The sequence below is a fragment of the Planomicrobium sp. MB-3u-38 genome (assembly GCF_002836425.1).
Lineage (GTDB): Bacteria > Bacillota > Bacilli > Bacillales_A > Planococcaceae > Planococcus > Planococcus okeanokoites.
Genome location: NZ_PJBO01000009.1, coordinates 57,672 through 115,342, shown reverse-complemented (window position 1 = coordinate 115,342; position 57,671 = coordinate 57,672). Strand labels below are relative to the sequence as shown.

Genomic DNA, 57,671 nt, shown 5'->3' with positions numbered 1-57,671 from the left:
CCCTGTTTTGTGGCTCTCATTTTCATTTCTGCAGAAGCGTTTTTACTATTTTTTTGACCTGCGAACCAAAACAAAAAACCTCCACCGAAGTGGAGGTTTTCTGTATCAATCAGACTGCGTGATCGCTTCCGAAGAAGTTACGGAACATTTGAACTGTAGTTTCACGGTTCAACGCTGCGATTGAAGTTGTCAAAGGAATACCTTTAGGGCAAGATTCAACACAGTTTTGTGAGTTACCGCAGCTTGCAAGGCCGCCTTCGCCCATGATTGCGTTCAAACGCTCATCACGGTTCATGGCACCAGTTGGATGCGCATTCATCAAGCGAACTTGAGAAAGTGGTGCAGCTCCGATGAAATCGGATTTATCGTTGACGTTCGGGCATGCTTCAAGGCAGACACCGCACGTCATACATTTAGAAAGTTCGTAAGCCCATTGGCGTTTGCGTTCAGGCATACGTGGACCTTCGCCAAGATCATGCGTTCCGTCAATCGGAACCCAAGCTTTGACTTTTTTCAATGAATCGAACATGCGGCTGCGGTCAACGACAAGGTCGCGGACAACAGGGAATGTTTTCATCGGCTGTAAACGGATCGGCTGTTCCAATTGGTCAACAAGAGCTGTACACGACTGGCGTGCTTTGCCGTTGATGATCATTGAACATGCTCCACAAACTTCCTCAAGGCAGTTCATGTCCCAGTTTACAGGTGTTGTTTTCTTCCCTTCCATATTGACAGGGTTACGGCGGATTTCCATCAATGCCGAGATGACATTCATGTTCGGCCGGTATGGTAATTCGAATTTCTCGAAATAGGATTCTTTTTCAGTGGAATCACGGCGTTCGATTTCAAAAATTACCGTTTTTGCTGCTTCACCCATAGTAATTTATCTCCCTTCTTTGACTCGTTCTTATGCTTTGGCTGAATAATCACGCTTGCGCGGCGGAATCAATGAAGTATCCACATCTTCATAATGGAAGATTGGTGCGTCATAGCCATTGAATTTCGCCATAGTCGTTTTCAAGAATTCTTCATCGTTACGTTCCGGGAAATCAGGTTTGTAGTGAGCTCCGCGGCTCTCATTGCGGTTCAACGCTCCAAGTGTGATCACTCGTGCTAAATGTAGCATATTTTTCAGCTGACGTGTGAACATTGCGCCTTGATTGCTCCAAAGTTGAGTGTCAGTAATATTGATATTATTGAAACGCTCAAGCAATTCCTGGATTTTCTCGTCCGTTTTCTGAAGACGGTCGTTATAACGGACCACTGTTACATTATCCGTCATCCATTCGCCAAGCTCTTTGTGAAGAACATATGCGTTCTCTGTTCCGTTAAGAGCAAGGATTTCATCCCATTTGCGCTGCTCTTCAGCAACCGCAGCAGCAAAGATGTCTTCCGGCATATCTTCTGCAAGAACTTCAAGGCCGTTGATGTAATCAAGCGCGTTCGGTCCTGCAACCATACCGCCGTAGATAGCTGAAAGAAGCGAGTTTGCGCCCAAACGGTTGGCACCGTGTTGAGAGTAATCAACTTCACCTGCAGCCAAAACGCCAGGGATGCTAGTCATCTGATGATCATCGACCCATAATCCGCCCATTGAATAATGGACTGCCGGGAAGATTTTCATCGGTACTTTGCGTGGGTCATCGCCTGTGAATTTCTCATAGATCTCGATGATTCCGCCAAGTTTGATATCCAATTCTTTCGGATCTTTATGTGAAAGATCCAGGTAAACCATGTTTTCGCCGTTGATGCCAAGCTTTTGATTAACGCAGACGTCAAAGATTTCGCGTGTTGCGATATCACGAGGAACCAGGTTTCCGTAAGCAGGATATTTTTCTTCAAGGAAATACCAAGGTTTTCCGTCTTTATATGTCCAGATACGGCCACCTTCACCACGAGCCGATTCAGACATCAAGCGCAGCTTGTCGTCTCCCGGAATCGCTGTCGGGTGAATCTGGATGAATTCGCCGTTTGCGTAATAAGCGCCTTGCTGATAAACGATGGAAGCCGCTGAACCTGTATTGATGACAGAGTTCGTCGATTTTCCGAAGATGATTCCAGGTCCGCCGGTTGCCATGATGACAGCATCTCCGCGGAACGCTTTGATTTCCATAGTCGTCATGTTCTGTGCAGTGATTCCGCGGCTTACGCCGTTTTCATCAAGAACAAGACCAAGGAATTCCCATCCTTCGTATTTCGTTACAAGACCGCTTACTTCGTGGCGGCGTACTTGTTCATCTAGTGCATAAAGCAATTGCTGGCCAGTAGTTGCGCCGGCAAAAGCCGTTCTGTGGTGCATCGTTCCACCGAAGCGGCGGAAGTCAAGCAAGCCTTCAGGCGTACGGTTGAACATGACGCCCATGCGGTCAAGCAAGCGGATGATCGCTGGCGCCGCATCTGTCATCGCTTTCACTGGACGCTGGTTTGCAAGGAAATCCCCGCCGTAAACCGTGTCGTCAAAGTGAATATCAGGTGAATCGCCTTCCCCTTTTGTATTTACCGCTCCGTTGATGCCGCCCTGTGCACATACCGAGTGAGATCGTTTAACCGGAACGATTGAAAATAAATCGATTGACGCGCCAGCTTCTGCGCCTTTTACAGCCGCCATTAAACCGGCAAGTCCGCCACCGACAATAATAAGTTTGCCTTTCGCCATTTTGGTATTCACTCCTCTTTTAATTCACCAATGATCGAATTCGTTTTAAACGAATGCCAATAAAGCGCGGATACCGATTACCGACAACACAAGGAACACAAGAAGTGTGAAGTATGTCGAATATCGCTGAGCTTTCTCGGATTGAGTAATGCCCCAAGTTACAAGGAATGACCACAAGCCATTTGATAAGTGGAACGTAGCTGTGAGTACTCCGACAATATAGAATGCAAGCATCCATGGATTATCCAGAATGTTAGCCATCATATTGAAATCAGCTTCCGCTGCATTCCCGATTGCTACCTGGAAGCGTGTTTCAAATACGTGCCAAGCGATGAAGACAACCAGGAATACTCCTGTATAACGCTGAGCTACGAATAGAAGATTGCGCAAATAGCTGTAGTGGCCAGGGTTATTCTTAGAAGTGAAAGCTATGTATACACCGTAAAAAGCATGATACATAATCGGCAGATAAATAACGAAGATCTCCAGGAAAATTACGAACGGAAGGTTCGCCATGAAGTGGGATGCGTTGTTAAATGCCTCGACACCTTGTGTTGCGAAATGGTTAACAATCAAATGCTGTGTAAGGAATAACCCGATTGGAATAATTCCAAGCAATGAATGCAACCTGCGCAATAAAAATTCACGATTATCCAAAACTTTTACCCTCCTCAAAACATTAATAAGGCAGTAAATGAAGCAATCGATATTTTACGAAAGCATCCATTGACTGCAAACAACATCATGTTACAATAATATGACATATTTATTGTACTCCGCTCAATTAGGAGCGTCAAGGCAACTTGTCTTTATTCAGAAGATTCCCCTAGGGGTTTCTACATATTGAAAGTGGGTTTACGATGACTGCAAAAGAACCTGAAACCACCGAACATTTCGGTTATGAAATTATTCGCGACTATGTATTATCAGATATACTGGGCAAACACGAAAACGACGTCCTCTACTGGGCCGGCAAATCACTTGCCCGCAAATTCCCTCTTTTCTCACTGGACGAAGCCGCCGACTTTTTCCGTCAGGCAGGATTTGGCGAATTAGTGACAGAAAAAACCGGCAAGGATGAAACCGTCTTCGTTTTGCGCCCTTTCAAACTCGATAACCGCTGCTTCAAGCTCGAAGCCGGCTTCCTCGCCCAGCAGCAGCAAAAAATCAGCGGCTATCTGACCGAAGCCTACGATGAAGTGCTGCCGAAGAAGAAACTGGTCCGAATCATGCTGAAAACGGATCTCCGCGAGCAAGTTTGAGCCGAATATGATGTGGAATGGCCGTCTCCTGGGGTGGGACGGTTTTTTTGTGCGCGTTTTTTGGTAGGGGTAAGTCCAATTGGAGTTTATTTGCGCAGAATTGGATTTACTTGCGCTAAATCGAATTTGTTTGCGCAGAATGAAATTTATTTGCGCAGATTCAGATTTGTTTGCGCAGAATCGATTTTATTTGTGCAGCTACTTAAAACAGCTTATTTCCCATTAAAAATACCACTCTCATCTGAAAGCGGTAAAATTGAACTTTATTTGATTTGCACTCTATACTTTCGGTTTTTATTAGATCCTATCTTAACCAATTCACTATCAGCCAACATTCTAGATGCTACGTAAATGGACTCAATCCCGCTAAACCGCCTAAATTCCTTATTATCAATCTCACTACTGACCAACGCAAAATACTCCTGCAAAGCTTTTTGATGCGCAATCGGATCCCGGTGGCCACACTCTTTGCATTCCCAGACTTTAAACAGCCTTTCCACCGCAATCTTCCCACACTCACTGCACTTCACACCCGTCCTCAAATCACGCGGATCAATCCGATAATACTCACACAAAGGCGGTCGCTCGTATGGATGACTGTTCGATTCAATCACCTTACGTATCCTGCTCGGCTTAGGGGAGTCAGCCGAAATAACATGCGCTTCAAGAATTTTGTAAAGCGTCTCAACCGCCTGATATGTCTTGCAGATATGCTTATCCGCCGGCTTCGCAATAAACTCACAATGCCTCGGCGTAAAGACGACCACTCCATCAATCAGCGGATGCGAAATCTTCCTCCGTTTCAGCCACAGCTCGAGAAAGCGGATGTGCTTGGCCAGCTGAACCTGAGGATCGTCCATTACCATTTTTTCGCCTTCATTATTAAACCGGTAAAACTCAGAAGTCACTGCATCGAAATGGATCCTGCCGCTGATATTCTTCGAACTGATAACGATGACACAGCGCTCCGTCACCAGCAAGCCGTCCATTTGAACTTTCCAGTCGCCCAGCTTCAAACCGACATCCCAAAGCAATTCATAAGGTTCACCCCAATGAAACTCAACCATTTTCGCAAGCAAACGCTGCTCGCCTTTCCAGCCTGCTTCATAGCGGTGAAATTCCTTTTTCAAATATGCCTGCTCAGGATGCCCTGCCGGCAACCGCTCCATCAGCAGCTTCACGCCTTCCCACATCAACAAATTTTTCTCCCCTATCCGAACCGCCGCCTCCCTTTATAATTATCTGAATTATAACACTACTCCATTCCTCAGTGCTGAACGAGAAAACATATATTGAAAAAAATCTTCGCATACGCGAAGATTTCCCCAAACATTGGATTTTTCCGCCACGGCGAAAAATCCGCTTTTGCTCTTTTGCGTTAAAATGGTTTTATCACTGCAGGTACTTAAAACTGCAATCTGCCACAAAAACAAAAAACCCGGCAACCGCCGGGTTCAACATGAACTGCTATCTCGCTAATCCATCTCAAAAACTTTCTTAAAAGCAAACTATTGACAGAGAAAAACTTTCTTTCTCACCTTCACCCCAACCCATACGCTTCATGCAGCGCATTCGCCGATTTCTCCATATCGCCGCCAGGCACAACCACTGAAATCTTGATCTCCGAGGTGCTGACCATTTTGACAGGGATTTCTGACTGACGAAGAATATCGAACATGCGCGCTGCGACACCCGGATTGGATACCATGCCGGAGCCGACGATTGAGACTTTTGCCAGGCCGACTTCAAAGTCGGTAGACATGAAGCCGATCGTTTCTTTATTGACATCAAGCACACGACGCACTTCTTCCAGGCTGTCCTCTTTGATTGAAAATGAAACGGAAGGCTGGAATTCTTCTGAAATGCTTTGGACGATGATGTCTACATCGATGTGATTTTCTGCCAGCGTCATGAAGATGTTCGCGAGTGAACCGTTGAATGGTTTATTGTATGTAACGGTTACGCGCGCAATGCCGGGCTCGAATGCTACGCCACGGACGATGAGATTTTTTTCCACAGTGACCACCTCTTGTATGATTGTTCCCGGTTCGTCGGAATAGCTTGCCCGGACGGTTAATGGGACGTTATTGTTTTTCGCGAATTCGACGGCGCGCGGGTGAAGGACACCGGCACCCAGATTCGCCAGTTCCAGCATTTCATCATAGGATATCTGTTCCAATTTGCGAGCGCCTCCAACAAAACGCGGATCCGACGTATAGACTCCGTCGACATCCGTATAGATGTCGCATTTCTCCGCCTTCAATGCGGCAGCCAGCGCAACCGCCGTCGTATCGGACCCGCCGCGGCCGAGTGTCGTGATGTTGCCGATGCGGTCGACGCCCTGGAATCCGGCAACGACTGCAATAAATCCACTGTCCAAGACCGCTTCGAGGCGCTCGGTATGAATCTGTTCAATTCGCGCATTGCGCGGAACGGACTCGGTTTCGATGCCCGCCTGCCAACCGGTGAACGATACCGCTTCGTGGCCAAGCTGTTTAAAAGCCATCGCCAGCAAGGAAATCGTCACTTGTTCACCAGTCGCCAGCAGCATATCCATTTCACGTTTTGGCGGCTCCGCGGATATTTCCGCCGCCAGTCCAAGGAGCGTATCCGTCGTCTTGCCCATTGCAGACACGACGATGACAACCCGTTTGCCTTTCTCTTTCTCAGCGATTGCGCGCTTTGCAACCCCGATAATTTTTTCAGGTGTCGCCACCGAGGTTCCACCAAATTTCATCACAACAGTTTCCATTTATCATCCACTCCCACATCAGTATGTGGCTCCCAGCATGAAAAGCGCCGGCATCCGTTTCGGTTTTTAAAACAGAATGCCTTCACCAGACACGAAAAAAGGCAGCTTGCCGTCGATCCGGCAAACTACCTCTTTAATCATGTACGAAAAAACGTCCATGTGAGATAGCCCTCCAGAGTTTGACTCTGACAGCCCTGCATCTCTTAAATGCAGAACCAGCATGTTCGGCTGCAGCCTTCACACACTTCGGCGGTCGTCCCTTTCCTCATCCTTCACAGATTCTGCAAATCTCCGGATGGCTACTTTTGACGCCCGCGCCTCTATCACCACTTTTACAAGTGATTCAATTTATGTTTATTACAATAACACGAACTCAGTCCGTTGACAATGTTTGTTCGGCGAAATGCTGATGAATCGACTGCGCCAATTTTTCAGGCATCCCCGCTTCCACCAACTGGGCTGTGTCCGCTTCTTTGATTCGTTTGACGGATCCAAAATGCTTGAGCAATTGCTGCCGGCGCTTCGGACCGACGCCTTCCAGCCCGTCAAGCGCCGAAACGATCGAATTCTTGCCGCGCAGCTGACGGTGGAATGTAATTACGAAACGGTGGACTTCATCCTGTATGCGCTGCATCAGATAAAAGGCTTCGCTTGTCCGTTTCAACGGCACAACTTCGACCGGATCCCCATACAATAATTGTGAGGTCTGGTGCTTATCGTCTTTCGCCAAGCCGGCAATCGGAATCGACAGGCCAAGTTCGTCTTCTAAAATTTCGCGAGCCGATGACATCTGCCCTTTCCCTCCATCAATGACAATGAGGTCCGGCAGCGGCAATCCGTCTTTCAACACACGCGAATAACGGCGCCGTATGACTTCCCGCATAGCCGCGTAATCATCGGGCTTCGAACCGGTCCGCGTTTTGTACTTGCGGTAATCCTTTTTGGAAGGCTTGCCGTCGATGAATGTAATCATCGCCGATACGGCATCCGCCCCTTGGATATGCGAGTTATCGAACGCTTCGATTCGCAGTGGAGTCTCAATGTTCATTGCTTCACCAAGCTCCTGACAAGCACCAATAGTCCGTTCTTCCTGACGTTCAAGCAGCTGGAACTTCTCTTTGATCGAGATTTCGGCATTTTTCTTCGCCAGCAGCACCAAATCTTTTTTCTTGCCACGCTGCGGTACAAGTGTGCGCACACCAAGCCAATCCTTCACTAACTCAGCATCTTCACCCTCCGGCAATAAAATCTCGTTAGGCTTCACATGATTTGATTTCTCGTAAAACTGGCCGAGATATGTCATGAATTCTTCCTGCGGGTCGCGGTATAGCGGAAACAGGGAGACGTCGCGTTCGATCAGTTTACCTTGGCGCACGAAAAAGACCTGCACACACATCCAGCCTTTGTCGACGGCATAGCCAAAAACATCACGATTGGTGAAATCGTTCATCGCCATCTTCTGTTTTTCCATGACGTTTTCAATGTGGCTGATTTGGTCACGGTATTCTTTGGCACGTTCAAACTCAAGGTTTTCAGATGCCTCCGACATTTTTTCGACCAGATCCTGCTTCACTTCCCGGAAGCCGCCATTCAAAAATTTCGATATGGCGTCGATCATTTCCGTGTAAGTCTCTTTTTCAACCGGTTTGATGCACGGCGCCAAACATTGGCCCATATGATAATAAAGGCAGGCCCGGTCCGGCATCTGGTGGCATTTCCGCAACGGATACAAGCGGTCGAGCAATTTTTTCGTCTCACTCGCCGAGTAGGCGTTCGGATAAGGGCCGAAATACTTCCCTTTATCTTTTTTCACCTGGCGTGTAATGATCAGTTTCGGATGGCGCTCACCTGTTATTTTCAAATAAGGATAGGATTTATCATCTTTCAGCATGATATTGTATTTCGGATCGTATTTCTTGATGAGGTTCAATTCCAGAATCAGCGCTTCTTTGTCCGAAGACGTCACGATGTATTCGAAATCCTCGATTTCATTGACCAGGCGCTGAGTCTTGGCGTCGTGGCTGCCTGTAAAATAGGAACGCACACGGTTTTTCAGCACTTTTGCCTTGCCCACATAGATGATTGTGTCCTGACGGTCCTTCATGAGGTAGCAGCCAGGCTGGTCGGGAAGTACTGCCAATTTATGTTGAATCAATTCGTTTGCCATATTCTCACCCTATTAAAAAACCGGGCCGCCATGGACCCGGTTAAGAATTATGCGTGTTGGTTAACCAAATCAGCCAATGCTTCTTTTGGTCGGAAGCCGACAACTTTATCAACTGTCTCTCCGTCTTTCATCAATAGAAGGGTCGGAATTGACATGATGCCGTATTGTCCAGCTGTTTCCTGGTTTTCATCAACGTCCACTTTTACGATTTTCACTTTATCGCTCATTTCAGCGTCAAGCTCTTCCAATACAGGAGCGATCATTTTACAAGGCCCGCACCAAGTTGCCCAAAAATCAACAAGTACTAGTCCTTCTGATACTTCCTGTGAAAAGTTCTGATCTGTTCCGTGTACAATTGCCATGAATAATTCCTCCTTAGTTTTACCAAACTATAAACCGATTATAGCATGCGTATTTTTCACTAGCTATTTTTTTGCCTACTCCTGCTTTACCCGCTGGCTATACAAATAAACAGAAGAAAAAGGCCTGCAATTTGCAGGCCTTTTAATTGTCCAGACTCCGGCTACCCAACTCCTCGAACATAAGCTGCCCTTCCTGTGCGGCATAGAGCGCCGCTTCGGAAGTTCACCAAAAACCAAATGCTCCTGCAGCGCTATGCGCTTCGTCGCAAAGAGATAGACCAAATTACATTTGGTCTATCTCTTGCCTGTCGGAGCTGAACGGGCGCCGTCGCTTTTCTTAATTACATTACTTTCTTAAACTCTTCAGTCAGCATCGGAATGACTTCGAACAAGTCTCCCACGATACCGTAGTCAGCAACTTTGAAAATGTTCGCTTCCGGATCTTTGTTGATCGCCACGATCACTTTCGAGTTGGACATACCAGCCAAATGCTGGATTGCGCCTGAAATACCAGCTGCAATGTATAGGTCCGGCGTTACGACTTTACCAGTCTGGCCGATTTGTAGTGAGTAATCCACGTAATCCGCGTCACATGCACCGCGGGATGCACCGACAGCTCCGCCAAGAAGGTCAGCAAGTTCCTGCAAAGGCGCAAAGCCATCTGCACTCTTCACGCCGCGTCCGCCTGCAATGATGACTTTCGCTTCTGAAAGGTCAACGCCTTCAGCAGATTTGCGGACAACGTTTTGGATGATTGTGCGCAAGTTCGTGATTTCCACTGACAATGAGCTGACATCTCCAGAACGCTCTTCTCTTTCAAGAGGCGCAATGTTGTTTGGACGGATTGTGATGAAGTCGATTCCGCCTTTATTTTTTACTTTTTCAAATGCTTTACCGGAATAGATCGGACGGATGTATACTGCATCATCGCCTTCTCCTTCGATATCTGTAACATCAGAGATCAAACCGGTTTGCAGTTTGGAAGCGATTTTTGGAGAAAGGTCTTTACCGACCGCTGTGTGGCCGAAGACCAATGCTTCCGGCTGCTCCTGGTCGATGACTGCCATCATCGCTTGGCCATAGCCGTCTGAAGTGTATGACTTCAAGTGAGGATGCTCGACTGTAATGACACGGTCAGCACCGTAGTTCACCAATTCAGCTCCGAATTCACCAACTGAATCACCAATCAATACGCTTACGACTTCTCCGCCGCCGGAGATTTTTTTAGCTGCGGCAATTGCTTCAAATGAAACGTTACGCAAAGAACCTTCGCGTGTTTCGCCTAATACTAATACTTTTTTCGACATAGTCCGTTTACCTCCTAAGTAGATGTAAAAACTCGAATCATTCTATCTGTTCTAAACGGGACGGCCGGTCTATCTACCGGGCGCCGTCGCTTTTCTTTGTCCAGACTCCAGCGGCCCAGCTCTTCGGGTCATAAGCCAGCCCAGCTGCCGTGGCAAAACTCGCCACTCTGCTGTTCTGTCTTATGCCTTTCAGAGCTTAGCGGGCGCCGTCGCTTTTCTGATTTATATAACTTTCGCTTCGTTTTTAAGCAAGCTTACCAGTTCAGTTACCTGGTTTGAAATATCGCCTTCCAGAATGCGTCCTGCAGCTTTAGCTGGCGGCAAGTAGATTTCGATAGTTTCTGTTTTCGCTTCAACATCGTCTTCGTCGATATCAAGATCATCCAGTTCAAGTTCTTCAAGCGGTTTTTTCTTCGCTTTCATGATTCCTGGAAGTGATGGATAGCGTGGCTCGTTCAAACCTTGCTGAGCAGTTACCAGCAATGGCAATGAAGTTTCAAGCTCTTCAGCGTCTCCTTCGATATCGCGGACGATCGTCACTTTTTCGCCTTCGATTTTAAGGCTGGTGATTGTAGTCACATAGTTGATGTCCAACAAGTCTGCAACGCGTGGTCCGACTTGTCCTGAACCGCCGTCGATTGCAACGTTACCCGCAAGGATAAGGTCAGCTTCTTTATCTTTCAGATATTCAGCCAATATGTAAGCTGAAGTGAATTGGTCCATTTCTTCTACATCGTCTTCAGTGTTGATAAGAACCGCTTTGTCTGCACCCATAGCAAGTGCTGTACGAAGCTGTTTCTCAGCGTCTTCGCCGCCCATCGTGATGACAGTAACTTCACCGCCGTGCTCATCGCGGACGTTGATCGCTTCTTCGATCGCGTATTCATCGTAAGGATTGATGATGAATTCTGCGCCGTCTTCCTGAATTTTTCCGCCAGAAATGACTAATTTCTCTTCTGTGTCGAATGTACGTTTAACTAATACATAAATGTTCATTAACGTAGACCTCCCAAGTATTATTTCCCTTTAAATTGTGCTTCGCGTTTTTCCAGAAACGCCTGGATTCCTTCTTTTGCATCTTCGGACACAAAAACGGTTCCGAAAGAATTCGCTTCGGCTTCCACGCCGTCATAATAGCCGGCATGCTTGGCATACTGCAGCATATCAATCGCGGCTTTAACTGAAACCGGGCTCTTCTTGGCAATCTTCTTGGCAATTGTAAGCGTTTGCGAAAGAAGTTCTTCTTCCGGATAAGCTCTGTTCGCCAATCCCAATTGCGCTGCTTCCGTTCCGCTGATCGGGTCGGAAGTCAATAGCATTTCGGCTGCTTTCGCAACGCCGACGTATCTCGGCAATCTTTGTGTTCCCGCAAAACCAGGAATAAGCCCAAGCTGAAGTTCCGGCAATCCTAGCTTAGCATTTTCTGAAACAAAACGCATTTGACAACTCATCGCGAGCTCCAGACCGCCGCCAAGGGCAGCACCGTGGATTGCAGCGATAACAGGCTTATGGAATGTTTCAACCCGTTCAAAAACTTTTTGCCCGCTTGCAGCGAGTTTTGAAAATTCTTCACCTGAAGTGACCTGGGTAAATTCCTTGATATCCGCTCCAGCTGAGAAGAATCTGCCTTCTCCGTGCAATACGATTGCGCGGACAGCGTCATCGTTTTCGACCGCACTAAGCAGTTCATCCACTTCCATGATTAAAGCGCGCGACAAAGCATTTGCCGGCGGACGGTTGATCGTTGCGACCGCAACCCCGTCTTCTACACGATAACTGATAAATTCCATTCTGATAAACCCCTCTCTTAGGCACGCATGCCCTTCATCAATAAATGATGGACTTTTGGAGCCAATTCGACCAGATCATATTTATGCTCATTCATGACCCACGTCGTTATGGTTTCATCCATCGTACCGAAGACCATCTGTCTGGCTAGGCGGATATCCATGTCCTTGTCGAACTCATTCGCTTCCATACCGCTGATCAGGATTTGATCCAGCAATAGAAGATATTCCCGAAGGACGCTGTTGATCTTCAGCCGGATCTCGGTATTCGACTGTCTGAGTTCGAGCTGGGTGACGATAGCCAAATGGATATCGTTCGCCAATAAATTGAAGTGACTCTCGATCATATGCTTCAGTTTTTCAGCGGCTGAATGATCTTTCTCGAGAATCTGTTCCAATTTGCTGACGAAAACCGCCATCTTTTCCTGGAAGACAGATATGAGAATGTCTTCTTTGTTTTTGAAATACAAATAAATTGTACCATCCGCGACCCCGGCTTGTTTAGCGATTTTCGAAACCTGGGCTTGATGGTAGCCATTTTCGGCGATGACGATCACCGCCGCATCAATTATTTGCTTATATTTCGGTTTATCTTTTTTTACCAATTCCTCACCACCCAAAAAAATATGAAAATATGAATGGCGATTCATTCATATTTTCATATTATAGTTTACTGCTTATTGTGTCAAGCTTTATGAAGGGACGGCTTCGTTGAGCTTCTGCTTCTCTTCATCGATCAGAGAGCGTCTCAAAATCTTGCCGACTGCTGTTTTTGGCAGTTCAGTTCGGAATTCATAGATGCGAGGTACTTTAAATGCCGCGAGATGTTCCCTGCAATACGCATCCAGTTCTTCTTCCGTAATCGATTTGCCTTCTTTCAGGACGATGTATGCTTTCACGGTTTCTCCGCGGTAAGGATCCGGTATGCCCGCTACGACGCATTCCTGAATGGCTTCATTTTCATAAAGGATTTCTTCGATTTCACGTGGGTAGATATTGAATCCACCAGCGATGATCATGTCTTTTTTGCGGTCAACCACGAAGAAATGGCCTGCATCATCCATATATCCAAGGTCGCCTGTCATCAGCCAGCCATCGACAATCGTGGCAGCCGTAGCTTCTGGATTATTCCAGTACCCCTGCATGACTTGAGGTCCTTTGATGCCGATTTCACCGATTTCACCATGGGGCACTTCTTCAGTCGTTCCTGGCTGAAACACTTTGCAATCCGTGTCCGGATATGGCAATCCGATAGAGCCTTTGACTCTGTCTCCCCACACAAGATTCGAATGCGTTACCGGTGAAGTTTCTGTTAACCCGTAGCCTTCCACCAGACGGCCGCCCGTGATCTTCTCGAATTTCTCCTGAACTTCCACCGGCAGCGGAGCAGAACCGCTCAAACACGCGCTGATTGAAGAAAGGTCGTATTTCTTGATATCCGGGTGGTTCATCAATCCGATATACAGCGTCGGAGCCCCCGGGAATAAAGTCGGTTTCTGTTTACTGATCGTCTTCAAAGCAGTTTCTGGATCGAATTTCGGCAACAGCACCATTTTATTGCCCTGCATAACTGATAGGATCAGCACAGTTGTCAGTCCATACACGTGGAATAACGGGATGATGCCGAGAACCGTTTCCTCGCCGCGCTTGGTTTTATAGAGCCACGTATCACACATAGTCGCGTTTGAAATCAGGTTTTTATGTGACAGCATGACGCCTTTTGGTGATCCTGTCGTGCCTCCAGTATACTGCAGGAGAGCCAGGTCCTTTTCAAAATCGAATTCGGTTTTCGCAACATCGGTTGTTGCTGTTTTCATGATTTCAGAGAATAGGTGATTCGAGCCCCTATGCTCCACTTTCACTGTAATGCCGTATTGTTTCTTCTGAATGAAAGGATAAATCATATTTTTCGGGAACGGAAGATATTCCTTAATACCTGTAATGATAACATTTTCAAGGTCCGTATCCTTCAATACTTTTGAAATTCTTGGATAAAGGATATCCATCGCCAATATGGCTTTGGCACCAGAGTTCTTCATCTGGTAGGCAATTTCACGTTCTGTATACAAGGGGTTTGTCATAACCACTACACCGCCAGCATACAGGATACCGTAGAATCCGATGACAGCCTGTGGAGAGTTCGGCAGCATAATCGCTACGCGGTCACCTTTTTTGATGCCCAGACCTTGCAGGTAACTTGCGAATTTCATCGCAGAATCATAAAGTTCCTGATAAGTCATATCTTTGCCCATGAAATGAATCGCCGTTTTTTCAGGTGTCGCCTCGAAAGTATGGGTCAAATAATCCTGTACCGGCTTACTTTCATAATTCAATGTATGAGGAATCTCCGGCGGGTAATGCGCAAGCCATGGCTTTTCTGTCATTCTAATTTCCTCCTTTTGTATTATAAGAATCGTGTGAATATTCCTATTTTTAATTATAGAGAAATATGTCAGCGCTTACAAACTTTATTTTTACATAACTTATATTTATTGAACTAAAGAAATAACATAGATAACGCTTTGGCGCTATGGACAGGGCAGAGATTATGCTCCTGCGCACTGCTCGTCGCAAAGGAGGCGCCATCTTCGTATGGCGCACCTTAGCTCCCGCAATAAGCCGAGAAGACCACTCGTCTTTGCTCCGTCGGCATTCGCCTGCTCCTGAGCCGCGCCTTTGCTGAAAAAAGTCTCTATACACATGGAGCAAAATAGCGAAGACGCCTTAAGGAACAGCAACGGAGTTGGTTTTCCGACTCGGTTTCAACGAAGGGCTAATTCTACTCAGGCGACGAGCCCGAGTTAATTCAGAGCAAGCATTCGGTAAAGGCAGCTGTTTTGAGAAATATCGACTATTATAGATTATTAGTTCTACTTATATAGAATAATAAAAACCGCCAGCTGTTTTAGCTGGCAGTTCCGTTTCTAGATGATGAAAAGATAGACAATCCCGACAAGTACAAACAATATACAACAAACTATCAGGATCTTTATTAGATTTTCCAAGTGCCACAACTCCTAAGAAATACTTGCACCGATTACAAACGACAACCCGACCGAAATCATCATGGAAATCAGACCGACAGATCTGTTGTCGTTCTCGATCTCATCGTCCACTTTAAATTTAGGCGTCAAAAATTCAAACAGGATATAAGCGAATATCAGCAGGCCGAAACCATAGACGCCCCAGCCGATCATTTCCGGCAGCGTGTTGTGCTGTTCGATGGAATAACGGAAAATATTCGTTACACCAAAAATCTTCCCGCCAGTCGCCATGGCCACTGACAGGTTGCCTTTTTTGATTTCTTCCCAGTTTTTATACTTGGTGATGACTTCGAAAATCACCATCGCCACGATCAAACACAATACTACTACACTGAAATAGCCTGCCGTTTCGACAAGCGGATGCGTCCAAAACCCAGTCTCTGACATTGCTCAATCTCCCCTATATTCCTACTTCAACTCAGCGACGGTCACGCCTGAACCGCCTTCACCCGCTTCGCCAAAACGGTAACTTTTCACCCGCGGATGTTTTTTCAGGTATTGCTGCACGCCTTGCCGCAGCGCGCCTGTCCCTTTTCCATGAATAATGGAAACTTGATGGTAGTTCGATAATAACGCATCATCCAGGTATTTTTCAACACGGGCAAGCGCATCTTCATAGCGTTCGCCTCTCAAATCAAGCTCCAGCTTCACATGGCTGTCGCGGTCTTTGAGAGTAGCCATGGTGCGTGTCTCTTTTTCCTTTTCCGGTTTTGTATAGGAAAGATCTGATTCCGGCAGTTTCATCTTCAGGATGCCGATCTGCACGATCCATTCCTTGTCGGAAACTTTTTCGACCAGCGTGCCTTTTTGTCCGAATGAAATCACTTTAACTTCATCATTGGGTTTCAACTTCACTTCACGCTGTTTGTCTTTGGCCGCTTTTTTCAAAATGCGGTTTTCGGGCGCCGCCCCTTCAAGACGTTTTTTTGCATCGATCAATTGATGTTCTTTGATGGTACCTTGTTGATTCAACTGCATCTTCCTCAAGTCGGAAATGACTTCTTCTGCTTCTGCGCGGGCCTGGTCGACAATCTTGCGCGCTTTTTCACGCGCCTTTTCTTCAAGCTGCTCTTTTTTCTGTTCGTACTGTTTTAGTTGGGCAGCCAGTTCTTCTTTTAATTTCTCGGATTCCTTCAGCACCTCGCTTGAACGTTCGGCATCCTGCTCGGATTCCCTGCGGCTCTTCTCGAGTGACGCAATCATGGAATCGACCTGGCGGCTGTCCGTGCCGGTAAAGCTTTGTGCATGGGTGATGATGTGCTCAGGCAATCCGAGGCGTTTCGAAATTTCAAATGCGTTGCTTCGTCCAGGAACGCCTATTAACAAGCGGTACGTGGGACTTAAAGTTTCCACATTGAATTCCACGCTGGCATTCGCCACTCCCGGCCGGTTATAGCCGTATGCTTTAAGCTCGGGATAGTGAGTCGTCGCAATGACGCGCGCGCCTCTGCCGTGGACTTCGTCAAGCAATGAAATCGCCAGTGCGGCACCTTCCTGCGGATCCGTCCCTGCACCCAGTTCATCGAAGATGACAAGCGAATTCTCATCGAACTTCGTCAATATATCCACGATGTTGACCATATGGGACGAAAACGTACTGAGGCTTTGTTCAATCGACTGCTCATCACCAATATCGGCAAAAATCTGATCGAACACAGCAAGTTCAGAGCCATCAAGCGCCGGAACCGGCAGACCCGCCTGGGCCATCAATGTGCAGAGTCCCACCGTTTTCAAGGTGACGGTTTTACCTCCTGTATTCGGTCCGGTTATGACAATCGCTGTAATGTCACGGCCAAATTCGATATCGTTGGCGACCACTTCATCTTTTGGAATCAAAGGATGGCGGGCTTTTTTAAGATTGATATAGCCCTCTGTATTCATAGCTGGCTTTGAGCATTTATTGGCTGAACCGTATTTCGCTTTAGCGAAGATCATGTCGATTTCACCAAGCACTTCGACCATGACGAAAATGTCATGCGCCACTTCCTGCACCTGGGCCGACAGCATCTGAAGGATACGGTCAATCTCTTCTTTCTCTTTCATTTTCAGACGGCGCACTTCATTATTTGCCTGCACCACCGCATCCGGTTCGATGAAAAGCGTCTGTCCGGATGAAGACTGGTCATGGATAATGCCGCCATAATGGCTGCGATATTCCTGTTTGACTGGAATGACAAATCGGTCATTGCGGATGGTGACGATGGAATCCGACAGCATTTTCGCCGCATTCTTTCCGCGCACCAAGCTTTCCAGCCGTTCACGTACGCGGCTTTCCTGTGAACGCAGCTGCTGGCGTATCGAGCGTAATGCAGGACTTGCTGAATCCAGCACCCCTCCGTTGTCATCGATGCACGCATTGATGTCGTGTTCCAATTGTGTCAGAATCGGCATCGATTCCTTTTTCTCAAGGAATAAAGGAATTTGGATATCTCCTTCTTCACGAATTGCTTCGAAAAATTGGCGAAGAATCCGGCTGGCGCGAATGGTTGATGATACCTCCATCAATTCGACCGGGCTCAACGAACCTCCAATTTGCGCTCTTCTTGCGTGCATCCGGACGTCAAAAATACCGCCCATCGGCACATTGTTCTTAACACGCAGCACTTGCGCCGCTTCATCCATTTCAGCAAGCAGCTGCTCCACTTCCCGGATTTCTACAGATGGCACCAATTTATCTATATGATTTTTACCGAGTGAAGAGGTGCAATATCGCGCCACTTCGTCACGGATTTTATAAAATTCGAGTGTCTTTAATGCGCGTTCCGCGATCATTCGCGACACCTCCTATTTTTTCAGATATGCTTTAAATTTCTCCAGCGGCCATGTATTGACCACATTGTCACGTTTCAGCCAGGCTTTTTGTGCATGGCGAACCCCGATGGCCATCACTTCCAGTTGATCAATGGCGTGGGCATCTGTATTGATTGCCACAGGCACCCCTTTTTCCTGTGCCATTTCAAGAAATTCAACCGCCAAGTCCAACCGGTATGGACTTGCATTCAATTCCACAATTTTACCATATTCACTTGCCCAGTCCAGAAGCTGCTCGACGTCCGGGTCATATCCGCTCCGCTGGCCGACGATACGTCCTGTAGGATGCGCAATCATGTGGACATATGGGTTTTTCATCGCAGTGTGGATCCGCTCCATGATCTGCTCCTGCGGCTGCTGGAAACTCGAATGGATGCTGGCAATGACAAAATCAAGCTGCTTCAATACTTCATCATCAAAATCGAGCGACGCATCCGGCAAAATATCCATTTCCGTACCGGACAGCACTTCGATATCATCATATTCTTTATTCAATTCACGGATCTGGCCATTCTGCTCCAATAAACGCTCAGGCGTCAATCCGTTTGCCACTTTCAGATACTGCGAATGGTCGGTGATGACCATATATTCGTAATTTCGGCTGCGGCAGGCATCGATCATCTCTTTCAATGAATGCGCCCCATCAGACCAGACCGTATGCATATGCAGGTCGCTTATAATGTCTTCAATAGAGACAAGTTCCGGCAATTCTGCGATGCGGTCTGTTTCACGTCCATCTTCACGGACCGACGGCGGAATGAACGGCAATCCGAAATGCGCGAAAAAGTCTTCTTCCGAATTGAAGGTCTGGATGGAACCGTCTTCCTGCTCGACTCCGTATTCACTGATTTTCTTATTCTGTGATTTCGCCAACTGGCGCATCTTCACATTATGGTCTTTCGATCCCGTGAAATGATGCAGCGCCGTGACAAACTCCTCTGGTGCAACCAAACGGAAATCAATATCGATCGGGTCCTGGAATTCTACAGTAACTGACACTTTCGTGTCACCTGAAGCAATCGTTTCCTGCACCGGCAACGCTGCAAGCAATTGCTCTTTTACAATGGATGGCTGGCTGGTCGCTACGATGAAATCCAGGTCCTTGCTCGTTTCCTTTGTACGGCGATAGCTGCCTGCGACAGAAAACTCACTGATTTCTTTTATGCCTTCCAGTATTTCGTTGATGGCGGCGACAGCTTCAGCTGTTTTCCAAATTGGATGGCGCCCTGGTTTCGAATCGAACTCCATCAATTCCTTTAAAATTTTGTCTTCCGATTTCGGGCCGAATCCAGGCAGCTTCTGAATATTGTGGTCGATGCATGCCTGCTTCAGAGCTTCAGCGGAATCGATGCCGAGTTCTTTATATAGTTTGGCGATTTTTTTGCCGCCAAGCCCCTGCAATTTCATCAAGGGAATTAGCCCCTTCGGCACTTCTTCCTGCAATTCTTCTAAAACCGTCGATTTACCACTGTCCATCAACTCGAGTATAACGTCCCCTGTACCTTTGCCGATGCCTTTCAGCTTCGTGACGTCTTCTATTTCAGACAGCGAACGCTGATCGAGCTCGAGGGCCTGTGCCGCTTTACGGAAAGCGGATACTTTAAACGGGTTTTCACCTTTTAATTCCATATATAAAGCGATCTTTTCAAGTGTTCGGATGATGACTTTTTTATTCATTGGGAGACCTCCTGTTTAAAGAATTACATAATATTGATAGCCATTCCGCTTCAGACGGACGCTTTCCGCGGGGAGCTGCCTGAGCCTCCTCGTTCGCTGCGCTACCTGCGGGGTCTCAGGACTAGCTCTTAATCCCGCAGGAGTCGCCGTCTGCTGCTTCATTCTGAATCCGCTAATTATTTTATGGTGTACTTCATAATTGGTTTTAAAAACATCACATTTATAAAAGTACTTCCAGAGATATCTTTCAGCAAAGGCGCGCCTATGGAGCAGGCGAATGCCGACGGAGTAAAAGACGAGTGGTCTTCTCGGCTTATTGTGGGAGGCAAGGTTCGCCATGCGAAGATGGCGCAACTTTTGCGACGAGCAGTGCGCAGGAGCATAATCTTTGCACTATCCTAAGCGCCGAAGTGGTATTTAAGATAATTTCATTCAATTTATACCCCTAAACTCCAAAAAAACTTCTCCCGCAATGAGAGAAGTCAGTGCTTACATATAAATATACCACCATTCTTTCACTTTCTCAGAGAAATAAGGCGTGTGTTCAAGGATTGCCTGAGCAATTCCTGAGTTTTCAAGCTGGTTCTGAATGATATCCAGCGGCAGCAATGCAAAAACATAGATGAAGAAGAATAACAGGATCAACATTTCGATAAAGCCAAGGATTGCTCCTAAGATTTTGCTGAGGAATCCGAGTACCGGCAAATACTTCAGGAAGTCGAACATGGATGCAATCAGCTGCAGGCCAAATTTAACGACAAAGAAAATAAGTGCGAATGCGAATAATTGATAAAAGGTCTGGTCAAGATCCAATTGCTCGATCGCGAGTGTAAACCTGGATTCATCAGTTACTGCCGGATATGGAATCCACAGAACGAAGTATTCGGATAAAGGTTTATAATAGAGGTATGCCACGACCAGCGCGATGATGAACCCTACCATATGTATTAATTGGACCACAAGGCCCCGTTTGGCACCGACTATGATGCCGGCAATTAGCAACAGGAATAAAATTATATCTAGCATCTACTTCAGCCCTTCAGTTTTTTCAATTCAGTTTCCAATTGTTCAATACGCTCTTTCAGTTTAAGATTATCATGTACCGCATTTACCGCAGTCAAAACTGCAAGGCGCGAACTGTCGAGAGATGGATTCATCGCATGAATCTCACGCATCTTCTCGTCCACTGTAGAAGCCACCAAACGCATGTGGCCAGAGGTTTCAGTGCCTACCATCTTGTAAGTATGGCCGTAGATCTCAACTGATGTGCGAATTCTTTGCTGATCCGACAATGTTCCATCCCCCAATCAATTATGCCTCGGCATAACAGCATCAGCCTATTCCAGCCAACGCATTTTATTTCTGTACATAATCATAACATGAACACAAGCAACTTGTGAATCATTAGAAAGGAGACTGTCCTATGTCCAACGTCGTATTAAAACTTCCAGAGGAAAGTCTCCTCCAGATCATCAAACATTATGAAAATAAAAAGACGCCTGCCAAAGCGCAATATGTCCGTTTCACCGCCAAACTGACTGATACAGTCATAACTGTCTACAATTCCGGAAAAGTCATGTTCCAAGGGGCTGGAGCTGAACGGGAAGCCGGAAAATGGGGAGAAGCTTCGGCTGCTGCCACTAAAGTTTCCGGCGCTAAAGGCGACACGCTGCCCGAAAATTTTGCGAAGCTTTCCGTTTTGGGATCTGACGAAACGGGCACCGGAGATTTCTTCGGACCGATTACAGTCGCCGCTTGTTTCGTACCTGCCGATGGAGTGGAACTCGCCCACGAACTCGGCGTCAAGGATTCAAAATTGCTTTCAGATGACTACATGCGCAAAATTGCGCCCGACCTTCGGGAAGCTTTCGTCCATAAAGTTCTTACTTTGAAAAATGAAAAATACAATAAAGTCCAGGCACAAAGCTGGTCTCAAGGAAAAATAAAAGCCCTGCTCCATAACCAGGCACTGAAACACGTGCTGGCAAAGTTGGATCCGGTAAAACCTGATGCCATACTTATCGACCAATTCGCCGAACGCGGTATTTATTATAATCATATCAAAGGCGAAAAAGAAATTATCCGCGAGAACGTCCTGTTCTCCACGAAAGCGGAAGGCCTCCATGTTTCCGTAGCCTGTGCTTCAATCATCGCACGCGTGGCTTTCCTGGAAGAAATGGATCGGATGAGCGCTGAAGCCGGCGTCACTCTTCCTAAAGGAGCCGGCAAAATTGTGGATGAAGCGGCTGCGAAAATTATCATAAAGCATGGAGAAGAGTATTTGAAAACTTTGACGAAGTGGCATTTTGCGAATGCTGGGAAGGCGAAGGTTTTGGCTGGGAAGAGACGGAGTTAGGGATATTTTTATTATGTAAACAAAAGGGTGGCCTAATAATGTTTTTTCATTACTAGGTCACCCTTTTGTTATTTCTATTAAATTATATAATTTTTTTTATTGGTAACTGATATTAATATCATCTTGTACTATCCAATTTGGTGTTTTTATATTTTCTTCTTCCATTTTAGGGACTGCGCAACTTAAACTATTTGCTCTATCCATACTAGTTTGATCCATCTTATAAAAAGGGTGTGCTATGACTTCTTTAAAAACGTTACTCCGAGAATTTTGAAAAACTTTACCTTGGATATAAACTTGCATGTCACCTTTTACCGCAAGATTATTGTTATGAGTCTTATATGTGTAATTTTCAGGCAAGTACAAATTACCAAATATAAAAATTATTGTTTTATCCGACTTCCAATTATCTATACTTGTTGGAAAGTAAGCATCTTGACGAACAAGAAGTTCAATAGAACTTTGACCTCCCCAATCAATTTTATTTAATGCAGTAAAGTTTCCCCCTACTCCTATACACGCATGATTATTAGTATCTAGACTTATTCCATTTACACCTTTGATAAATAAATGCTTTTTGGCTTTAAATACAGTTGAAGCACCCCTACCTGTTGAAAGCGACTTATTTATGACTAAACTATTGTTAATTGTTGATAAAGCTTCCCCTGAATGCTTAGTAACAATATATGAATCTCTCTTTTGTGCATTTTCCGGTTCGGTTAATGGTGGGTTTATTATATTTGTATTTTCAGCTACTCCATCTAAACTACTGCCAAGATTGTCAATATAGAAAGTAGCTTCAACCTTCTTTTGAGTCTCACCTTGAACAGTTCCTGTACTTTTTATTGTGACTTCAAGTAACTTACCGCTATCTACTTCTTTGCAAGAAGCTGATCCATTTGCAGGTTCGATGAAATAATCGTCTTTACTTAGTTTTTTCGTAGTTCCCAGCAATGCATCAATGTCAGTGCAACTTATAGCTGTTGCAGAAGATCTTTTAACCTTGTCTTCCAATACTACTCCATAATGCAGCACACCCATCTCAGCCTGGTGCCTAGCCTGCACTTGGTTTTCCTTTGTACTAAACTGCTTAGCCGAATTCATATTCGTTGCCATAAGCCCCATTCCAAGAACAGTAAACAGAAGGATCAGCATTAACACCATTAACAGCGCGTATCCCTTTTCATTTTTGAAAGTCTTCATGTGATCCTCCTAATTTAACTTGCTGAATGATGTGTTGATTTTATATTCTTGGTCGGGCGAATTTACGTTGGTTTTTCCACGGATCAAAATGTTGAATACTGATTTTTGTGTTCTATCCAAAACGACTATTTTCTTTGTTGGTGAAGAAGCATCTGCTGAAGCTGGATCTAAATCATATGTAAATCCTTCTGAAATAACCGCATTTGCGCCTGTATCATCCTTGTATATTAATTTCTCATTCTCCACAACAATTTCAAATTTATCAGATACTGCGTCTTCTTTCTGATTCAATAAATATTGGGCGCGGATTTTTTCTACTATTATATTGCCTTCCTGCTGCAGCTGCTGATTCAAACTTGTCCTTTGCGAGGCGTTTGTTCCGCTTGAAAGTACACTCGCAATTAGAGCTACAATAATTCCGGCAATCGCAAGCACTGCAACCAATTCCACTAGAGTGATACCCTTCTCATTCCTCATGGCCGAACCTTCAAATACATTTCCGTTTTAAATTCAGGTTCATTTATACCAAAACCTGGTTTTGCTTTGACGGAAATATTCGCTTTTTTCATTGTAAGTGCAGTAGCCGGAGAATCCGGTCTCGCCACTTGAACTTCTTCTTCTGTTATTTTTACGACGAAATGTTCATATGTATCCTTATCTTCTATAGTACTGGCCACTTTTTTATAGTTACCATTATTATTTAAGCTAAAAATAGTCTCCAGATCTCTTACATCTGAAACGACCTGCTCCGCGATTTGAACCACTGTCAACGTCTCCTGATTATGCGCTGAAAATTTAGCTGACTGGGTAAAAATAGACATGAAAGTAAATAAAACTATCCCCAGTAGAGCAATTGCAGCCAGCAACTCCACCAGAGTCATGCCGTTTTCTTTAAATAATGCCTTTTTCATCTTCTACCTCCATAGCTGAATACCTTAATTAATTTACATTATTTAACTTTTTTATATGTTAATTAAATTAATTTCACCATAGCTTTCTGTATTTACTAGTTATTTCTATCCATCCTCAAACTTATTTTTTCAAGCGTAAAGAAATAAATAACAAAAACCGGAATCCAAGGATTCCGGCTGATTACTTGCTATTTAATCAGCTGCGCAGTTCCGCACCTGATTCTTTTAATGCTCCAACTACTTTTTCATGTACAGCTGTTACTTCTTCATCTGTAAGCGTCTTCTCCGGATCGAAGTATGTCAGTGAGAACGCCACTGATTTCTTGCCGGCTTCAAGATTATCGCCTTCATAAAGGTCGAATACACTAACCTCTTTCAATAGCTTACCGCCTGCAGATCGAATCAGTTTCTCGATTGTGCCGGCTTCGACGATTTTAGAGAGTACCAACGCAACGTCACGCGTAATTGACGGATAACGCGGCACTTGTGTATAGACCAAAGGCTCCGTTTGTTCTTTGAACAGCTCTGCCAGGTTCAATTCCATGACAATTGTCGTTTTCAGGTCACGTGCCTTCTGCTCATTCGGATGCAATTGGCCGATGATTCCGATACGGCGGCCATCAAGTGTGATGAAAGCCGTTCTTCCTGGATGCAGACCATCCATTTCACCGCGTTCAAATTCCAATTCAATATCCAGCTTAGCAGCTAAACCTTCTACAATTCCTTTCAGTACAAAGAAATCCACGGCTTTCTTCTCGCCTTGCCAGCTGTTGTCGAGCCATAAACCGGTGATTGCAGCTGCCAGGTGCTCTTCTTCATTTAACAGTTCATCATGGCCTTTCAGGAATACAGATCCTGTTTCATACAATGCCACGGAATCTGTGCGTCTTGCTGTATTATATGAAACCGACTCGAGCAGATGGGGCAGGATGCTCTGTCGCAATGTGCTGCGTTCTTCACTCATCGGCATCAATAGACGTGTCAATTCCGTTTGTTTCATTGCAAATTGAGTCGCTGATTTTTCAGAAGTCAGTGAGTAGGTTGTTGCCTGCAGCAAACCTGCACCTTCCATATAATTACGGACAATGCGGCGTTTCTGCTGATACGGTGACAAGCCTCCCGGAGTGGTCGCTGTTTCCGGCAATGTCGACGGAATTTCGTCGTAGCCGTAAAGGCGGGCGATTTCCTCTACAATGTCTTCTTCAATTTGGATGTCCTGTCTGCGTGTCGGTACAGAAATCATCAATTGATTGTTCATCGCTTCCGTCTTGAACTGCAGACGATTCAGAATGTCCAGCATATCGTCGAAACGGATTTTCATGCCAAGTCGGCTGTTAATGAAATCCGGGGACACATGGACGACTTTTTCTTCACGCTGCAATTTATCGAAAATGACCGAACCGGCAAGAACTTCTCCCCCTGCAAGTTCCGACAGTAATTGTGCTGCACGTTCTGCAGCAGGAATCACGCGGTTTGGATCCACACCTTTTTCATAGCGTGAACTCGCGTCACTGCGCAGGTTATGTTCTTTCGACGTCTGGCGGATCGAGCCGGATTCAAAATAAGCCGATTCAATTACGACCGTTTTAGTATTTTTGCTGACTTCTGAATTCGCACCACCCATGACTCCTGCAAGGGCCACTGGTTTTTCACCATTTGTAATAACCAGGTTGTTCAGCGAAAGCTTGCGTTCATTGCCATCAAGCGTCGTGATCAATTCATCTTTCTTGGCATGGCGAACCGTGATGTTGCCGGTTTCCAGCAAATCATAGTCGAATGCGTGCAACGGCTGGCCGTATTCCATCAGGACATAATTCGTCACATCGACCACGTTATTATGCGGACGGACGCCAGCCGCCATCAAACGCTGCTGCAGCCACATCGGAGATTCTTTCACTTCGATACCACGCACCACTTTAGCCACATACAGCGGATTGGCTTCCGGTGAGTCGATGTTCAATGTCAGCATGGACGAAGCCGTATCTTCCGCTTCCGTATAAGTGATTTCCGGCAGCTTCACTTCTTCTTCCAGAATCGCCCCTACTTCGTAGGCTACTCCCAGCATGCTCATCGCATCCGCGCGGTTTGGCGTCAGGCCAAGTTCAAGGACCGTATCATCCAAATCAAAATTCGTGATGACGTCTGAACCGACTTCCGCGTTTTCAGGCAATACATAAATCCCTTCCGCATATGCTTTCGGGACCAGTTTCCCTTCAATCCCCAGTTCCTGCAATGAACAAATCATCCCGTTCGATTCTTCACCGCGCAGTTTGGCTTTTTTGATTTTCATTCCACCTGGCAGACGTGCACCCGGACGGGCAACAATCACGTTCTGGCCAGCCGCAATATTCGGTGCGCCGCAGATGATCTGTGTTGTTTCTTCGCCGACGTTAACTTGGCAAATACTCAATTTATCCGCTTCAGGATGTTTTTCGCATGATTCCACGTATCCGACGACGATATTCGAAAGGCCTTCCGAACGGTCGATTACTGCATCGACTTCGATTCCGGCACGCGTTATTTTTTCGCCAAGTTCAGCCGGCGGCAAATCTTGTGTATTTACATAATCCTTCAACCATTTTATCGATACTAACATGTCATTTCCTCCTTAAACTTCCGTGCGTTGAAATTGGGATAAAAAGCGGACGTCATTTGTATAGAAATGACGGATGTCTTCTATGCCATATTTCAGCATCGCAATGCGTTCAGGTCCCATACCGAAAGCGAATCCGGTCAGGCGCTTCGAATCGTAGCCTGCCATTTCCAAAACATTCGGATGCACCATACCCGCTCCAAGAATTTCGATCCAGCCGGTTTTCTTGCAGACGTTGCAGCCTTCCCCACCGCATTTGAAGCAGGAGATATCCATTTCAACAGATGGTTCCGTGAACGGGAAGAAACTTGGACGAAGACGGATTTCACGGTCTTCCCCGAACATTTTCTTGGCGAATACAGAAAGCGTCCCTTTCAGGTCACTCATGCGGATATCTTCGCCGATGACCAATCCCTCAATTTGCGTGAACTGGTGTGAATGTGTCGCGTCATCGTTATCACGGCGATACACTTTACCCGGACAGATGATTTTGATCGGCTCTCCGCCTTTCGCCTCCATCGTACGCGCCTGCACAGGAGATGTATGTGTGCGCAAAAGAATATCTTCTGATATATAGAAGGAATCCTGCATATCACGCGCCGGATGCCCTTTCGGCAAATTCAACGCTTCGAAATTATAATAGTCCTTCTCGACTTCCGGGCCTTCTTCAATTTCATAGCCCATGGAAATGAAAAGATCTTCAATTTCTTCAATTACACGCGTCAACGGATGTGCGTTGCCCGATTTTACAGGACGTCCTGGCAGCGTGATGTCAATTGTTTCACTTTGCAGCTTTTCATTGATCGCCTGTTCCTCAAGAATCGCCATGCGCTCTTCCAGACGCGCCGTCACTTCTTCCCTTACCACGTTGACAAGCGCCCCCATCTTCGGGCGTTCTTCAGCAGGTAATTTACCCATGCCTTTAAGCAGATCCGTAATCGGACCTTTCTTGCCTAAATAGGCAACGCGGACAGCGTTCAGTTCTTTCACGTTTGATGCGGCAGCAATCTTATCAAGCGCCTGTGTTTTCAATTCATTCAATTGTGCTTCCATTTTTTTCTCCTCCTCTAAACATAAAAAAGCCCCGTCCCTGAAAAGGGACGAGGCATTATTCGCGGTACCACCCTAGTTATTGCACGTATGCAATCACTCATTTACGTAACGGCTCTTCACCGGCCCACCTTTACAGCAATATGCTGGTCCCGGCGGCAGCTCGCGGGGTGAACTTCCGAAACGTCTGCATATCCACGCTTTCAGTCAAGGCGCAAATTTCCTGTCGATGCAAATGGATTCCGTACTTTTCCCGGTCAATGCTTTTGTGTTTTATTTACCTGTTAATTATACGAAAGTTCCACTCTATTATCAACCTTAGTTCTTCGGAACGAGGCTGTACAATAAAATCCCTGTCGCCACTGCGACATTCAGCGACTCCGCGCTGCCGTATAACGGCACCATCAGATTCTGTTCCGTAAGCTGCAATAACTCAGGCGCAACTCCGCTTCCTTCGTTGCCGACGATCAATGCGAATTGCTCTTTTGTTTGGACTTCATGTACCGGAATAGCTCTTTGCAATGCCGTGCCGAACACAGAAATTCCTGCATTTTTCAGCTGCGGCACCCAATCTCCAAGCTCTCCGCGAACGACCGGAATCTGAAAATGCGAACCTTGTGCTGAACGGACCGTTTTCGGATTGAATGGATCTGCACAGCCTTTGCCAAGGATAACGGCATCAATGCCAGCAGCAGATGCTGTCCGGATCATCGTGCCGATATTGCCGGGGTCCTGGACAGCATCGATCAATAGGAGACGCGTCCAGCTCTGCTGATCCTCTTCGGTAAACTCGGGTTGCGCGCAATGAGCGAAAATCCCCTGCGAATGTTCCGTTTCCGAGATTTCCTTCGCAACCGCTGCAGTCACCGAATAGAGCGGTACGTTTTCAATAGCCCATGAGTCTGGAATATCCACGCCTTCACGGACAATCAATCCTTTGACGAGGTCTTTCTTTTTCAGGGATTCTTCCGTTAAATGAAATCCTTCCACAAGAAATTCCGAAAATTTATCGCGTTCCTTGCGGGTGGTGGTGAGTTTTTTCCAATGCTTCACCAATGAATTTTGCAGTGATTCGATTCGTTTCATAATTGTTCACGCCTTTAAGTCAGAATAGCTTTAGTATAGCACACCGTTGCCTTTTCTTTAGAGTTCCAGTGTGAAGAAATCAAAGCCAAGCGCTGTCAGGATGCCGAAAGCTAACGTCCAAACGGCAATGCTGATCGTCAGCCAGACGGTTGTATTTTTCTTCGTGGCACCAAGCGTCATTCCGATGAATGCCGCGATATGCGTCCCGATCAGAATCGGTCCAAGCAATGCCAGTCCCGGCAAACCGTATTTATTCCAGATGCGTTTGGCGCGTTCGCTTTTTTTATTTTGTGTCTTGCCTTTCTCTTCCTGGCGTTTATTGTACCAATCCTTGAAACGGTCGAAGCCGATGATCAGCGCAAGCACCGTCACCATATTCCCGACAAACGCCAGCAGCATCACCCAAAACGGCGACAGCCCCCAAACGATGCCGAGCGGAATGACCAACGCAATTTCAAGCCATGGAATTGCCGCCCCAAGAAAGACCAATGCATATTCATAAATCATTCCGTTTCCTCCTTAAAATGTTTGCGGACTTCTGCGTAGTAGATCCCGTATTGAGTGAATGCTAAACCGAGAATAGCATAAATGATAAGCAGACGTGGAATCGTAAATATAATCACAACCGTCGCAAGTGCCGGAAGTGCGAGCGAGTAAAAAGTGTAAACTTTCTGTACAGCCCGTCTCGTAATATAAGTCATCCCTTCGTCCGCTTCCAAGTACTCAGGCGGACGGATGGAAAACATCGATATTTTTTGTTGCGGGTTGTTCTTATTGTATTGCTTCACTTTTGACACGAAAATCGTTAAAACAATCAAGTACACGAATATGGCGCCGAATATAAGCGCGCTTTCAAATGGGCCAATTTGAACCGTAAGACTTGTTTCAGTTGCAGTATCGATAAACTCGGTTTTAGGCGAATTGATACCATATGCAAAAACTCCAAGCAATGCTATGAACCCCATCATCCATAACGGATAAGTCACTCTGATATCATTTTTCATCTTCTTTCTCCCCTTCCAGCCAAAATAATTCGTTGACATCCACCTGCAGCGCCTTTGCCAATTTTAATGACAATGTAATCGATGGTGAAAACTCCCCTTTTTCAATAAAAGCGATCGTCTGCCTTGTCACAACGACTTGTTTGCCTAAATCACTTTGTGTCAGGCTGTGGCGGGCCCGCATTTCCTTCACCCGATTTTTCAGCATCCGTTTCTTCCTTTCTGTAAAGATGTTCGGTTTATATTACATAATGTACAGTATACTTAACATTAAGTAAAGTATTGTTTACTTTTTTTGTTGGAGCGCTGAAAGCGATCCGCGCATTTTAAAAGAATGCGCGGATTTGGCGCATGCCTTCGGGTTTTGGGCTGTGTTTGGTTTTGGCGTTTTTTTGAAGCGGGACCAGCTTTTAACCCGATTCCGGCTGAAATACGTCATTTCATATGTTTCTCTAACATCAAAACCACTGATTGGATGCTTTTCGCGGGCGAAAAGCGACAAAAACGGCCAATTATATTTTCTATGATCACTTTCTGGACTTCTATGATCACTTATTTGATTCTATGATTACTCACAGGATTCTATGATCACTTTTTCGGGTTCTATGATCACTCAGGCAATTTTATGATCACTATTGGCGTTCTATGAGCACTCAACAAAAAAACCCCAGCCATACTCGGCCGGGGTCGCAATGTTTATTCGAATGTAATTTTCGCTACTGTGTCTTTGTCCAATTTCTTGATGACTTCGATGATCAGTTTGACTGCGTTTTCGTAGTCGTCGCGGTGAAGAATGCCGGCATGTGAGTGGATGTAGCGGGTTGCTACGCCAATCGACAGGGCTGGAACTCCGTTCGCCGTCAAGTGGATCGAGCCGGCGTCAGTGCCGCCGCCTGCAATCGTTTCGAATTGGTACGGGATACCCGCTTCTTCAGCCGTATCAACAACGAGTTCGCGTAAGCCGCGGTGAGATACCATGGAAGCGTCAAACAGAAGGATTTGTGGTCCGTCGCCCATTTTGCTGTTGGATTCCTGAGCTGTGATGCCAGGAGTATCGCCGGCGATGCCCACGTCCACTGCAAATCCGATATCCGGCTGGATTTTCGCTGTGGCTGTTTTCGCGCCGCGAAGTCCAACTTCTTCCTGGACTGTTCCTACGCCATAAACGACGTTCGGGTGGTCCTGGCCTTTAAGGCCTTTCAATACATCGATTGCGATTGCGCAGCCGATGCGGTTGTCCCAAGCTTTCGCCAATAGGAATTTTTCGTTTGTCATAGCCTGGAATTCGAAATAAGGTGTCACCATATCGCCTGGTGTAATGCCCCATTCTTTTACTTCGTCGCGGGAAGATGCACCGATATCAATGAACATGTCTTTGATTTCAACAGGTTTTTTGCGTGCTTCAGGAGACAGGATATGCGGTGGTTTAGAACCGATGACACCTGTGATTTCCTTGCCGCTGCGTGTAGTGATGGTTACGCGCTGTGCCAGCATAACCTGGTTCCACCATCCGCCGACAGTCTGGAATTTAAGGAATCCTTTATCGTCGATCTGTGAAATCATGAAGCCTACTTCATCCAGGTGGCCGGCTACCATGATTTTCGGTCCGTCAGCTTGCCCTTCTTTTTTAGCGATCAGGCTTCCCAGCCCGTCCGTTTCAATTGAGTCGGCAAAAGGCGCTATGTATTTCTTCATGACTTCGCGCGATTGGCGTTCATTGCCTGGAATACCGTTTGCATCAGTCAAATCTTTCAACATTTGAAGCGTTTCGTCTAATTTTACCATTTATTTCGACCTCCTAAATAGTCTCACTTGTCCATTATAAATGAACCTGCGTTTATTTTCAAAAAATTCATCTAATGGATTAATAGCCATCTTTTTGGCGGTCGTAATTCTTCTGGTTTTTCGCTATATAAGCATCCAAGACTTCTTCATAGCTGAATCCCAGTATGTCGGCAATATTGCCGTAGCAGCTCCAAACCCGCTGGTAAGTCGACATTGAATGTTTCTCCAGAAACTCCAATATGCTTTGGTTCGTCTTCAGAAAGACTGTAGTCAGATCTTCTTCCAGCAACGGATCCGGCCACTCCTTCAGCATATTCAGATCTTTTTCGATTCCGAGGGACAATAAAAAATGGATGGAATCCACATATTCTTCCAATATCACTTCACGTTCCGAGGGGCCCTTTGCGCTCCAGAATTTGAAGGTGCGGGTTTCGTTCGCCAGCTCTGCCAGTTCGACGATGAGGGCCAGCCCTTTTTTCTCGAAGAGGTCACCATCAGCTGAGTTGTTCGTCTGGATGTAACGGTCCAATTCTTCCTGCATGCTGAATAATTTCTCTAAATTCATAAGAATCCTCCTTTTTTTCAATAAATCTTGAAACCATAATTCTTTATGTCCGTATTATACATGACAACCACTTTTGCAAGGGGGTATTCTGCATGGCCATCATTATCCGTTTCATTGTAATTGCATTAATTATATATCTATTCTACCGTTTGTTGCGCTATGTATTCGACCCGAAACGAAAATTCGATGCGGCAGTCGAAAGTAAATCGTATTACTTCTTTGACGATATACAGAATGTCCGCAAAAATTTTTTTATTACATTGCGCGGCGCCATCTTTGAAGGTGAAAAATACCTGGGAACCACAGACGATGCTTTTGAAGTGGTTTCAATATTCATTTGGGCAGAAGATCCCACACAGCTCCAGGGATTTACGAAAGAGGATTTCCATTTTCTCGAAAAAGAAATCCGCATGAACTACCCGAATGCTGCGATCAACTGGAAAAATCCGATTGAGCAATTGATGAAAAGTGAAACCGGCGCTTAACGCAATCCGAATTCCGTGTAAAGCCAAACGAGCAGCGCTGCCTGAAGCAATGCCAGCATAAGGAAACCGATCCGGAAATTCGTATGCTTTGTTTTATGGCGGAAAGCCATCATGCCCATATAAGCGCCGATGCCGCCGCCGAACAAAGCGACTCTCCACAGATTCTTCTCTGGAATCCGCTGGCCACGCTTCTGCGCCTGCCGTTTATCAATTTTCATCATTATGAGAGCCATCAGGGACAGGATAGCGATATAAGCGGAAATCACAATAAACATTTACTATTCCTCCATGAAAAAAGACTGGCGAATGATCGCCAGTCTTTTTTGTGCATTATCTTATTTGTTCAATGCTTTTTTAGCTTGGTCAGCCAGTGCTGTGAATGCAGCTGCATCAGATACAGCGATTTCAGCTAGCATTTTGCGGTTGATGTCGATGCCGGCAACTTTCAAACCGTTCATTAGACGGCTGTAAGAGATGTCGTTCAAACGAGCTGCTGCGTTGATACGAGTGATCCACAATCTGCGGAAGTCACGTTTTTTGTTGCGACGGTCACGGTAAGCATAGTTACCTGACTTCATCACCTGTTGGTTTGCTACTTTGAAAAGGATGTGCTTCGCACCATAATAACCTTTTGCTAATTTAATGACCTTTTTACGACGCTGGCGCGTCACTGTTCCACCTTTTACGCGTGGCATAATACATTACCTCCTGCTTGAATATAAAGAATTCGATTTTTTGTTAAGTCTTACTTCATGTTATAAATAAGTGATTTAATGCGTTTCAAATCGCCTGAAGATACGAGTTTCCCTTTACGGAGTTTACGTTTTTGCTTAGTCGATTTGTTTGCAAATAAGTGGCTTGTGTGTGAACGATTGCGTTTTACTTTACCTGTTCCAGTTTTCTTGAAACGTTTTGACGCACCGCTATGGCTTTTCATTTTCGGCATTTCGAGTTCCTCCTAAACAATTGTACTGTTATTCTTTTTCGTTGACTGGAGCCAGCATCAAGAACATGCTGCGTCCGTCCATTTTAGGGCGCTGTTCAACCGTCGCAACTTCTTTGCACGCTTCAGCGAAGCGTTCAAGTACACGTTGTCCGATTTCTTTGTGCGTGATCGCACGGCCTTTAAAACGGATTGAAGCTTTGACTTTGTCGCCTTTTTCAAGGAACTTGATTGCGTTCCGAAGTTTCGTGTTGAAGTCGTGATCGTCGATTCCAGGGCTCAAACGAACCTCTTTCACTACGATGACTTTCTGATTCTTGCGAATCTCACGTTCCTTCTTCTGCTGTTCAAACTTGAACTTACCATGGTCCATGATGCGGGCAACCGGCGGCTTAGCTTGAGGAGCCACAAGAACCAGATCCAAGTTGACACGACCTGCAATTTCTAGGGCTTCGTTGCGCGTTTTAATGCCGAGCTGTTCACCGTTTTGATCAATAACCCGTAATTCCCGTGCACGAATGCCTTCGTTTACATTACTGTCTTTGCTAATAATAATCCACCTCCGGATAGTGTTGCGAATAGCTTAAAATGCGTAACCGACCACGTCGGCTTACAGGTTCCGATCCAAAGAAAAAGCGGATGGACCTCGTTCGGCCCACCCGCAATTTATGACAGCACGCCTCGGCGTGCAAAAAGTCAAATCGTGTCTACCTGCCAACAATTGGTCGATCAGGTGAGAAGCGGGTGCTCCTGCTTGCACATATAAGTATTCTATAACCTTAACTATAATACCACGCACCTGTAGGCGTGTCAACTTGTTTATCAATATAGGTTTCCAGCATAGCCGATATTCCGCAAAACAGCTACGAAGACATTAGCCGACGCATGCGAGGCTAAGTCTTTGCGACGAAGCAGCGAAGCGATGCAGGAGCACGGTTTTTACACCTAGCTAACTTAGTATACCAATCGAGTGGATTTCGCCCTTCGTCGAAACTGAGTTGAAAAGCCAACTCAATTTCTGCTCCCCATGGCGTCTTCGCTGTTTTGCTTCATATCTTTAGAGGCACATCTCAGCAAAGGCGCGGTTCAGGAGCAGGCGAATGCCGACTGGAGCAATAAGACGAGTGGTCTTCTCGGCTTATTGCGGGAAGCTTGTCCATAGCGCCGAAGCGGTATACCTAGCATTTCTCTAATCCAGACCTATCGAAGTTCCCCTCGGATCATCGACAGGAAGTCATCGAACGGCATGCTTTCCGATTTCTGTTCACCGTATTTACGGACGTTGACAGAACCGTCTTCCAGCTCCTTATCTCCCAGAACGAGCATATAAGGAACTTTCTGCATTTGCGCTTCGCGGATCTTGTAGCCCAGTTTCTCATCGCGTCCATCAATATCGACACGCAGTTTATGAGCCTGCAGTTTTTCCTGCACTTCATTCGCATAATCGCTATGGACATCGAGAGATACCGGTATGATTTCCACTTGCACCGGCGCCAGCCAAGTCGGGAAAGCACCTTTGTATTCTTCGATCAGGAATGCGACAAATCGTTCCATTGTTGAAACGACACCGCGGTGGATGACAACCGGACGATGCTGTTTGCCATCTTCTCCGATATAGGAAAGGTCGAAACGCTCAGGCAACAGGAAATCAAGCTGTACAGTAGAAAGAGTCTCTTCTTTACCAAGCGCAGTTTTCACCTGTACATCCAATTTCGGGCCGTAGAATGCCGCTTCCCCTTCCGCTTCCACATAATCCAATCCCATTTCATCCATCGCTTCCTTAAGCATGGATTGTGCGCGTTCCCACATTGCATCGTCATCGAAGTATTTTTCTTTGTCTTCAGGATCACGATATGACACACGGAATGAATAATCCTTGATGTCGAAATCTTTATAGACTTCCACAACTAAATTGACCACGCGTTTGAATTCGTCTTTGATCTGATCTGGTCTTACGAATAAATGTGCATCGTTCAAAGTCATGCCGCGGACGCGCTGCAAGCCTGATAATGCGCCGGACATTTCGTAACGGTGCATAAGCCCAAGTTCTGCGATGCGGACCGGCATCTGGCGGTAGGAGTGGATGCCCTGTTTGAAAATCATCATGTGATGCGGGCAGTTCATCGGACGAAGAACCAGATCTTCATTATCCATGCTCATGACCGGGAACATGTCTTCCTGGTAATGATCCCAGTGTCCGCTTGTCTTATAAAGGTCAACGCTGCCCAGAACCGGAGTGTAGACGTGGTCATAGCCTAGACGTTCTTCTTTATCAACGATATAGCGCTCGATGATGCGACGGATTGTCGCGCCTTTTGGCAGCCACATCGGCAGCCCCTGCCCAACTTTCTGAGAATTCATGAACAGGTTCAGTTCTTTGCCGATTTTACGGTGATCGCGTTCTTTCGCTTCTTCCAGCATTTCAAGATGCGCTTTCAGGTCTTCTTTTTTGAAGAACGCAGTACCGTAAATGCGCTGCAGCATTTTATTGTCGCTGTCGCCTCTCCAATATGCACCGGCAACGCTCAGCAATTTGAATTCTTTCAGTTTGCCTGTTGCAGGAACGTGAATGCCGCGGCAAAGATCGAAAAACTCGCCTTGCTCATAAATTGTAACCTGCTCGTCTTCCGGAATTGCTTCAAGCAGCTCCAGCTTGTATGGATCTTCGATCGCTGCGAAACGTTCCTGCGCTTCTCCGCGGGAAACACTGTGACAGACGATTTCAAGGTTTTCACCGATGATTTTCTTCATTTCCTTCTCGATTTTCGGAAGGTCTTCTGAAGTGATCGCCGATTCTGTATCGATGTCATAATAGAAACCATTTTCGATCACCGGGCCTACGCCAAGCTTCGCGTCCGGATAAAGGCGTTTAACCGCCTGGGCCAATAAATGCGCTGAACTGTGGCGGAGAATTTCAAGTGCCTCATCCGATTCCGCTGTGATGATCGCAATGTCCCCGTCTTCGTTAAGCGGCGCTTTCAAATCAACAAGGCGGTCGCCAAGTTTTCCGGCCAGCGCTTTTTTGCGAAGTCCCGGGCTGATTGACTGGGCCACGTCTTCTGTTGTTGTGCCCCGTTCGAATTCTTTTACGGCCCCGTCCGGGAATTTCAATTTGATCATGTCTGACATAGCAATCTCTCCTTTTGAGTTTCATCTTTTTCCATGATGCACTGCAGAAACTTTTGGAACACAAAAAAGCCCCATCCCAAAGGGACGAAGCTCAGTTCGCGGTTCCACCCTTCTTCTGTCCCACTCAGCAAACTGAATGGAACGAAGCTCTGCATCGGCTAACGGGCCGGTTGCCGGCAGCTGCTACTAATTAAGTTCACAACTGCTGCTCGGAGGCGGTAAATGGATGGCCGTTTCTTAAGAAGCTTTCAGCCTGGGCTTCTCTCTCTGGAAGTCGTGCAATCCATTATTGTCCTCGTCGTCGCATTTAAAATCATATTTCGATTAAATTCACTATAAACCGAAAGCATCCAAAATGCAATCACTGTAAATAAAATGCATTTAAATGTTCTCCGAATTAATTTAATTCCGCCAATTGCGACCGTCCATCTTTACAGGACTCGTAAGTGCACGGATCCGTTCCATAACACGCGCCGCTTTCAAATCTTCTTTTTCGCCACGCTGGGAATAAGTGAGATGATGCTGAAGTTCTGAGTAGCTGAAATTCGACGTCATGAACGTCGGAAGCTTTTCAGCCATCCGGTAATGAAGGATGGTGCCCAGCACTTCATCACGCGTCCAGCTCGACATTGCTTCCGCTCCAATATCATCCAGCATCAGAACATCCGCCTTTTTGACGTAATCCACTTTTTCCTGCAGCGTCTGGTCGCCGATGGCTTGTTTCATTTCGCGCATGAATTCAGGCACGAAGACCAAAACCGATTTGACATTCATTTCCGCGAGCTCATTTGCGACAGCACTTAAAAGATAGGATTTGCCCACACCGAATTTGCCGTAGAAGAACAACCCTTTTTCAGGCAGGTTATCCGGCCCGGTCGCCTGATCAAGAAAAGTGCCGACTGCACGGAATGCCTCCATCCGGCTGTCGTCCGGTTCGAAATTGGACAGCGTCGCCTGCATCACTTCCTTCGGCATGTACATGCTGTGGATCAGGGAGCTTGCGCGGCGTTTATTGTCATAGGCATTTTTTGACCTACACGGTGTATAAGCGATGCCGATCGTATTGCGTTCAAGTACCAGGTTCGGTTCGAAGCCTTTCAGATGATTGATACAGCCATCCAGGCTCGGGCATTTATTGCAATCATGCGATTGGTCGATGTACTCGTATAATTTATGCATGCCGCGGTCGACGATGCTTTTATCGATTTCAGAGGCATGTTCTTCAAGAAAATTCTGGACGCCCGTGTTTTCCAGCACTTCCTTGCGCATATCGTTGTAACGCTCTGAAAAAGCCGGTGCATTGACAACCCGTTTTAAGGTTTCCCGTATCGGTTCCATTTAATCACCCTTCCCTTTTTTCAAAGCAAGTTTCGCCAGAAGTTTTTGTTTTTCGACTTCGAGGCTTTCGTTTTTCTGTGGAGCTGTTGCCTGCGGCTCGTCCTTCGTATAGAACCATTCGGGCAATTTTTCCTCGCGAACGGGCTTGCCGCCTGAACGGCTTGGATTTTTCGAAGCTGCAGCAGGCGACCCTTCTGATTTCCATTTCATATATTGGGCGTGCTCGGTGCGCGCAAGTTCCATCGCTTCAGCAACTGTGGATACATTTTTTCGGATCCAGTGGGAAGCGATTTTTTCCACATAGCCTTTAGTCAATTTCATGTCGGTGCGCAAAAGAACATACTGCAGCAGGACATTCACCACAGCAGGTTCCATCCCGTGCTGCATGACCAGATTATTGGCAAGCTGCACATCGGCTGACAACGGCTCTTTGCCGCCGGCAATATCCCGGAGCACTTCGACAGGGGAAGCCGATTCCAGGTATAAAATTAATTCGTCCTGGCGGTTCTTCGGTTCAATTTCCGGCTCTGAGGTTTTTACAAGAACCGGTTCCAATTTGGGCGCAGTAGTAGATACTGTCATCTTATAATATTCCGATGCGGATTTTTTAATTCCTTCTATAGTAAGGCGGTAATCATCGTCAATGGCCAATAGGATCACTTTCTGCATTTCAAGCGGTCCCCATCCGTACAGGAAAGCGAGTTTGCAGATGGTGTCTTTAATCGCCGCAGTCAAAACGCGTTTCGGCACCAGCTGTTCGGACAACCCTTGGTGAAGCAAACTGAAATCAAAATCGTATTCTGCTTCATAACCTTTACGTCCGCGCTGCTGCATTTTTTGCGAATCATTCGGATAGCCCGCTTTTGCATGCACCGGCTGAAATATATCCGTGAATGTACGCGAAACTTCCTCATATGATTCCATATCTTCCGCAGGCAGGATGAATCGATCCCTGACTCTCCGGTATGCGATGTCCCCAATCTTACTGAACAGGAACATCGACAATAAAGGATCAGTGAAAAAGTCTTTCGGGTCAAGCGGCGGACATAATTCATAAAGGAATGTGCGTGATTCTGTTCCTTTTTTATATGTTTTCAGCAAACCGATCGCTTCCAATTGGAGACGCGATTCAAAAATTTTCGCAATCGGCATGCCCAAGGTGTTCATCAGCGTGTAATGCGGTGTTTCATTTCTTTCCGCTTCCCCTTCTGCCCAAAGCGTCAGGTAAAGCGAAATCGATTCAGCACCGACCATCGGCTGATAAAGCAGCGTCAGTAATTGGCGGTCGTAATTTGAAAATGGATAGGGCAGACGGATATTAAAAGCATCAGCTGCCTGCAACTCCTTATAGAACGCAGTCATAAGTCACCGCCTTACTCGGATATCTTGTCATCCGGATTCTTGTTCAATAAATCCTTCAGTTCATCTATGAATACATTAATGTCTTTGAATTGGCGATAGACGGAAGCGAAACGGACATAGGCCACTTCGTCGATTGCAGCCAGCTTGTCCATCACCATTTCACCGACCTGTTCAGACTTCACTTCGGCATTGCCTATTCTGCGAAGGTTTTTTTCAATAGTAAAGACAAGCTCTTCTAATGTTTCCAACGGCACCGGCCGTTTCTCGCAAGCACGGATCAAGCCGCGCAATACTTTTTCGCGGCTGAACTCTTCTCGGGAACCGTCTTTTTTCACGACAATCAGCGGCATCTCTTCCACTTTCTCGAAAGTGGTGAACCGGTAGCCGCATTCTTCGCATTCCCTTCTTCTCCTGATCGATTTCAATTCATCTACTGGCCGCGAATCCACGACACGGGTACCGTTATGCTGACAAGCCGGACATTTCATTTTGACATCTCCCCAAATTCTCTTTCTTGTGGTATAAGTATAACAAAATTTCAGCGTTTATAATATTTGAATTTGGAATCTTTACGTATGGTTGATGAATTCGCTCCAAGCAGACGCTTTCCGCTTTTTCATCAAAACAATATAAAAATATATAAAGTAAGTTACATTAAGTAACCGATATTCCGCAAAACAACTCCGCTTTCCTGGTGGCTTGCACTGAGCTTGCTCACCTGGGAGTCTGCGCTGTTTTGCTCCATATCTTTAAAAATTTCTTTTATACACGAATCAGTCCATACATTGTAATTTAGTTAGTTCAACTTTTTAATGAAAAACTATTAGATTGCGCTTAGCTAACTCGGGCCATCGCCCGAGTTACTAACAGCCCAACTCTTTTAAATAAGTCCACTTAATTTCATATCATTGCCAGAATTGAATCCAGCGAAGGAGCGCCTCAGGACTGGCCGGAGCAATAAGACGAGTGTTCTTCTCGGCTTATTGCGGGAGGCTTGTCCAAAGCGACGAAGCGGCATATATAAAATACCTATGAATTATGTACACAAATAGAAAAAGCAGGGGATCAGCTCCCCTGCTTTAATGTCTTGGTTTAAATGGATTATGCAGTTACTGTAACTTTGGTTTTTCCAGCACCGACTGGACCCATTCCACGTGGCAATTCTGTTACTTCGCTCGAACCCGAGCCAAGTGCCTTAGCGATATAATCCGCTGCAATAGTCGGATCAAGATCACCACAAGTGTAAACATCTACACTTGCATAGCCGTGTTCAGGAAAGCTGTGGATTGTCAAATGTGATTCAGAAATGATTACAACGCCGCTTACGCCTTGTGGCGCAAATTTGTGAAAAGCGACCTCGCGGACTTCTGCTCCTGATTTGAGTGCTGCATCAACAAAAGTTTGTTCGATATAATCCATATCGTTTAATTTGTCAAAATCACACTGCCAAAGTTCTGCAATTACGTGACGTCCCATTGTTTCCATGGTTCGTTTCCCCCTTTGATATCATTTTGGTTTCGTGCTCAAAATATTCAAAGTTGACTACCACGGGGGAAAGTTAGTCCAAAGAGGTCCTAACCCTTTAAGCAGTCATGTGAATAAAATTTCTCCTAAAGATTCCTCATTGAGCTTTGGAATCCGTTAGAGGAAGGTAGCTTTTTTTGCTACGAATCATAGTATATGATGTATTCCGTGGAAATGCAACAAATAAATCTGATAAAAATTTCTTTTTTTTCGTGGGTTTTTGTCACAAATTAAAAAACCACTTTTTCATACTAATAGAAAAAGTGGTTCTTGTCATTAAATTACACTCATCGCCGAAGCGACACGTTTTGTCAGGTCGATTACGCGAGCGGAATAGCCCCATTCATTGTCGTACCATGCAAGGACTTTTACTTTCCGGTCTGCAATAACCATTGTAGTAAGGCCATCCACAATAGCTGAATCCGTTGTAGTGTTAAAATCTTTTGAGACAAGCGGCTCCATTGTGAAATTCAAAATCCCTTTCATCGGACCGTTTGCCGCATCGATGAATGCCTGATTGACTTCTTCAATCGTTACATCACGATTAACATCAACCACAAGGTCCACTAAAGACACGTTCGGTGTAGGGACGCGCAATGCCAGACCATGCATTTTCCCTTCCAGATCAGGAAGAACCTGCGACAAAGCTTTTGCTGCTCCTGTCGAAGTCGGGATGATCGACTGGGCACAAGCACGCGCTCGGCGAAGATCCTTATGGGGATTATCCAGATTTTTTTGGTCATTCGTGTAAGCGTGTACAGTTGTCATCAAACCATTATCGATACCGAAAGCATCGTTGAGGACTTTTGCAACAGGTGCAAGGCAGTTTGTCGTGCAGCTGGCGTTGGAGATGATATCGTGCTTGTCGATATCCAATTTATCTTCATTGACACCCATGACAATCATGACATCTTCATTTTTTCCAGGTGCAGTCAAAATGACTTTCTTCGCTCCAGCTTCAAGATGAAGAGCTGCTTTATCACGCGAATTGAATTTCCCGGTAGCTTCTATGACGATATCGATCCCCATCGTTTTCCATGGAAGTTTCAAAGGATCGCGTTCGCTTACCAATTCAACCCGTTTTCCATTGACAATTAAAGCCCCTTCTACAGCGCTTACATCTCCGTCGAAGGTTCCGTGATTTGTGTCATACTTTATCAAATGAGCTAAAGTCTCGGCAGGGTAACTGGCGTTTACTGCCGAAATAGTTACATCATCCATTAAAATTGCCTGTCTGAACACCATGCGGCCAATACGGCCAAATCCATTAATCGCAATAGAAACTGTCATTTAAAAGTCCTCCATTAATTAAGTTATACTTATATTTTTAATTCGTTATATAGTATAACACATTATCCCGATTCGAGAACCTCAAAACCGGATGAATATTTCAGCTTTGTGAACTTTCTCCCCATTGCTCCAGAATTCGCTCTAGCTGCCCGGCAGTCTCTTCAATCGTTCCATTATTATAGATGACCGCGTCAGCACCTTCCTCTTTTACAGACATGGGCAACTGCGAGCTGATCCGGGCCCTGGCATCTTTTTCGTTTAATCCATTTCGCTCCATCAATCTGGCAAGCTGGTTTTCTTCAGAAACACTGACAACCAGAACCTTATCGACAAAATGCTGCAATTTGCTTTCAAATAGCAAAGGAATGTCCATCACGATTGTTCTATGTCCATCCTCAATGAACACGCTTTTTTGGCGGAGCATTTCCGCCCGTATGGCGGGATGGATGATATCGTTCAATTGCTTTCTTTTTGCGGGATCTGAAAAAATAAGAGCGCCGACTTTTTCGCGGTCCATCGTCCCGTCATCACGGATGGCTTCCGGACCGAATAAAGCCTCAATCTCCATTAATGTTTCACTCCCAGGTTCAACCACTTGCCGGGCAACCAAATCCGCGTCAATAATCGGATAGCCCAACTCCTCCAACATTTTAGAAACAGTGCTTTTCCCGCTGGCTATGCTCCCTGTTAACCCAATAATCATCTTAAACCCTCATTTTTGGCATGTTGGACAGAAAACAGATGTGCGTCCCCCGATTTTCAGGGTTTTCGTCACACTGCCACATGTCATGCATTGTTTTTTTCCATACATCGCGAAGCGGTTTTGCATGCCTCCCGATTCACCATTGATGTTCCGGTAATCGGAAATTGTGCTTCCTCCAGCTTCTATACTTTCCAGTAAAATATCCACGATTGCTTGAAACAGTTCAGCACGGCGCTTTCTGCTGATTCGATGTGCAGCGCGGTTGGGATGGATCTTCATCCGGAACAGCGCTTCCGTTGCATAGATATTGCCGGCGCCCGAAATGACCTGTCCATCCATGATCACTTCTTTGATGGGTTTATTCCGATATTTCGGGCTTTCCGACATATCGAGAAAATGCTGCAGAGCGTTTTCGTCGAAAGGTTCAGGAGCCATCAACAGCAGCGGCGGATAGTCCCCTTCTTCATTCAACACCCGCATTTCACCAAAACGGCGGATGTCCGAATAGGCCAGCAGATTGCCATCGCTCAGCGTCAGCACAACATGGACATGCTTGCGGAATTTATCTTCCGGTATCGCCATCAGGCTGCCCACATAAAACCAGGCACCAGACATCCCCAAGTGATTCACTAACAAAAACTCGCCATCTTTTCTTAAGCCGAAATAGATGTACTTACTTCGCCGCTCCACACTGACAATCTGTGAACCTTTCAATCGTTCAATAAAACTGTCGGCCTCGACTTTTTTTAGAACGGCTTCCTTGCCTCCGGTTTTAGACAGCCGGATTGTATCGGATACAAAAACATCTTCTATTTTCTTGCCGATCGCAACTGGCCGTATCTGCCGGACCACACCTTCTACTTCAGGAAGTTCAGGCATTCCAACGGCCTCCAATCATTTTGTTTCATACCATGTGTCACCGGATGCGATATCCACTTTCAGCGGCACATTCAATTCCATCGCCGATTCCATCACTTTTGGAACCAACTCCATCAATTTAGCCAATTCATCTTTTGGCGCTTCAAAAATCAGTTCATCATGCACCTGCAGCAGCATATTGGCTTTCAGGCCTTCACGTTCAAGTGCTTCGTCCATATCTATCATCGCCTTTTTGATGATATCCGCAGCGCTTCCTTGAATCGGCGTATTCATTGCTGTGCGCTCCGCAAAACTGCGGAGGTTGAAGTTTGAACTGGTTATATCCGGAAGATAACGTCTCCGGTTCATCAATGTCGTTACAAATCCATCCTTTTTCGCAGAAGAAACGATATTCGTCATATATTGCTGTACGCCCGGGAAGCTCTTCAGATAGCGGTCGATGAATTCCGCCGCTTCTTTCCGCGGGATATTCAGACTTTGTGATAATCCGTAATCACTGATGCCATAGACAATACCGAAGTTGACAGCTTTGGCCGCGCGCCTCATATCACCCGTCACTTCTTCCAACGGCACATGGAATACATCCGCCGCTGTGGCGGTATGGATATCCTGATCATCTTTGAATGCCTGCACCAGCCGGTCATCTTCAGACATATGGGCAAGTACGCGCAATTCAATCTGTGAATAATCGGCCGCGACCATCACCCAATCCGGTTCAGAAGGTACAAACGCTTTTCTGATTTTACGCCCTTCTTCAAGCCGTACAGGAATGTTCTGCAGATTCGGATTCGTTGAGCTCAATCGGCCCGTTGTGGTAAGTGCCTGTTGGAAACGGGTATGGATTTTGCCGTCATTATGGATTTCCTTCAATAAACCTTCTATATAAGTGGACAGCAGTTTGCCGAGCTGCCGGTAAAGCAGTATATGTGATATGATCTCGTGCTGGCCTTCCAGTTTCTCAAGAACGTCAGCAGCTGTCGAATAGCCGGTTTTGGTTTTTTTCAGAGCAGGCAACCCCAGATTTTCAAAAAGGATCACCCCTAATTGTTTAGGTGAATTGATATTGAATTCCTGTCCGGCAAGACTGTAGATCTCAGATTCGATTTTCTCCAATTTCGCGGCCAGTTCTTCACCCATATCCGATAACTGCGCTTTATCCACTTTAACGCCGAGCGATTCCATTTTGCCCAGTACCGAAGCAAGCGGCAGCTCCAATTTATCGTAGAGATCAAATTGCTGATTGTCTTCCAGCTTTTTGATGATGATGTCACGCACTTTCCAAATTGCGCGTGCTTTTCTCGCAATATGTTCATTCAAGACAGCATCATCCGGCACTTTCTTTTTAGCGCCTTTGCCATATACCTGTTCGTTTGTCGACACATCGGTGTAACCGTATTCCAAAACGATATTGGCCATATCGGTATACGTCAGTGAAGGGTTTACGATATATGCACCCAGCATCAAATCGAAATCGACGCCATCCAGTTCAATCTCACTGCGCAGGAATGCGGCAGTCGATGCTTTTGAATCGGACATATATTTTTTCTTCGAAGGATCTGCCAGCCAGGTTTTCAAAATATCCGAACCTTTTACCACGTCCATCGGTATGACGTAGGTGTCGGTTGCATCAGATAACGCAACACCAAGAAGGTCACAGGTGTGGTAATGTTCATCATACATTTCCAGATGGACGGCCATTTCACTCTTCAGTATGGAAGGCTCAATTTCGGTCACGACCGTAAATTTCAATTCTTCTTTGACAGTTTCTTCTGCTGTGTAATCCATTTTCTCAAGCAAAGATTTAAAGGCAAGTTCGCTCCAGACCCGGACCAACTCGTCCTGATCAGGACCTTCGTAACCGAGATCATCAAGCTTCACTTCTACAGGCGCCTGGCGCTCGATCGTAGCGAGCTGTTTGCTGATGTAGGCCAGGTCTTCATTGGCGACCAGCTTTTCTTTCATCTTGCCTTTCTGCTGGTCGATCGCTTCATATACACCTTCCACTGAACCGTGGGCTGCGAGCAGTTTCAGGGCCGTTTTTTCACCAACTCCAGGAACACCCGGTATGTTGTCGGAAGAATCCCCCATAAGGCCTTTCATATCAATGATCTGCAAGGGTGTAAGACCGTATTTCTCTTTAATATGTTCAACGGTGTATTTTTCAATATCGGTGATGCCTTTACGTGTGATGTATACAGTCGTCGAAGGAGATGCCAATTGGGTCAAATCCTTATCCCCTGAGATCACGATCACTTCGTCGCCATGCTTTTCCGCTTCCAGGCTCAAAGTTCCGATAATGTCATCCGCCTCGTAATTCGGCATTTCATACTGCTTGATGCGATATGCATCGATCAACTTCCGCAAATAAGGGAATTGTTCAGATAATTCGGGGGGCGTCTTTTGTCGACCGCCTTTATATTCACTGAACGTTTCATGCCGGAAAGTGGTCTTCCCCGCATCAAAAGCCACCATCATATGGGTAGGCTTTTCCTCTTCAAGAATCCGTTGGAGCATCATCGTGAAACCATATACGGCATTCGTATGGATGCCATTTTCATTAGTCAGCAGCGGCAACGCGAAAAACGCGCGGTACGCCAAGCTATTGCCGTCCAGTAATAGTATTTTCTTAGCCACAAAATTACCCCTTTCAATAAAAAACCGTCATTCCCTTTATTTTACCACGAGGGCAAAAAGAAGAGAAATGACGGAAGGTTTTATTCCATTATGCCGGATAAAACACTGGCATATGGTGAATCTGACGGCAGGATAATGACTGTATCTTCGCCGATGGTTTTTGTATAGGACTGGAGTGAACGGTACAATTGATAGAATTCAGGGTCTTTGGAGAACGATTCGTTATAAATTTTCGCAGCCTCCGATTCTCCTTCTGCCTGAATCAGCGCTGCTTCTTTGCGGGCGGTTGCGATAACTTCCTGGGCTTCCCGGTCAGCCTGCGCTTCGATTTCACGTTTCTTCGCATCACCTTGCGATAAATAGTCCTGAGCCGTAGAGTCCCGCTCAGAAATCATACGCGTATAAACTGATTGTTCGTTTTCCGCCGGAAGATCCGTCCGCTTCATGCGTACATCCGTGACACGGATTCCATATCGGTCTTTTTCCAGCAGTTCATTGACTTTAGCTGTGACATTGTCATTCAGGCTGCCTCTTGAAGAATTTTCGTCGTTGATGATTTCATCGTAATCCAATTGGCCAAGTTCCGTCCTGATGACTGAGTAGATGAATTCTTCCATTCGGGATTCAGCATTGACGATGGTAGCGGCATTGCTGATCAATTCACGCGGGTCCACTACTTCCCATACAGCATAATTATCAATAATGATCCGCTTTTTGTCTTTCGTGTTGATCTCCGCTTCCGATACATCATAGATCATCTGATATTTCGGCAGCGTTGTCAGACTCTGGATGAATGGAATTTTTACATGGAGGCCCGGATCCTCTTTGATATCCACGACTTCACCAAACTGGCGAACTACGCGGTACTCGTTTTCCTTCACAACGTAGACATTTGCAAATAAGGTTAGCAATACAATCAAAGCAAGTGACAGCCCTAAAATCAGTTTCCAGTATTTTTTGAAGTTGATGGGATCTTTCGGTTGTTTTTTCGGCTTGGATGGTTTATAAACATTAAATTTGCTGGGTTCATTCTGCGGTTTATTCGTTTCCATCTGTATCGCCTCCCGTCTCAGTTTCTGCAGCCGGCGGCAATAATGTCTGGCTGTCACCCAGCGGCAAGTATTTCATCGTGCCGCCTTCATCGTTCATGATGTAGAGTTTTGCGTTCGGCAATACCGTTTCGAGGGTTTCAAGGATCAACCGCTGTCTGGTGACCTCGGGATTCGCTTCATACTCTGCAAATAATTTATCGAAAACCGCTACATCACCTCGAGCTTGTTCCACCCTGGCCACTTTTTGGCCTTCAGCACGGGAATTGATCGCAGCTTTTTCACCAAGTGCTTCGTTGCGTTTCTGGTTCTCATATTTCCTGGCTTCGTTGATTTTTGTATTCATGGTTTCGCGTGCGTCTGTGACATTAGTGAAAGCCGCACGAACTTCTTCATTCGGCAATTCAACATCCTGCAGTTTGACTGCAAGAACCGAAATTCCGATATCGTATTTTTCGATTAACGAAGCAAGAAGATCACGCGTTTCCGCTTCTATTTCCGCTTTTCCCGAAGTCAATGCATCATCGATCAGGGAGCTGCCGATGATAGACCGGATGGAAGCCGAAGTGGCATCATGCAGAATCTCTTTCGGCTCTTCAGCATTGAAAAGATATTTTTTTGGATCGGTGATCTTCCATTGTACGACCAAATCGGTCAGCACTATATATTCATCACCTGTGATCATTTTCGTTTCTTTGTCAAAAGAGACAATCTCCCCGTCTTCATCCTGGCTGTAGCCGAATTGAAGACTGTAGGTTTCTTTGGAAAGCACTTCGGCCCGTTGAATCGGCCATGGCATTTTAAAGTGCAGACCCGGTTCCACAATGGTTTCATTGGCCACACCAAAAGTGATGATAACCGCTTGTTCAGATTCATCGACGGTATACCAGGACGTCAGAACCGCTACAAGAAGCAATATACCGAGAATAGAAAGCCCGATGATGGACAGAACTTTTTTTGCTGTCATAAGTTTTCCTCCTTATTTATGTATAATAAATATACGGAAAACCACATGAATAGTTTCACTAAAAAAAGAAAAAGGACCTCGTGGAAGGTCCTTTTTCTTTAGTGGGTGTTGAAAGGGGGTTCTATTAGAAGATACCACCCTTATGTGAAGACAGTATTAATACAATGTAAATCTTTGTATATTTATAATGTTTCAGTCGGCCAGAGGAAGATAAATGGTAAACACGCTTCCGCGTCCCGGGATGCTCCGCACCTCAATCTTTCCATGATGCGCTTCCACCAAATGTTTGACGATGGATAAACCGAGTCCCGTTCCACCGGAATTTCGGCTTCTGTCTTTATCCACGCGATAGAAGCGTTCGAACAGACGGCTGATTTCAGATGCTTCAATTCCAATTCCTTCATCCTCAACTTCCACGACCGCCTGACTCCCTTTTCGCGATAACCTGACTGTAACCGTTTTTTCAGCAGCGGAATATGTAATGGCGTTTACAAGCAGGTTCATCATGATCTGCACCAGACGGTTCGCATCTCCGGATACATAAACCTCATCCAGGAAAGTTTCGCATTTCATGTTCTTTTCTTCAAAACGGGAATGGACCATTTCAAAGGCGTATTCGATAACAGCCTTCATATCTGTAGGTTGTGCATCCACTTCAAAGCCGCTCTGTTCAACACGTGATAATTCCAACAGCTCTTCTATTAAAGTTTCCAGCCGGTTCGTTTCTGTCTGGATAATTTCAAGAAATGACAGTAAAGTGGCTTCTTCTTTATACGCACCGTCAATCAGCGTTTCAGAGAATCCTTTTATCGATGTCACCGGTGTCCGCAATTCATGGGATACGTTTGCCACAAAATCTTTCCGAATCTGTTCAAGGCGCTTCAATTCGGTAATGTCATGCAGCACGATGACGATACCCAGCCATTGCTCATGGCTGCCGATGACAGGAGCTCCATAAACTTCGATTACCCTGTTATTGATGCCCGACTGGTACTCCAATTGTTCCCTTGCCGGAGTTTCAGTCATAAAGACTTTTTCAATGAAACCCGTAAATGTTTCGGGAATCGGCAATTCCCCATAAAATTTACCTATTATATCATCTGCATTCAATCCGAATTCATTTTGGAAATACTTGTTCGAAAGCGAAATCTTCCCTTGCCTATCGACCATGACCAAACCGCTGCCCATGGTTTCAATAAGCGTTTTCAAACGCTCCTGTTCCATCTCGCGGACAGCTGTTATTTCCTGGAGGTTCCGCGCCAGTACATTGATCGTTGAACTGAGTGGAGCAGAACCTATATCCGAATCTTCATAAGCCCTTGCGCGGTAATTGCCTTTTACCAGCTCCATTGCAGTTTCTGTAATATTTTCAATAGGGGCGATATGAATCTTGATAATACGGTAACCGATGACTGCCGCAAAAACGAATGCAGCAATAAATACAAGTGCCAGTATCAGCCAAAACTCGGCATCACTGCCCATTTCCTGTTGCAATGGCAAAATCTGGACCACAACAATATAAAGGCTGACCAAAAGTGTACCGAGCCAAAGAAGCAGTGTGCCCAGAAGGCGCCGCCGAAATGGCATCATACAGCTTTAGGCTCCTCGAATTTATATCCAAGGCCGCGGATCGTTTTGATGAAAACGGGCTTACGGCTATTTTCTTCTATCTTCTCTCGCAGGTGACTGATATGGACATCCACAATTCGAGTATCCCCTGCAAAATCATATTTCCATACTGCGCTTAGTAATTGATCCCTGGTAAGCACCCTGTTTTTATTTTCCATGAGATAGACCAGCAGCTCGAATTCTTTCGGTGTGAATTCCAATTGCTCATCATTAAGGAAAGCTTCGTAACGATCAGTATAAACTTTCAACTCTCCCAATTTCATTTCAGATGAAGATGAATCTTCCCGCTGGACTTTGATGCCTTCAGACCGGCGAAGTACGGCTTTGATCCTCGCAACAACTTCCCTAGGGCTGAATGGTTTGGTCATATAATCATCTGCTCCGAGTTCGAGCCCCAATACTTTATCGAACTCATCATCTTTGGCAGTGAGCATGATGATGGGTGTGCTTACTTTTTGCAGGCGCAATTCCTTGCAGATTTCAACACCGTCCATTGATGGCAGCATCAGATCCAGGACTATAAGAGATGGTGCCTCTTTTAATGCAAGTTCAAATCCTTCTTTGCCGTCATTTGCGACAATTGTTTCATATCCGGCTTGCTTCAAATTATAAGACAGCAATGTAGCGATGGATTGTTCATCTTCAATGATTAAAATTTTCTTCTGCATTTTACAGCCTCCACATTCAGTTTGAAACCCCCATTTCAAACCAATTAAAAATTATCCATTGCTTCAGTGGTCAGCTTGCTCAGCACTTGAGGCGGATTAGCCACAAGAATCCCTTCGAGCACCATTTCACCATTTTCATCCGTCGCTTCCACACGCACAGTAACTTCGTTTTCCGGTACATTCACTTCTGTCACTTCCAGAAGAAAATCAACGGTTGCGTAATGGAATACAGGCTTTTTGAATTTCAGATGCTGTTCGGTGATATACGAACCCGGTCCCGGCAGGTACTTCGATACTGCAGAAGTGATGATGCCAGTGAGCATCGCAGTTGGAACCACGGGCTTTTCAAATTTTGTCTGGGAAGCGAAATCATGCTGGATATACAGCGGATTCCCGTCATTTGTAAGGCCCAAATAAAGCAGAAGATCTTTATCCTCGATATTTTCCGTCAGCTTGAGCTTCTCACCTGTCGCCATATCTTCGATTTTACGGCCTAACTTCCGTTTCTTTCCAAGCAACATTAAAATCCCCCCTGTTGTCTTAATACTTTAATAATATCAATTAAGTACTGAAAAGCAAACCACGTGCGGATATCAGCATTATTGAACTATATGAAACAGCAAGAAAAAACGGACAGGAAATCCCTGTCCGCCTCTCTCTGATTACGCTAAAATCTCCATGACCGCTTTTACTGATTCGGCTGATTTATTCAATAGCGCTTTTTCTTCTTCATTCAGATCAATTTCAAATATCTTCTCGATCCCGCCAGCTCCAAGGATAGTCGGAACTCCCAAATAGATTCCATCCATTCCATATTCACCTTCCAGATAGGCGATAGCCGGTAATACGCGACGCTGATCTTTGATGATCGCTTCAGCCATTTCCACAAGTGATGCGGCAGGTGCATAATAAGCGGAACCATTGCCGAGAAGATTAACAATTTCAGCTCCGCCTTTCCTGGTGCGGTCAACAATTTCATCCAACCGCTCTTTGGAGATCAGCGTTTCCAGCGGAATGCCGCCTGCATAGGAATAGCGGACGAGCGGCACCATGTCATCACCGTGGCCTCCGAGCACAAAGCCACTGATGTCTTTGACGGACAGATTCAATTCCTGTGCAATGAACGTTCTGAAGCGCGCGGAATCGAGAACGCCCGACTGGCCGATCACACGCTCTTTCGGAAAGCCTGAAGCTTTAAAAACTGTATAAGTCATGGCGTCCACAGGATTTGTCAGAACGAGAATGGTTGAGTCAGGAGAATAATTGACGATTTCCGCGGTGACGGATTTCATGATCTTTTGGTTGGTCTGAACCAGATCGTCCCTGCTCATACCGGGCTTTCGTGCGATGCCGGCGGTGATGATGACCAGATCCGAATCTTTGGTATCCGCATAGTCAGCAGTACCGATGACATTCGAATCGTAGCCGATCACCGGACCTGCTTCCGCCATATCCAGGGCTTTGCCTTTTGCCGGATCTTCCATCTGCGGTATATCAACCAGTACGACATCACCTAATTCTTTTTGAGCCAGCAGAAAAGCAGCCGTTGCCCCTGTAAAGCCTGAACCGATTACTGAAATCTTTTTGCGTTTGAATGTCATGCTATCTCTCCTTGAATGTCAGATTTTCGTATCAATAAAAATAACACTTCCTACTCCATATTGTTTCCTTTAAGGGAGGATCTGAAACAACACCATACAAAATTTGTCATAAAAAAAGAGAGGGGGAAATCCCCTCTCTCCAAAATTACATGTTTTTGATTAGCTCGTCAGCGAATGCTGAAGTTTTAACTTCTGTTGCGCCGTCCATCAGACGTGCAAAGTCATAAGTTACAACTTTAGAAGCGATAGTTTTTTCCATTGAGTTTGTGATCAATTTAGCCGCTTCGCTCCAGCCAAGGTGTTCAAGCATCAATACACCTGAAAGGATGACAGAAGACGGGTTCACTTTATCAAGGCCAGCGTATTTAGGCGCTGTTCCATGAGTAGCTTCGAAGATCGCATGTCCAGTATCGTAGTTGATGTTCGCTCCAGGAGCGATGCCAATTCCGCCTACTTGAGCAGCCAAAGCATCTGAAATGTAGTCGCCGTTCAAGTTCATTGTAGCCACTACATCGAACTCGCTTGGACGAGTAAGGATCTGCTGAAGGAAAATATCAGCGATTGAATCTTTGATAAGGATCTTGCCTGAAGCAAGAGCTTCTTCCTGTGCTTTGTTTGCAGCATCAGTTCCTTGCTCGTCTTTCACTTTATCGTACTCGTTCCAAGTGAAGACTTTATCGCCGAATTCCTGTTCTGCCACTTCATAGCCCCAGTTTTTGAAAGCTCCTTCAGTGAACTTCATGATATTGCCTTTATGAACAAGAGTTACAGACTCACGGCCTTCAGTCAACGCATAGTTGATCGCTGCGCGTACAAGGCGTTTTGTTCCTTCTTCAGAAATCGGCTTGATGCCGATACCAGATGTTTCTGGGAAACGGATATTTTTAACGCCCATTTCGTCAGTCAGGAAAGAGATCAATTTTTTCACTTCGTCGCTGCCGTTAGCGTATTCGATACCCGCATAGATATCTTCAGTGTTTTCACGGAAGATGACCATGTCAGTGTCTTCAGGGCGTTTAACCGGTGAAGGCACGCCTTCGAAATAACGGACTGGGCGCAAGCAAGTGTACAAATCAAGTTCCTGGCGAAGTGCCACGTTCAATGAACGGATACCGCCGCCGATTGGTGTAGTAAGAGGACCTTTGATTGCGATCAAATATTCACGGATCACTTCAAGAGTTTCTTCCGGAAGCCATTCGCCAGTTTCGTCGAATGCTTTTTGGCCAGCAAGAACTTCTTTCCATACAATCGATTTTTCACCGTTGTATGCTTTGTTTACCGACTCTTCCAAAACGCGTGATGCTGCATGCCAGATATCCGGGCCAGTACCATCACCGATGATGTATGGAATTACTGCATTGTTAGGTACGTTCAATACACCGTTTTCTACTGAAATCTTTTCGCCGTTTGCCATGTTAAAATTCCTCCTGTGTTCAAAGTCATAGGGCTGCAGAATATGCCAGCCCCATCATCTTTATATTTTTTGCTTCTATTATAGATTGTCTGCGAAAATTATCTTTCTTCAACCGGAACATAAGACTGCATTCCAGGCCCGATATATTCTGCGCGCGGACGGATCAAGCGATTGTTTGAATACTGCTCAAGGATATGAGCCAACCAGCCCGATGTGCGTGATACCGCAAAAATCGGTGTGAACAAGTCATGTTCAATGTTCAATGAATGATAAACAGAAGCAGAATAGAAATCCACGTTCGGTGGAAGATTTTTCTGTCCAGTTACGATTTCATCAATTTTAATCGACATTTCGTACCATTTCTCTTCACCGCGGATTTTTGTCAATTTCTGGGACATTTCACGCAAGTGTTTCGCACGCGGGTCACCTTTACGGTAGACACGGTGGCCGAAGCCCATGATTTTTTCTTTGTTTTCAAGTTTTTCGTTGATCACTTTTTCTACGTTATCCACTGAACCGATTTCTGTCAGCATTTTCATGACCTGTTCATTGGCTCCACCGTGCAATGGTCCTTTTAGGGCCCCGATTGCAGCAGTAACACCTGAATAAACATCAGAAAGAGTTGCGACAGCAACACGTGCAGTGAATGTCGATGCGTTCAATTCGTGGTCAGCATGAAGAACCAAAGCCTTGTTGAAAGCTTCTTCTTCGATGTCAGCAGGCGTTTCCCCTGACAACATGTAAAGGAAGTTGGCTGCGAAGCTTAGGTCCGATTTAGGTTCTACCGGTTCCTGGCCATTGCGGACGCGTCCGAATGCAGTCACCAAAGTAGCGATTTTAGCCTGGATACGGATCGCTTTGCGATAGTTCGCCTCAGGGTTCATCACTTCAGCTTCTTCATCAAAAAGACCCAGCATGGATACTGCTGTACGCAGAGCAGCCATCGGATGGACATTTTTAATGTCGTATGTTTTGAAATGATCCAAAACAGCTTTAGGAACTGACATATTGTCAGCCAATTGCTGTTTCAGTTCAGCAAGTTCGTCGGCTTTCGGCAAACGTTGATGCCATAATAGATAAATCACTTCTTCAAAGCTGGCGTTGTTAGCCAGATCATCGATATTGTAGCCAACATATGTAAGCGTGTCATCAATAATAGAACTGATGGCGGATTGTGTAGCTACTACACCTTCTAAACCTTTTGACGATGTCATAAAATTCGCTCCTTCTCCAGTATAATTCATCATTCCACAAAAAAAGGCAGAATGATGATTCATCTGCGTTTATGAAACTCTGATAAGTTCCTTACCTTGTTCATTATAATCAATAAACAGGGCTTTGTGAATGAAAACGCTTGTTTTTCTGTAAGATAGGCAAAAAAAACAATAAAAATACTCGGATTATCCTACTATAACCCGAGTATTTTTCATTCTTTTTTGGATGAAACGGTGAACCAATGGCTTATACAGTTTTTGAGTTGGCGTAAATAACAGGCTGAAACCGACAGCATCCGAGATAAATCCAGGAGTCAGAAGCATCACGCCTCCGACCAGGACGAATCCCGCATTCAACAGGTTGTCGCCGGGCGGCTGGAAATTCGACATCGCCTTCTGGATATCTCCGACCGCTTTCAGTCCCTGCTTTTTAGCGAGGAATGCCCCAACCAATCCTGTCGTGATAATCATGGCAACAGTAACGAAGAAGCCGATATTGTTCGCCGCCCAAATAAGCAGCGCCAATTCCAGGGCAGGCACAACAATCAATAAAGCGATCAGCCATTTCATAATTGAACGGTCACCTCCTTTATTCGTTACAGCACACTAGCGTGCCCGTGGTAAATGACACCTGTTTCAGCATCGATGGTGATATCTTCATTATTTTTGATGACACTTGTCGCATCTGCAACTCCCACTATTACCGGGATGCCAAGGCTAAGACCGACCACCGCTGCGTGGCTCGTCAATCCGCCTTCTTCAGTGATTAGGCCGGCGCACTTTTCGATTGCTGGCATCATTTCACGGTCGGTGCCGATTGTTACAAGAATCTTTCCTTCTGTGTCCACAGCGTTGGCTTCTGCAGCTGATTTCACAACTAGAGACTCCCCGTAAGCAACGGTTTTACCGATTCCTTGCCCTTTAGCAGCGATATCTCCGATTACATGTACTTTCATCAAGTTGGTTGTCCCTGCTTTACCGACTGGAACACCTGCCGTTATCACAACCAAATCACCATGATCGACATATTCGTGCTTCAAGCTTTCTTCAACAGCAGTTGCGAATACCTCATCCGTTGAAGATACCGGCATGCCGACAATCGGTTGGACACCCCATACCAATGTCAGTTTCTTAGCTGCAATATCGGAAGAAGTTACAGCAACGATCGGTGATTCAGGACGGTATTTAGAAATCATCTTGGCAGTCGTTCCGCTTTCTGTAGGAGCAATAATGGCTTTGACTTTCAAGTTCAACGCTGTATAAACGACGGCTTGTCCAATTGCATCCGTCATATTGGCTTCTTTATCTTTTCTTCTGTTCGATACCAGCTGCTTATAGTTAAGCGCAGATTCTGTAGTCATTGCAATACGGTGCATCGTTTCTACTGATTCTACCGGATAGATTCCGGCCGCTGTTTCACCGGAAAGCATGATCGCGTCCGTGCCATCGAAAATCGCATTCGCCACATCACTTGCTTCCGCTCGTGTCGGACGGGGATTCCGTTGCATCGAATCGAGCATTTGTGTAGCAGTTATAACCGGTTTACCCGCGCTATTGCATTTTTCGATAAGGGACTTCTGTACCAATGGCACTTCTTCCGCAGGAATTTCAACGCCAAGGTCTCCCCGGGCAACCATCAGGCCGTCAGAAACCATAATGATGTCATCAATATTATCGACACCCTCTTGGTTTTCGATTTTCGGAATGATCTGGATATGAGATCCGCCATTCTTTTCAAGAAGTTCACGGATTTCCATTACATCCGAAGCTCTTCTCACAAAAGATGCTGCTACAAAATCCACTTTCTGGCTGATGCCAAATAGGATATCCTGTGCATCTTTTTCTGTAATCCCTGGCAATTGAACCGATACGCCTGGAACGTTTACGCCTTTTTTGCTTTTCAGCGTTCCTGCGTTTTCAACGATTGTATGAATCAAACCGTTTTGCTGGTCAACACTTTCAACGCGCAATTCAATTAAGCCGTCGTCCAGCAGAATAATTGAGCCTTCCTGCACATCCTCAATCAAGTGATCATAAGTGATTGAGAATTTTTCAGCTGTACCTAATACTTCTGTCATGGATATTGTGATTTTCTGATTGGTCACCAAATCAATTCCGTCGTTCTCCATTTGATGGGTACGGATTTCGGGACCTTTCGTATCGAGCAGTATGCCGACAATCTTGCCTGTTTTCTCCGAAGCTTCCCGAATGCGTTTAATGCGTTCAGCATGCTCTTCATGATTGCCGTGCGAGAAATTCAAACGCGCGACGTTCATTCCCGAATTAATCAGGGCTTCCAGTATTTCCGGCGATTCACTCGCTGGTCCGATGGTACATACAATTTTGGTTTTTCTCAATTGACTCACTCCATTTGGCATTTAAATTGATAATTCTTTTGATAATGTATACAAACTCATATCGGTGTCGTGTTCACCAGTAAACGCTTTTGTCATATCATAGTCTACCA

Annotated in this window: 55 protein-coding genes, 1 riboswitch and 1 other annotated feature (1 of these 57 only partly in view); of the genes, 3 read left to right on the top strand and 52 right to left on the bottom strand. The window is 45.7% G+C overall.

Annotated elements, in window-relative coordinates:
* Positions 1-109: 109 nt before the first annotated feature.
* Genes sdhB through CXF70_RS04965 form a run of 3 tightly spaced genes read right to left on the bottom strand, consistent with a single transcriptional unit; the run spans position 110 to position 3,313 of the window.
* On the bottom strand, positions 110-877 hold the full coding sequence (sdhB, locus tag CXF70_RS04975; RefSeq protein WP_084246367.1) for a succinate dehydrogenase iron-sulfur subunit: 768 nt from the start codon (positions 875-877) through the stop codon (positions 110-112).
* A gap of 30 nt (positions 878-907) precedes the next feature.
* On the bottom strand, positions 908-2,656 hold the full coding sequence (gene sdhA, locus CXF70_RS04970) for a succinate dehydrogenase flavoprotein subunit (RefSeq protein ID WP_101801745.1): 1,749 nt from the start codon (positions 2,654-2,656) through the stop codon (positions 908-910).
* Positions 2,657-2,701: 45 nt separating this feature from the next.
* Positions 2,702-3,313 (bottom strand): succinate dehydrogenase cytochrome b558 subunit, encoded by a 612-nt coding sequence (locus tag CXF70_RS04965; RefSeq protein WP_133299061.1) that lies wholly within the window; start codon positions 3,311-3,313, stop codon positions 2,702-2,704.
* Positions 3,314-3,516: 203 nt separating this feature from the next.
* On the opposite strand from CXF70_RS04965, the gene CXF70_RS04960 reads away from it, so the two are divergent.
* Entirely contained in the window at positions 3,517-3,918 is a 402-nt protein-coding gene (locus CXF70_RS04960) for a YslB family protein (RefSeq protein WP_101801744.1), read from the top strand.
* 263 nt (positions 3,919-4,181) lie between these two features.
* On the opposite strand, the gene CXF70_RS04955 is transcribed toward CXF70_RS04960, so the two are convergent.
* The 14 genes from CXF70_RS04955 to zapA form a co-directional block, all read right to left on the bottom strand.
* Positions 4,182-5,111 carry a nuclease-related domain-containing protein gene (locus CXF70_RS04955; protein ID WP_233208546.1) on the bottom strand — a complete coding sequence of 310 codons (930 nt, stop codon included), beginning with the start codon at positions 5,109-5,111 and terminating at the stop codon, positions 4,182-4,184.
* Positions 5,112-5,458: 347 nt separating this feature from the next.
* Entirely contained in the window at positions 5,459-6,670 is a 1,212-nt protein-coding gene (locus CXF70_RS04950; RefSeq protein ID WP_101801742.1) for an aspartate kinase, read from the bottom strand.
* Positions 6,671-6,827: 157 nt separating this feature from the next.
* A riboswitch (Lysine riboswitch) is annotated at positions 6,828-7,001 on the bottom strand.
* 42 nt (positions 7,002-7,043) lie between these two features.
* Positions 7,044-8,837, bottom strand: coding sequence for an excinuclease ABC subunit UvrC (uvrC, locus tag CXF70_RS04945; protein WP_101801741.1), 1,794 nt, complete (start codon positions 8,835-8,837; stop codon positions 7,044-7,046).
* Positions 8,838-8,884: 47 nt separating this feature from the next.
* Positions 8,885-9,199, bottom strand: a complete 315-nt coding sequence (trxA, locus tag CXF70_RS04940) for a thioredoxin (RefSeq protein ID WP_084246381.1) — start codon at positions 9,197-9,199, stop codon at positions 8,885-8,887.
* A gap of 341 nt (positions 9,200-9,540) precedes the next feature.
* Positions 9,541-10,506, bottom strand: a complete 966-nt coding sequence (locus CXF70_RS04935) for an electron transfer flavoprotein subunit alpha/FixB family protein (RefSeq protein WP_101801740.1) — start codon at positions 10,504-10,506, stop codon at positions 9,541-9,543.
* A gap of 222 nt (positions 10,507-10,728) precedes the next feature.
* Positions 10,729-11,502: an electron transfer flavoprotein subunit beta/FixA family protein gene (locus tag CXF70_RS04930; RefSeq protein ID WP_084246385.1), complete on the bottom strand. Its 774-nt coding sequence runs from the start codon at positions 11,500-11,502 to the stop codon at positions 10,729-10,731.
* Between the two features lie 20 nt (positions 11,503-11,522).
* The gene (locus CXF70_RS04925; RefSeq protein WP_101801739.1) at positions 11,523-12,296 is read right to left on the bottom strand and encodes an enoyl-CoA hydratase; all 774 of its coding nucleotides are present in this window, start codon (positions 12,294-12,296) and stop codon (positions 11,523-11,525) included.
* Between the two features lie 17 nt (positions 12,297-12,313).
* Complete coding sequence (locus CXF70_RS04920; RefSeq protein ID WP_084246389.1) at positions 12,314-12,943, bottom strand: fatty acid metabolism transcriptional regulator FadR; 630 nt, start codon at positions 12,941-12,943, stop codon at positions 12,314-12,316.
* Between the two features lie 42 nt (positions 12,944-12,985).
* Entirely contained in the window at positions 12,986-14,677 is a 1,692-nt protein-coding gene (locus CXF70_RS04915; RefSeq protein ID WP_084246391.1) for an AMP-binding protein, read from the bottom strand.
* A 633-nt stretch (positions 14,678-15,310) separates the two neighbouring features.
* Positions 15,311-15,724 (bottom strand): DUF350 domain-containing protein, encoded by a 414-nt coding sequence (locus CXF70_RS04910; RefSeq protein WP_084246393.1) that lies wholly within the window; start codon positions 15,722-15,724, stop codon positions 15,311-15,313.
* A gap of 21 nt (positions 15,725-15,745) precedes the next feature.
* A complete protein-coding gene (locus CXF70_RS04905; RefSeq protein WP_101801738.1) occupies positions 15,746-18,109 on the bottom strand; it encodes an endonuclease MutS2 in 2,364 nt (787 codons plus the stop codon).
* Between the two features lie 12 nt (positions 18,110-18,121).
* On the bottom strand, positions 18,122-19,825 hold the full coding sequence (gene polX, locus CXF70_RS04900) for a DNA polymerase/3'-5' exonuclease PolX (protein ID WP_101801737.1): 1,704 nt from the start codon (positions 19,823-19,825) through the stop codon (positions 18,122-18,124).
* Positions 19,826-20,314: 489 nt separating this feature from the next.
* A complete protein-coding gene (locus tag CXF70_RS04895; protein ID WP_084246399.1) occupies positions 20,315-20,851 on the bottom strand; it encodes a CvpA family protein in 537 nt (178 codons plus the stop codon).
* A gap of 5 nt (positions 20,852-20,856) precedes the next feature.
* Positions 20,857-21,117, bottom strand: a complete 261-nt coding sequence (gene zapA, locus CXF70_RS04890) for a cell division protein ZapA (protein ID WP_084246401.1) — start codon at positions 21,115-21,117, stop codon at positions 20,857-20,859.
* 131 nt (positions 21,118-21,248) lie between these two features.
* Between zapA and rnhC the strand changes: the two genes are divergently transcribed.
* Positions 21,249-22,181: a ribonuclease HIII gene (gene rnhC / locus CXF70_RS04885; RefSeq protein ID WP_101801736.1), complete on the top strand. Its 933-nt coding sequence runs from the start codon at positions 21,249-21,251 to the stop codon at positions 22,179-22,181.
* Between the two features lie 96 nt (positions 22,182-22,277).
* Here rnhC and CXF70_RS04880 read toward each other — a convergent pair whose 3' ends face one another.
* From CXF70_RS04880 to CXF70_RS04830, 11 genes are all read right to left on the bottom strand, one after another.
* The gene (locus CXF70_RS04880; RefSeq protein ID WP_101801735.1) at positions 22,278-23,384 is read right to left on the bottom strand and encodes a hypothetical protein; all 1,107 of its coding nucleotides are present in this window, start codon (positions 23,382-23,384) and stop codon (positions 22,278-22,280) included.
* A gap of 9 nt (positions 23,385-23,393) precedes the next feature.
* Positions 23,394-23,834, bottom strand: a complete 441-nt coding sequence (locus CXF70_RS04875) for a type II secretion system protein (protein ID WP_158241152.1) — start codon at positions 23,832-23,834, stop codon at positions 23,394-23,396.
* A 23-nt stretch (positions 23,835-23,857) separates the two neighbouring features.
* Positions 23,858-24,295 (bottom strand): type IV pilus modification PilV family protein, encoded by a 438-nt coding sequence (locus CXF70_RS04870; RefSeq protein ID WP_101801733.1) that lies wholly within the window; start codon positions 24,293-24,295, stop codon positions 23,858-23,860.
* Positions 24,296-24,491: 196 nt separating this feature from the next.
* Positions 24,492-26,891 (bottom strand): phenylalanine--tRNA ligase subunit beta, encoded by a 2,400-nt coding sequence (gene pheT, locus CXF70_RS04865; protein WP_101801732.1) that lies wholly within the window; start codon positions 26,889-26,891, stop codon positions 24,492-24,494.
* 12 nt (positions 26,892-26,903) lie between these two features.
* Complete coding sequence (gene pheS / locus CXF70_RS04860; protein ID WP_101801731.1) at positions 26,904-27,941, bottom strand: phenylalanine--tRNA ligase subunit alpha; 1,038 nt, start codon at positions 27,939-27,941, stop codon at positions 26,904-26,906.
* 40 nt (positions 27,942-27,981) lie between these two features.
* Positions 27,982-28,208 (bottom strand) — a binding site (T-box leader).
* Positions 28,209-28,256: 48 nt separating this feature from the next.
* Positions 28,257-29,024 carry a TrmH family RNA methyltransferase gene (locus CXF70_RS04855; protein ID WP_101801730.1) on the bottom strand — a complete coding sequence of 256 codons (768 nt, stop codon included), beginning with the start codon at positions 29,022-29,024 and terminating at the stop codon, positions 28,257-28,259.
* A 57-nt stretch (positions 29,025-29,081) separates the two neighbouring features.
* Entirely contained in the window at positions 29,082-29,531 is a 450-nt protein-coding gene (locus tag CXF70_RS04850) for a small multi-drug export protein (protein ID WP_101801729.1), read from the bottom strand.
* Positions 29,528-30,028, bottom strand: a complete 501-nt coding sequence (locus tag CXF70_RS04845; protein WP_101801728.1) for a hypothetical protein — start codon at positions 30,026-30,028, stop codon at positions 29,528-29,530. Before CXF70_RS04845 ends, CXF70_RS04850 begins: the two co-directional genes overlap by 4 nt.
* Positions 30,018-30,233: a helix-turn-helix transcriptional regulator gene (locus tag CXF70_RS04840; protein WP_101801727.1), complete on the bottom strand. Its 216-nt coding sequence runs from the start codon at positions 30,231-30,233 to the stop codon at positions 30,018-30,020. The genes CXF70_RS04845 and CXF70_RS04840 overlap by 11 nt, the downstream gene beginning before the upstream one ends.
* Before the next feature lie 488 nt (positions 30,234-30,721).
* Entirely contained in the window at positions 30,722-31,810 is a 1,089-nt protein-coding gene (locus tag CXF70_RS04835) for a M42 family metallopeptidase (protein WP_101801726.1), read from the bottom strand.
* 79 nt (positions 31,811-31,889) lie between these two features.
* The gene (locus CXF70_RS04830) at positions 31,890-32,375 is read right to left on the bottom strand and encodes a dUTP diphosphatase (RefSeq protein ID WP_101801725.1); all 486 of its coding nucleotides are present in this window, start codon (positions 32,373-32,375) and stop codon (positions 31,890-31,892) included.
* Positions 32,376-32,467: 92 nt separating this feature from the next.
* Between CXF70_RS04830 and CXF70_RS04825 the strand changes: the two genes are divergently transcribed.
* Positions 32,468-32,860, top strand: coding sequence for a sigma-w pathway protein ysdB (locus CXF70_RS04825; RefSeq protein ID WP_101801724.1), 393 nt, complete (start codon positions 32,468-32,470; stop codon positions 32,858-32,860).
* Here the strand turns inward: CXF70_RS04825 and CXF70_RS04820 are convergent.
* The 24 genes from CXF70_RS04820 to pfkA form a co-directional block, all read right to left on the bottom strand.
* Positions 32,857-33,135: a DUF1294 domain-containing protein gene (locus tag CXF70_RS04820; RefSeq protein ID WP_101801723.1), complete on the bottom strand. Its 279-nt coding sequence runs from the start codon at positions 33,133-33,135 to the stop codon at positions 32,857-32,859. The two genes, CXF70_RS04825 and CXF70_RS04820, sit on opposite strands and share 4 nt — an antisense overlap.
* Before the next feature lie 60 nt (positions 33,136-33,195).
* The gene (rplT, locus tag CXF70_RS04815) at positions 33,196-33,555 is read right to left on the bottom strand and encodes a 50S ribosomal protein L20 (RefSeq protein WP_084246433.1); all 360 of its coding nucleotides are present in this window, start codon (positions 33,553-33,555) and stop codon (positions 33,196-33,198) included.
* 50 nt (positions 33,556-33,605) lie between these two features.
* Positions 33,606-33,806: a 50S ribosomal protein L35 gene (gene rpmI, locus CXF70_RS04810; protein ID WP_084246435.1), complete on the bottom strand. Its 201-nt coding sequence runs from the start codon at positions 33,804-33,806 to the stop codon at positions 33,606-33,608.
* A gap of 28 nt (positions 33,807-33,834) precedes the next feature.
* Positions 33,835-34,356 (bottom strand): translation initiation factor IF-3, encoded by a 522-nt coding sequence (gene infC / locus CXF70_RS04805; RefSeq protein WP_218673378.1) that lies wholly within the window; start codon positions 34,354-34,356, stop codon positions 33,835-33,837.
* 647 nt (positions 34,357-35,003) lie between these two features.
* A complete protein-coding gene (gene thrS / locus CXF70_RS04800; RefSeq protein ID WP_101801722.1) occupies positions 35,004-36,932 on the bottom strand; it encodes a threonine--tRNA ligase in 1,929 nt (642 codons plus the stop codon).
* 402 nt (positions 36,933-37,334) lie between these two features.
* The gene (dnaI, locus tag CXF70_RS04795; RefSeq protein WP_101801721.1) at positions 37,335-38,270 is read right to left on the bottom strand and encodes a primosomal protein DnaI; all 936 of its coding nucleotides are present in this window, start codon (positions 38,268-38,270) and stop codon (positions 37,335-37,337) included.
* The gene (locus CXF70_RS04790; protein ID WP_101801720.1) at positions 38,271-39,632 is read right to left on the bottom strand and encodes a replication initiation and membrane attachment family protein; all 1,362 of its coding nucleotides are present in this window, start codon (positions 39,630-39,632) and stop codon (positions 38,271-38,273) included.
* A gap of 11 nt (positions 39,633-39,643) precedes the next feature.
* Positions 39,644-40,120, bottom strand: coding sequence for a transcriptional regulator NrdR (gene nrdR / locus CXF70_RS04785; protein WP_084246445.1), 477 nt, complete (start codon positions 40,118-40,120; stop codon positions 39,644-39,646).
* Between the two features lie 613 nt (positions 40,121-40,733).
* Positions 40,734-41,117, bottom strand: a complete 384-nt coding sequence (speD, locus tag CXF70_RS04780) for an adenosylmethionine decarboxylase (RefSeq protein WP_084246447.1) — start codon at positions 41,115-41,117, stop codon at positions 40,734-40,736.
* Positions 41,118-41,432: 315 nt separating this feature from the next.
* On the bottom strand, positions 41,433-42,446 hold the full coding sequence (locus tag CXF70_RS04775; protein ID WP_084246449.1) for a glyceraldehyde-3-phosphate dehydrogenase: 1,014 nt from the start codon (positions 42,444-42,446) through the stop codon (positions 41,433-41,435).
* Between the two features lie 100 nt (positions 42,447-42,546).
* Complete coding sequence (gene coaE, locus CXF70_RS04770) at positions 42,547-43,149, bottom strand: dephospho-CoA kinase (RefSeq protein ID WP_101801719.1); 603 nt, start codon at positions 43,147-43,149, stop codon at positions 42,547-42,549.
* Positions 43,150-43,158: 9 nt separating this feature from the next.
* Positions 43,159-44,028, bottom strand: coding sequence for a bifunctional DNA-formamidopyrimidine glycosylase/DNA-(apurinic or apyrimidinic site) lyase (gene mutM / locus CXF70_RS04765; RefSeq protein WP_101801718.1), 870 nt, complete (start codon positions 44,026-44,028; stop codon positions 43,159-43,161).
* A 15-nt stretch (positions 44,029-44,043) separates the two neighbouring features.
* Entirely contained in the window at positions 44,044-46,662 is a 2,619-nt protein-coding gene (polA, locus tag CXF70_RS04760) for a DNA polymerase I (protein WP_101801717.1), read from the bottom strand.
* Positions 46,663-46,742: 80 nt separating this feature from the next.
* Positions 46,743-47,714: a protease modulator HflC gene (hflC, locus tag CXF70_RS04755; RefSeq protein ID WP_101801716.1), complete on the bottom strand. Its 972-nt coding sequence runs from the start codon at positions 47,712-47,714 to the stop codon at positions 46,743-46,745.
* Positions 47,701-48,678, bottom strand: coding sequence for an FtsH protease activity modulator HflK (hflK, locus tag CXF70_RS04750; RefSeq protein WP_084246459.1), 978 nt, complete (start codon positions 48,676-48,678; stop codon positions 47,701-47,703). The genes hflC and hflK overlap by 14 nt, the downstream gene beginning before the upstream one ends.
* 192 nt (positions 48,679-48,870) lie before the next feature.
* The gene (gene pnpS, locus CXF70_RS04745) at positions 48,871-50,268 is read right to left on the bottom strand and encodes a two-component system histidine kinase PnpS (RefSeq protein ID WP_101801715.1); all 1,398 of its coding nucleotides are present in this window, start codon (positions 50,266-50,268) and stop codon (positions 48,871-48,873) included.
* Positions 50,265-50,975, bottom strand: a complete 711-nt coding sequence (locus CXF70_RS04740; RefSeq protein WP_101801714.1) for a response regulator transcription factor — start codon at positions 50,973-50,975, stop codon at positions 50,265-50,267. The genes pnpS and CXF70_RS04740 overlap by 4 nt, the downstream gene beginning before the upstream one ends.
* A 44-nt stretch (positions 50,976-51,019) precedes the next feature.
* Positions 51,020-51,496 (bottom strand): MaoC/PaaZ C-terminal domain-containing protein, encoded by a 477-nt coding sequence (locus CXF70_RS04735; protein WP_101801713.1) that lies wholly within the window; start codon positions 51,494-51,496, stop codon positions 51,020-51,022.
* Between the two features lie 141 nt (positions 51,497-51,637).
* Positions 51,638-52,576, bottom strand: coding sequence for a malate dehydrogenase (mdh, locus tag CXF70_RS04730; protein ID WP_101801712.1), 939 nt, complete (start codon positions 52,574-52,576; stop codon positions 51,638-51,640).
* 145 nt (positions 52,577-52,721) lie between these two features.
* The gene (icd, locus tag CXF70_RS04725; protein ID WP_084246469.1) at positions 52,722-53,990 is read right to left on the bottom strand and encodes an NADP-dependent isocitrate dehydrogenase; all 1,269 of its coding nucleotides are present in this window, start codon (positions 53,988-53,990) and stop codon (positions 52,722-52,724) included.
* Positions 53,991-54,088: 98 nt separating this feature from the next.
* Complete coding sequence (gene citZ, locus CXF70_RS04720; protein ID WP_084246471.1) at positions 54,089-55,204, bottom strand: citrate synthase; 1,116 nt, start codon at positions 55,202-55,204, stop codon at positions 54,089-54,091.
* 186 nt (positions 55,205-55,390) lie between these two features.
* A complete protein-coding gene (locus CXF70_RS04715; protein ID WP_369916919.1) occupies positions 55,391-55,774 on the bottom strand; it encodes an FxsA family protein in 384 nt (127 codons plus the stop codon).
* Positions 55,775-55,800: 26 nt separating this feature from the next.
* Positions 55,801-57,561 (bottom strand): pyruvate kinase, encoded by a 1,761-nt coding sequence (pyk, locus tag CXF70_RS04710; RefSeq protein ID WP_101801710.1) that lies wholly within the window; start codon positions 57,559-57,561, stop codon positions 55,801-55,803.
* A 21-nt stretch (positions 57,562-57,582) separates the two neighbouring features.
* Positions 57,583-57,671, bottom strand: partial view of a 6-phosphofructokinase gene (pfkA, locus tag CXF70_RS04705; RefSeq protein ID WP_084246477.1) — the 3' end only. The gene runs 871 nt beyond the window's last position; 89 of the gene's 960 nt are visible here — the last part of the coding sequence; its start codon lies off the right edge, out of view; it ends in the stop codon at positions 57,583-57,585.

Bases quoted from the DNA above. Each gene is read 5' to 3' on its own strand.
- sdhB (WP_084246367.1), bottom strand. From the start codon at position 877: ATGGGTGAAGCAGCAAAAACGGTAATTTTTGAAATCGAACGCCGTGAT.
- sdhA (WP_101801745.1), bottom strand. From the start codon at position 2,656: ATGGCGAAAGGCAAACTTATTATTGTCGGTGGCGGACTTGCCGGTTTA.
- CXF70_RS04960 (WP_101801744.1), top strand. From the start codon at position 3,517: ATGACTGCAAAAGAACCTGAAACCACCGAACATTTCGGTTATGAAATT.
- CXF70_RS04955 (WP_233208546.1), bottom strand. From the start codon at position 5,111: ATGTGGGAAGGCGTGAAGCTGCTGATGGAGCGGTTGCCGGCAGGGCAT.
- CXF70_RS04950 (WP_101801742.1), bottom strand. From the start codon at position 6,670: ATGGAAACTGTTGTGATGAAATTTGGTGGAACCTCGGTGGCGACACCT.
- uvrC (WP_101801741.1), bottom strand. From the start codon at position 8,837: ATGGCAAACGAATTGATTCAACATAAATTGGCAGTACTTCCCGACCAG.
- trxA (WP_084246381.1), bottom strand. From the start codon at position 9,199: ATGGCAATTGTACACGGAACAGATCAGAACTTTTCACAGGAAGTATCA.
- CXF70_RS04935 (WP_101801740.1), bottom strand. From the start codon at position 10,506: ATGTCGAAAAAAGTATTAGTATTAGGCGAAACACGCGAAGGTTCTTTG.
- CXF70_RS04930 (WP_084246385.1), bottom strand. From the start codon at position 11,502: ATGAACATTTATGTATTAGTTAAACGTACATTCGACACAGAAGAGAAA.
- CXF70_RS04925 (WP_101801739.1), bottom strand. From the start codon at position 12,296: ATGGAATTTATCAGTTATCGTGTAGAAGACGGGGTTGCGGTCGCAACG.
- CXF70_RS04920 (WP_084246389.1), bottom strand. From the start codon at position 12,943: ATGAATCGCCATTCATATTTTCATATTTTTTTGGGTGGTGAGGAATTG.
- CXF70_RS04915 (WP_084246391.1), bottom strand. From the start codon at position 14,677: ATGACAGAAAAGCCATGGCTTGCGCATTACCCGCCGGAGATTCCTCAT.
- CXF70_RS04910 (WP_084246393.1), bottom strand. From the start codon at position 15,724: ATGTCAGAGACTGGGTTTTGGACGCATCCGCTTGTCGAAACGGCAGGC.
- CXF70_RS04905 (WP_101801738.1), bottom strand. From the start codon at position 18,109: ATGATCGCGGAACGCGCATTAAAGACACTCGAATTTTATAAAATCCGT.
- polX (WP_101801737.1), bottom strand. From the start codon at position 19,825: ATGAATAAAAAAGTCATCATCCGAACACTTGAAAAGATCGCTTTATAT.
- CXF70_RS04895 (WP_084246399.1), bottom strand. From the start codon at position 20,851: ATGCTAGATATAATTTTATTCCTGTTGCTAATTGCCGGCATCATAGTC.
- rnhC (WP_101801736.1), top strand. From the start codon at position 21,249: ATGTCCAACGTCGTATTAAAACTTCCAGAGGAAAGTCTCCTCCAGATC.
- CXF70_RS04880 (WP_101801735.1), bottom strand. From the start codon at position 23,384: ATGAAGACTTTCAAAAATGAAAAGGGATACGCGCTGTTAATGGTGTTA.
- CXF70_RS04870 (WP_101801733.1), bottom strand. From the start codon at position 24,295: ATGAAAAAGGCATTATTTAAAGAAAACGGCATGACTCTGGTGGAGTTG.
- pheT (WP_101801732.1), bottom strand. From the start codon at position 26,891: ATGTTAGTATCGATAAAATGGTTGAAGGATTATGTAAATACACAAGAT.
- pheS (WP_101801731.1), bottom strand. From the start codon at position 27,941: ATGGAAGCACAATTGAATGAATTGAAAACACAGGCGCTTGATAAGATT.
- CXF70_RS04855 (WP_101801730.1), bottom strand. From the start codon at position 29,024: ATGAAACGAATCGAATCACTGCAAAATTCATTGGTGAAGCATTGGAAA.
- CXF70_RS04850 (WP_101801729.1), bottom strand. From the start codon at position 29,531: ATGATTTATGAATATGCATTGGTCTTTCTTGGGGCGGCAATTCCATGG.
- CXF70_RS04845 (WP_101801728.1), bottom strand. From the start codon at position 30,028: ATGAAAAATGATATCAGAGTGACTTATCCGTTATGGATGATGGGGTTC.
- CXF70_RS04840 (WP_101801727.1), bottom strand. From the start codon at position 30,233: ATGCTGAAAAATCGGGTGAAGGAAATGCGGGCCCGCCACAGCCTGACA.
- CXF70_RS04835 (WP_101801726.1), bottom strand. From the start codon at position 31,810: ATGGTAAAATTAGACGAAACGCTTCAAATGTTGAAAGATTTGACTGAT.
- CXF70_RS04830 (WP_101801725.1), bottom strand. From the start codon at position 32,375: ATGAATTTAGAGAAATTATTCAGCATGCAGGAAGAATTGGACCGTTAC.
- CXF70_RS04825 (WP_101801724.1), top strand. From the start codon at position 32,468: ATGGCCATCATTATCCGTTTCATTGTAATTGCATTAATTATATATCTA.
- CXF70_RS04820 (WP_101801723.1), bottom strand. From the start codon at position 33,135: ATGTTTATTGTGATTTCCGCTTATATCGCTATCCTGTCCCTGATGGCT.
- rplT (WP_084246433.1), bottom strand. From the start codon at position 33,555: ATGCCACGCGTAAAAGGTGGAACAGTGACGCGCCAGCGTCGTAAAAAG.
- rpmI (WP_084246435.1), bottom strand. From the start codon at position 33,806: ATGCCGAAAATGAAAAGCCATAGCGGTGCGTCAAAACGTTTCAAGAAA.
- thrS (WP_101801722.1), bottom strand. From the start codon at position 36,932: ATGTCAGACATGATCAAATTGAAATTCCCGGACGGGGCCGTAAAAGAA.
- dnaI (WP_101801721.1), bottom strand. From the start codon at position 38,270: ATGGAACCGATACGGGAAACCTTAAAACGGGTTGTCAATGCACCGGCT.
- CXF70_RS04790 (WP_101801720.1), bottom strand. From the start codon at position 39,632: ATGACTGCGTTCTATAAGGAGTTGCAGGCAGCTGATGCTTTTAATATC.
- nrdR (WP_084246445.1), bottom strand. From the start codon at position 40,120: ATGAAATGTCCGGCTTGTCAGCATAACGGTACCCGTGTCGTGGATTCG.
- speD (WP_084246447.1), bottom strand. From the start codon at position 41,117: ATGGAAACAATGGGACGTCACGTAATTGCAGAACTTTGGCAGTGTGAT.
- CXF70_RS04775 (WP_084246449.1), bottom strand. From the start codon at position 42,446: ATGACAGTTTCTATTGCGATTAATGGATTTGGCCGTATTGGCCGCATG.
- coaE (WP_101801719.1), bottom strand. From the start codon at position 43,149: ATGATTATTGGGTTAACAGGGAGCATAGCCAGCGGGAAAAGCACTGTT.
- mutM (WP_101801718.1), bottom strand. From the start codon at position 44,028: ATGCCTGAACTTCCTGAAGTAGAAGGTGTGGTCCGGCAGATACGGCCA.
- hflC (WP_101801716.1), bottom strand. From the start codon at position 47,714: ATGGAAACGAATAAACCGCAGAATGAACCCAGCAAATTTAATGTTTAT.
- hflK (WP_084246459.1), bottom strand. From the start codon at position 48,678: ATGACAGCAAAAAAAGTTCTGTCCATCATCGGGCTTTCTATTCTCGGT.
- pnpS (WP_101801715.1), bottom strand. From the start codon at position 50,268: ATGATGCCATTTCGGCGGCGCCTTCTGGGCACACTGCTTCTTTGGCTC.
- CXF70_RS04740 (WP_101801714.1), bottom strand. From the start codon at position 50,975: ATGCAGAAGAAAATTTTAATCATTGAAGATGAACAATCCATCGCTACA.
- CXF70_RS04735 (WP_101801713.1), bottom strand. From the start codon at position 51,496: ATGTTGCTTGGAAAGAAACGGAAGTTAGGCCGTAAAATCGAAGATATG.
- mdh (WP_101801712.1), bottom strand. From the start codon at position 52,576: ATGACATTCAAACGCAAAAAGATTTCAGTAATCGGTTCAGGCTTTACA.
- icd (WP_084246469.1), bottom strand. From the start codon at position 53,990: ATGGCAAACGGCGAAAAGATTTCAGTAGAAAACGGTGTATTGAACGTA.
- citZ (WP_084246471.1), bottom strand. From the start codon at position 55,204: ATGACATCGTCAAAAGGTTTAGAAGGTGTAGTAGCTACACAATCCGCC.
- CXF70_RS04715 (WP_369916919.1), bottom strand. From the start codon at position 55,774: ATGAAATGGCTGATCGCTTTATTGATTGTTGTGCCTGCCCTGGAATTG.